The organism is Pseudarthrobacter sp. B4EP4b (assembly GCF_006680095.1).
GTDB lineage: Bacteria > Actinomycetota > Actinomycetes > Actinomycetales > Micrococcaceae > Arthrobacter.
The window spans coordinates 29,119-86,376 of the sequence record NZ_VHIJ01000040.1 but is presented as its reverse complement, the minus strand read 5'-3'; the positions used below and the strand labels follow the sequence as shown (position 1 = coordinate 86,376).

The window sequence follows — 57,258 nt, the reverse complement described above, 5'->3', positions numbered from 1 at the left end:
GGTGGCTCATAATGATTTTGTCCGGCTCCAGGTACCAGGCCCGCTGTTCGTTCAACGGCAGTTCAATGATGGTCAGCTTGAAGTCGCGGGCGTTGCGGCCCACTTCCATCAGCCGGTCATCCACCATGTCCTCCAGCAACTGGTCTGCACCGTTGGCGGCCCTTTCAGCTTCAAGCTCGGCATACTCGCTCCTGCGTTCCCGCGCCCAGGTCAGGGCCGAGCCGAAGTGCGCCTGCAGTACCCGCTGCAGGGCGGGCGAATTGCCGAAAGCCTCGAATTCCGGCGGGGAAAGTTCCGGCGACGTCTGCGGATGCGCCTTCAGCAACTGTTCCCACCATGCCTCCCATTCTGTCTTGAGGCCGTTGAAGCCCCCGACGTCGGCCGTCAGGTGGGAATGGTCGGCATGACGGATCTTGGGAGCTGCATGGGAAAGCGCCGGGTGGCCCGCGCCGTCGAGTCCGGCGGCATCGCGGATATACAGGGCGATCATCATCGGTCCGGACGTGTCGGTGGTGATCTGCCACCCGGAACCGGTCTTTTGCTGCATCCGAGGTCCTTCCCTGGCGCGCTCCTGCCGGGTCTGGTGATCCGGTGTTGCGCCCCCGGCTATCAGTCTATTCCCCTGAGTTGCCGAGGTTAATGAAATTCACGGCGCCAACCCGTCAAGGTGCCGCTCCAGGACATCGGTGCACATGCGGGCAGTCATCCAGCCGGGCTGCAGGAGGGCATGCATGCAGAGGCCATCCAGCGTGGCAAGGAGTCTTTCCGCCTCCACCACCAATACTTCCTGGGATTCCCCGGGCAGCAACGCAGTGATCACGCGGCCCATCACGGCGGCCACCTCGCGGTGGCTCCGGTCCGCCTCCGCGGCAAGAAAAGGCTTGATCCTGGCGGCGTTGCGGAATGCCATCCACACGCACGCCTCCACTGCCCGTTGTTCATCCAATGGCAGGAGTTCGCCCAGCAGTGTTAAAACAGCGGCACGTCCTTCGGCGCTTGCGCCCGGGTGGTCCTGAACTCCGGGCAATGCGGCCTCCAGCCTGGCCACAATGCTGTCAATCACGGTCGCGAAGGAGTAGGCCAGCAGTTCATCGCTACCGGCAAAGTAGTGCCGAACGGAGCCGACCGCGAGCCCGGCCTCGTCTGCCACTTCCCGCAGCGAAGCCCTTTCCAGTCCGTCGACGGCGATGATCCGCCAAACTGCTTCCACCACTTCCTGGCGCCGGGCTCCGGCATGAACGATTTTAGGCACTTCTCCTATTTAGCACACTTGTGCCTCGTCACAGGCCTGTCAGCCGGTTGGCCCGTAAAGCACCGTCATCCTGCCCGGAAATTGGCCCCGACCGGCGCGACCGGCACCACTTGGGATAGCGTGGAGAGCATGAAAATTCTGGTTACAGGGGGCACCGGGTACATCGGTTCCCACACTGTTTTGTCATTGCAGGAAGCCGGCCATGACGTGCTGGTCGTCGACAACCTGGTCAACTCCAGCGAGGAGTCCCTCCGCCGGGTTGCCGAGATCACCGGCAAAACAGCACAGTTCCACCACGTGGACCTCGTGGACGAGGCCGCCGTCGAGAAGGTTTTCGCTGAGAACGACGTCGATGCCGTGATCCACTTCGCCGGGCTCAAGGCAGTCGGCGAATCGGTCCGCGAACCCCTGAACTACTACTACAACAACCTCGTCGGAACCCTGAACCTGATCCGGACCATGGACCGGCACAACGTCCGCTCCATCGTCTTCAGCTCCTCCGCCACCGTCTACGGCGAACACAATCCCATCCCGTACGTCGAGAAAATGGAAATCGGCGCCAACAACCCTTACGGCCGCACCAAGGAACAGATCGAGGACATCCTCTCCGACCTCGGGGCTGCCGACACCCGCTGGCACATCGCCCTGCTGCGCTACTTCAACCCCGTCGGGGCCCACCCCTCGGGCCGGATTGGCGAAGACCCCCAGGGCATCCCCAACAACCTGGTCCCCTTCATCGCCCAGGTCGCGGTGGGCAGGCGCGAGAAACTCATGGTCTTCGGCGGCGACTACGACACCCCGGACGGGACCTGCCTGCGCGACTACATCCACGTGGTGGACCTCGCCGAAGGCCACCTCGCTGCCCTGAACCACATCACCGACCGCACCGGGGTATTCCGCTGGAACCTTGGCTCCGGCACCGGCTCCTCGGTCCTGGAAGTCCTGCGCTCCTTCGAAAAAGCCGTGGGCAAGCCCATCCCCTACGAGATCGCCGGCCGCCGCGCCGGCGACCTGCCTGCCTTCTGGGCCGACGCCACCTCGGCCCTCGCCGACCTCAGCTGGTCCACCACCAAAACCATCGACCAGATGTGCGAGGACCACTGGCGCTGGCAAAAAAACAACCCCCAGGGATACAACTCCTAGCAGCAACGCGGGGTCACTACTTGCCCTTCGGGGACCCCATATTGGGCGTTTAGTGACCCCGTGTTGCTTTGCTGGTGATTAACGACGAACGGCCGCCCACCTCGATGAGGTGGGCGGCCGCCGTCGTACTAGAGTCCGCGGGGGATTCAGCGGGCGGGGTAGTCCCGCTCGGGCTCGCCGATGTAGAGCTGGCGCGGGCGGCCGATCTTGGTGTTCGGGTCGCTGATCATTTCGCGCCACTGGGCAATCCAGCCGGGGAGGCGGCCGATGGCGAAGAGCACGGTGAACATCTTCTCGGGGAAGCCCATGGCCTTGTAGATGAGGCCGGTGTAGAAGTCCACGTTCGGGTAGAGCTTGCGCTGGATGAAGTAATCATCGTTCAACGCCTTCTCTTCCAGGCGCAGGGCGATGTCCAGCAGTTCGTCGTTGCCGCCGAGCTTGCTCAGGATCTCGTGGGCGGTGGCCTTGACGATCTTGGCGCGGGGATCGTAGTTCTTGTAGACGCGGTGCCCGAAGCCCATGAGGCGGACGCCGTCTTCCTTGTTCTTGACCTTCTCCATGTAGTCCTCGGGCTTGGTGCCCTCGGCCTGGATCTGGCGGAGCATCTTCAGCACGGCCTCGTTGGCGCCGCCGTGGGCCGGGCCGAAGAGGGCGTTGATGCCTGCGGAGACGGATGCGAACAGGTTGGCGTTGGAGGAACCCACCAGGCGGACCGTGGAGGTGGAGCAGTTCTGCTCGTGGTCCGCGTGCAGGATCAGGAGCAGGTCCAGTGCCTTGGCCACGATCGGGTCAACCTCGTACTGTTCAGCCGGAAGCCCGAAGCTGAGGCGCAGGAAGTTCTCCACGAGGTTGTGCGAGTTGTCCGGGTACAGCATGGGCTGGCCGATGGACTTCTTGTGGGCGTAGGCCGCGATGACCGGAAGCTTGGCCATGAGGCGGATGGTGGAAACTTCCACCTGCTCGGCGTTGAACGGGTCCAGGGAGTCCTGGTAGAACGTGGACAGCGCGGAAACGGCCGAGGACAGAACGGGCATGGGGTGCGCGTCCCGCGGGAAGCCGCCGAAGAAGCCCTTGAGCTCCTCATGCAGCAGCGTGTGCCGGCGGATCTTCTGGTCGAATTCGTCCAGCTCCGTGGGAGTGGGCAGGTTGCCGTAGATCAGCAGGTAGGACACCTCGAGGAAGCTGGAGTGCTGTGCCAGCTGTTCGATGGGGTATCCGCGGTAGCGCAGGATGCCAGCATCGCCGTCGATGTAGGTGATAGCCGAAGTTGTGGCTGCTGTGTTCATGAAGCCGGGGTCAAAGGTGACTGCGCCCGTCTGCTTCAGCAGTTTGGAAACGTCGTAGCCTTCGTTTCCTTCAACAACCTGGATGCGCGGCAGCTTGAGCTCGCCTCCTGCGTGGAGCAGGGTCGCAGCATTGTTGGTCTCAGTCATGGAGTCCCCTTCATGAGGCGTCTGGGCCTCTGTCGAAAGCTTGATCCAACATCAGGTGAGCCGCGCACGAAGCCTGAGAGGACAGGTTCCAACACCCGGGCTGCCTTCTTGTAGAAAGCCACCATTGATAGTCACTTAAAAAGTACCCGCTCCTTGGCGGGTGCCACTAATCCGCGACGTTCCAAAAGGCCCTAAAATGCGTCAGATGTGTCCGGAGTCACACCATTGTTACGGACCTAGCGCCGGCCGGGGCAGCCGCGCTGATTACGCCGCCGAAGCCAGCCGGGCCACGGCGGCGTCGATCCTCTCGTCTGTTCCGGTGAGGGCCACACGGACGTAGCCGTTGCCCGCCTCACCGTAAAAGACGCCGGGACCCACCACGATGCCGCGCTCCGCCAGCCGGGCTACCGTGTCCCAGGTACTCTCTCCCGCCGTGGACCAAAGGTAGAGGCCGGCGTCGGACTCCTTGATCTCCAGCCCGAAATCCAGCAGCGCCGGAACCAGCCGTTCCCGGCGGCCGCGGTACAGGTCCTTCTGGGCCTCAACATGCGCGTCGTCGCCCAGTGCCACCCGCATGGCTTCCTGCACCGGGTAGGGAACGATCATGCCCGCATGCTTGCGGCTGTTGACGAGGTTGGGCATCAGGTCCGGATCGCCGGCCACAAATGCTGCCCGGTAGCCGGCCACGTTGGACTGCTTGCTCAGCGAGTACACGGCCAGCAGGCCCTGGTGGGATCCGCCGGCCACTCGCGGGTCCAGGATGCTCGGTACAGGCTGGCCGCCGCGCTGGACATCCCAGTCGCCCCAGCCCAGCTCTGCGTAGCATTCATCAGATGCCACCACGGCGCCCAGTTCACGGGCCTGTTGTACGAGCGCCTTCAGGGATTCGACGCCGCGGACGCTGCCCGTGGGGTTTCCCGGGGAATTGACCCAGATCAGCCGGACACGCGAGCGGGTGGCGTCGTCGAGCTCGTCCAGGTTGTCCGTGGCCACGGAGGTGACGCCGGCGAGCGTTGCGCCGATATCGTACGTGGGGTAGGCAACCTTGGGGCGTACGACGACGTCCCCCGGCTTGAGCCCGAGCAGGAGCGGGAGCCAGGCCACGAGTTCCTTCGAGCCGACCGTGGGCATGATGTTGCGCGGGTCCAGTCCGGCAACACCGCGGCGGCGTTCGAACCAGGCGGCAATGGCTTCCCGGAGGGCAGGCGTGCCATGGACCGTGGGGTAACCGGGGGCGTCGGCGGCGGCCTTCAGCGCGTCCTGGATCAACGCCGGCGTGGGATCCACCGGAGTACCAATGGACAGGTTGACGGCTCCCCCCGGATGCTCCGAGGCCTTCGCGAGATACGGCGCCATGGCCTCCCACGGGTAGTCGGGCAGGTCAAGGCCAAACGTATTCACAGCTGCGGTCACCGTTCCAGCCTGCGTCAGTGGTCTTGGTTCTGCGGGGGCAGTGCGGCGATCATCGGGTGGTCCTTGCCGGTGTTGCCGATCTTCGCTGCGCCGCCCGGTGAGCCGAGGTCGTCGAAGAACTCAACGTTGGCCTTGTAGTAGTCGGCCCACTCGTCCGGGGTGTCGTCCTCGTAGTAGATGGCCTCCACCGGGCATACCGGTTCGCAGGCTCCGCAGTCGACGCATTCGTCCGGATGGATGTACAGCGAACGCTCACCCTCGTAGATGCAGTCGACCGGGCATTCTTCGATACATGCCTTGTCCTTGACATCTACACACGGCTGCGCGATTACGTACGTCACGTCCCTTGCCTCTCCACGTTGGTTCCGGCGTCCCGCCGGCTGTTGCGTCCGGCAACCTGGCCGGACTCTTGACATCTGAGCCTATTATCTCCCAGCCCGTTACTGCGAACCTAGCCGGGCTCCTTGTGTGAAGCCATTTAGTATGAAGTGGTGAGTCTACCTGTCCCCTCCCCCGCCGGATTCCTCCTTGCCGCCGCTTCCGGAACACGGGTGGTGGTGCGGTACCGCATCGAGGGCGGGCTCACTGACGCCCTGGGACACCTGGTGGCGTGCGACTCCGGTGCCTGCACCATCCGCACCCGGCAGGCCGACGTCGTGATCCCCCTTGAGGTTGTTGTGGCAGCCAAGGAGGTTCCGCCGGCGCCGGAGCGGCGAAGGCCGCGCGCCTGAGCCGACCCTCAGTGCGCAGGACTGCCCATGCCCGGCGAAGCCGGGCCTCACTGCGCACGGCGGTACGAAGAAAGCCACCGGCGGGTGCCGGTGGCTTTCTTTGGTACTACGGTGCTGGCTAGGCCTTGGCGCGGGCGCGGTTGGCCTTTGCACGCTCGTTGGTGTCCAGGATGACCTTCCGGATGCGGATGGACTCCGGCGTTACCTCGACGCACTCGTCTTCGCGGGCGAATTCCAGCGACTCTTCGAGGGTGAGGTCGCGCGGCGGGGTCAGGTTCTCGAAGGTGTCCGAGGAAGCGGCACGCATGTTGGTGAGCTTCTTTTCCTTCGTGATGTTGACGTCCATGTCGTCGGCGCGGGAGTTCTCGCCAACAATCATGCCCTCGTACACCTCGGAGGTGGGCTTGACGAAGAAGGAACCGCGTTCCTGCAGGTTGATCATGGCGAACGGAGTCACCACGCCGGCGCGGTCAGCGACCATGGAGCCGTTGGTGCGGTACTCGATGGGGCCGGCCCAGGGCTCGTAGCCCTCGGAGATGGAGGCCGCGATGCCGGCGCCGCGGGTGTCCGTGAGGAACTTGGTGCGGAAGCCGATCAGGCCGCGGGCGGGAACGATGAATTCCATCCGGCACCAGCCGGTGCCGTGGTTGGCCATGTTGGTCATGCGGCCCTTGCGGGCTGCCATCAACTGGGTCACAGCGCCGAGGTACTCTTCGGGTACGTCGATGGTCATGTGTTCCATCGGCTCGTGGATCTTGCCGTCGATGGTCTTGGTGACAACCTGCGGCTTGCCCACGGTCAGTTCGAAGCCTTCGCGGCGCATCTGCTCCACGAGGATGGCCAGGGCGAGCTCGCCACGGCCCTGGACTTCCCAGGCGTCAGGACGCTCGGTGGGGAGCACCTTGATGGAGACGTTACCGATCAGTTCCTTGTCCAGGCGGTCCTTCACCTGGCGCGCGGTGACCTTGGCGCCCTTGACCTTGCCGGCCAGCGGGGAGGTGTTGATACCGATGGTCATGGAGATCGCGGGATCGTCCACGGTGATCAGCGGCAGCGGCTGCGGGTTCTCGGCGTCGGTCAAAGTCTCGCCGATGGTGATTTCCTCGATGCCGGCAACGGCTACAATCTCGCCGGGGCCGGCAGACTCAGCCGGAACGCGGTCCAGGGCCTTGGTGGCCAGCAGTTCGGTGATCTTGACGTTTTTGAGCTCACCGTTGGCGCGTGCCCAGGCAACGGTCTGGCCCTTGCGCAGCGTGCCGTTGTAGATGCGGAGCAGCGCCAGGCGGCCCAGGAACGGTGAAGCGTCCAGGTTGGTGACGTGTGCCTGCAGGACACCTTCCGGGTTGTAGGTCGGCGCCGGGATGTGCTCGATGATGGTCTTGAACAGCGGCTCAAGGTCCTCATTGTCCGGAGCGGCACCGTTGGCGGGCTGCTCCAGGGAGGCGCGGCCAACCTTGGCGGCGGCGTAAACAACCGGGACCTCAAGAACCTTGTCCAGGTCCAAATCCGGGACTTCGTCGGCAAGATCCGACGCCAGGCCGAGGAGCAGGTCCATGGACTCGTGGACCACTTCGTCGATGCGCGCGTCGGGGCGGTCGGTCTTATTGACCAGCAGGATCACGGGCAGGTGGGCGGCCAAGGCCTTGCGGAGCACGAAGCGGGTCTGCGGCAGCGGACCTTCCGATGCGTCAACGAGCAGCACAACACCATCAACCATGGACAGTCCGCGCTCCACCTCGCCGCCGAAGTCGGCGTGGCCCGGGGTGTCAATAACGTTGATGGTGATGGTCTCGCCGTTGGACGACGGACCGTTGTATGCCACGGTGGTGTTCTTGGCCAGGATGGTGATGCCCTTTTCGCGCTCAAGGTCACCGGAGTCCATCACGCGGTCTTCGAGGTGGTTGTGCTCGGCAAAGGAGTTGGTCTGCTTGAGCATGGCGTCGACCAGGGTGGTCTTGCCGTGGTCAACGTGGGCCACAATCGCGACGTTGCGGAGGTCACTGCGTGATGCAGTGGCTACCGCGGTGTTGGTGGTGGTTTCAGACATGCGTAATGGCTCGATTCAGTGGTGAAAGTCAGCTGTTGTATCGCGACATTTCCAACTGGAACGCACGACGGATCATGCCCTTTGCACAGGGCTGCTTCCCCCAGTCTAGCGTCTGCGGCATTAATAGGCCTAAATTTTCTGCCAGCCAGCAGGGCCCACAGCCGCTCTGCGTCAACGCGGCCGGCGAAAATCAGTGACCAAAATCACTGGCCAAACCTGCCTCCATGCCACATGATTGCTCTGATACTCCATGCAAGCCCGAAAGACACCACATGCGAAAAGCCCAGGCCCGGACCCGTTCTGCGGCGTCTGGAGCCGCCGCCGTGATCGCGGTGTCCTGTCTCCTTGCCTTGTCCGGCTGCGGAATGCCGGCCGGGTCTTCTGCCTCGTCCCAAGCGCAGGCCGCCGCTGCGGGGCAGCCCGGGACTGCCGCAACACATCAGGCTGCGGCCGGTTCACGAATCCTCAATCCGGCTAATGGGCGGCTTGAAGCCGTGGTCCCCAACATCAGCAGGACGGTCCTCCTGATTGGGGACTCGCAATCGGAACCAACCGATGGCTGGCCCCGCCAAGGCCTGGAGGCCGCGGGGTACCAGGTGTACTACTGCGGGCGGGGCGGCACCGGGTTCGTGTCCGCCAACGGAAATACGGGCAATTACATTGATGCCCTCCTGCGGGGTGACTGGCTCCTGCCTTCCGGTACACCGGCGCTCATCGTTATCCAAGGCGGCGGCAACGACGCTACAACCGGAGCGTCGGACAGCCGGATCACCGGCAACGCGGAGCGTTTGATCACTGAGCTCAGGAACCGCTACCCGGGAACCCGCATTGCCATGATAGGGACGCTGGCCCGCGGCGAAGGCAACGGGGGCGGGCGCCGGACGGAGGTTGATACGTTGCTGGGCTCGGTAGCCGCCGCCCACAACCTCCCCTTTGTTTCGGTGGGCGACTGGCTCACCAGGTACGGCCTGGCCAAGGACCTCGCGGACTCAGTGCATATGAATCCCAATGGCCGCCGCGCACTGGGGGCGCTGCTGGAGCGCCGGCTCCGGGACCTGGGTTTGGAGCGGAAGCTGACCGTGGAACAGACTCCGGCTTTGGCGGCCGGAAGCGGGACTGATTCCTTCCAGGACTGACAGGGTTTAACGGCGTGCAGCCATAAACGTGTGGAGCCGGAGCCAACAGGCTCCGGCTCCACACGTTTATAGGGACGAAAGGCGGCTAAGCGACTTCCGGTGGAAGCATCAGCTTCGCACCTGGGATGGCATTGAGGAGCGCCTTCGTGTAGTCCTGCTCGGGGGATTCGAAGACGTCGTCCGTCGAGCCGGTCTCCACCAGGCGTCCCTTTTCCATCACGCAGACATGGTCGGCAATCTGCCGGACCACAGCAAGGTCATGGGTGATGAAAAGGTACGTCAGCCCCAGGTTGGCCTGGAGGTCAGCCAGCAGGTTCAGTACCTGTGCCTGCACCAGCACGTCCAGGGCGGACACCGCTTCGTCACAGATGATGACTTCCGGGTCAAGGGCAAGCGCACGGGCAATGGCAACACGCTGCCGCTGGCCGCCAGAGAGTTCGTTCGGGTACCGCTGCATGGCCGATTGCGGCAGTGCCACCTGGTCCAGCAGTTCCCGGACCTTCTTCTCCCGGCTCTCTTTGTTGCCGATCTTATGGACCCGCAACGGTTCTTCGATCGTCCGGAAGATGTTGTACATCGGGTCGAGCGAACCGTAGGGGTCCTGGAAGATGGGCTGTACCCGGCGCCGGAACTTGAACAGGTCCCCGGGTTTGAGGGCTGACGTGTCCACGCCGTCGAACAGGATCCTGCCTTCGGTGGGCTTCTCCAGTTGGAGGACCATCTTGGCCACCGTCGACTTCCCGGACCCCGACTCCCCCACGATCGCCGTGGTGGTTCCCCGCTTCACATCGAAGCTGACGCCGTCCACGGCCGCGAAGTCCGATGATTTACCCAGTCCCTGCCGGAGCTTGTACACCTTGCGCAAGTCCTGGATCTGGAGGACGTTATCCGCCGCGGCGGGCTCGGCTGCCGGGGCAAGCAGGTCCGCGGCCTCCACGCCCTGTTCCCTGGCAGCCTGGATCCTTCGGCTGGCCAGGGACGGTGCGGACTCCACGAGCCTCCTGGTGTAAGGATGCTGCGGGTTTTGCAGCAGTTCCAGGGAAGGTCCTGCCTCCACCACGCGGCCCTGGTACATCACCACTACCTTGTCGGCCCGTTCGGCTGCCAGCCCCAGGTCATGGGTGATGAGCAGCACGGCGGTGCCCAGGTCGGTAGTCATCGTGTCCAGGTGATCCAGGATCTGCCGCTGCACTGTGACATCGAGTGCTGAGGTGGGCTCGTCAGCGATCAGCAGCCGGGGCTGGCAGGAGAGCCCGATAGCGATCAGGGCACGCTGCCGCATGCCGCCGGAGAACTCGTGCGGGTACTGCTTGGCACGCCGGTGGGCGTCCGGCAGACCGGCCTCGGAGAGTACCTTGGCGACGTCATCCGGACCGCTGGGCCGGCCGTTGGCGCGGAGTGTTTCGCGAACCTGGTAGCCGATCTTCCACACCGGGTTCAGGTTGGACATCGGGTCCTGCGGCACCATGCCGATGGTGTTTCCGCGCAACTCGATCATGCGCTTTTCCGGTGCATGCGCGATGTCTTCGCCGTCGAGGAGGATCTGGCCGCCCGAAACTCGGCCGTTCGAGGGAAGCAGGCCGATCGCAGCCAGCGCAGTGGTGGACTTGCCGGAGCCGGACTCCCCCACAATGGCCACGGTTTCGCCGGGCATGATGGTCAGGTGCGCATCGCGGACCGCCTGGACTTCCCCGCCGCTGGTCTTGAAGGTGATGGCGAGGTCACGGATCTCCAGCAGCGGCCTGGTTCCCGTGGTGCCTGCCTCCGCGATGCGTATTTCTGGAGTTGTCATCTCTTTGTCTCTCATCGCTGGCGGCTCTTCGGATCGAGGGCGTCACGCACGGCGTCGCCCAGCATGATGAAGCTCAGTACCGTAATGGAAAGAGCCGCGGCCGGGTACAGCATGATTTCCGGCTTGGTTCGGATCGATGCCTGTGCGCCGGCGATATCGTTACCCCAGGACATGATGCTCTGGGGCAGGCCGATCCCCAGGAAGGACAGCGTTGCTTCGGCGACAATAAAGACGCCGAGTTCCAGGGTGGCCAGGACAATAATCGGAGCGAGGGCGTTCGGCAACACATGCCGAACCAGTGCGCTGAACCTGGAGACGCCCAAAGCCTGGGCTGCCGTGACGAAGTCCGCGTTACGCACCTCAATGACGGCACCGCGGGTGATGCGGGCCATCTGCGGCCACGCCAGGAGCGAGATCACAAAGACCACGGTCCAGACGCTTTTGTTCTCGCGGAAAAAGGGCAGCTGGGTGATGACCAGCGCACCAAGAATGAGCGGCAGCGCAAAGAAGATGTCGCCCAGGCGGGCCAGCACGGCGTCGATCCAGCCACCGTAGTAGCCGGCGAGGGCACCGAAGGTGACGCCGATGACCAACACGCACAGCACCGAGAGGATACCGACGGACATTGACGCCTGGGTGCCATGAATGACCCGGGAGTAGATGTCGCAGCCCTGGAACGTGAAGCCGAAGGGGTGCCCGGCCATGGGGCCGCCCTCCGAATTGGCCAATTCACAGCCTTCATTGGGGGCAACGGACGTGAACAGGCCGGGGAACAGCGCAACCACTGCCAGGGCCAGGATGAGCAGCGCCGAGATAATGAACAGCGGACGACGGCGGAGCTTGCGCCAGGCGTCCGACCACAGGCTGAGGGGTGCCTGGTCAGTCTTGACCGCATCCGTGGCCAGCAGCGGGGTTTCCTCGATGGGGGCCACGTAGTGGCTGTTATTACTGGTCATAGCGGATCCTCGGGTCAAGCCAGGCATACAGGAGATCTACAAGCAGGTTGGCCACCACAAACACCAGCACCAGCACGCTGACGATGGAAACGATGGTGGGTCCCTCGCTGCGGAGGACTGCCTGGTACAGCTTGTTGCCCACGCCCGGAACGTTGAAGATGCCTTCGGTGACGATGGCGCCGCCCATTAGGCCGCCCAGGTTGGCGCCAAGGTAGGTCACCACGGGTATCAGCGAGTTACGCAGGATGTGGGCCAGGACCACCCGAGGGCGTGAAAGGCCCTTGGCGGTGGCAGTCCGGACATAGTCAGCGTTCATGTTTTCGCTGACCGATGTGCGGGTCAGGCGGAGCACATAGGCGAAGGACACCAGCCCCAAGACCACAGCCGGGAGCAGCAGGCTGCCCCAGTCTGCGTTGGCGCCTACTGTCGGTTTCGCCCAGCCCAGCTGCACGCCGAAGACGAGCTGGAACACAAAGCCGAGGACGAAGGTGGGAACCGCGATGACCACCAGGGACGCCACGAGAACGGTGGAGTCGAACCAGCCGCCACGGCGCAGGCCGGCGAAAACACCAAAGGCCACACCGAAAACGGCCTGGATGGCGAGTGCCTCAATCGCCAGCATGGCGGTCACGGGGAAAACGCGTGCCAGGCTTGCCGCGATGGGCTGGCCGGTGAAGTCGTTGCCGAGGTTGAAGGTGAAGAGGTTCTTCAGGAACAGCCCGTACTGGACCCAAAAGGGTTCGTTGAGGTGGTACTGGCTGCGCAGCGTGTCGATAACGGCCTGCGGAGGCTGGCGATCGCCGAACAGCGCCGCAATGGGATCGCCGGGTAAGGCGAACACCATGTAATAGACCAAAAGGGTGGTGCCGAGGAAAACAGGGATCACTTGCAGGAGTCGGCGCAGAATAAAGCGGACCACCGGATCACCAGCCTTCCGGATGGGAAGAATACAGTGTCATTGGTGCCTTCCTGCCGTTGCAAGCCAATGGGGGCCCGGCCGTAACCGGACCCCCAATCTGCCTGGCGGCAAGCTAGATCTGGGACTACTTGGCCGTGATATCGAAGTAGCGGATGCCGCCGTTCCAGCCGGTCTCGGCCTTCACAACGTTATTGCTCCACACGATCGGCCGTGCCTGATCCCAGAGCGGCAAGCCCGGAAGGTCCTCGAAGAGGACTTCCTGCGCCTGGTTGAACTTCGCGTTTGCCTCGTCAGGAGTCTTGGAGGCGAGGCCCTCCTGGAGGAGCTTGTCGAACTCGGGATTGGAGTATTTCTCGTAGTTCGACGGTGCGCCTGTTGCCCAGACAGGACCCAGGAAGTTGTACAGCGACGGGTAGTCACCCTGCCAGCCGGACCGGGTCAGGCCGGGCAGCTGCTGCGACTTGCGCAGGTTCAGGACTTCAGCAAACTTGGCGAACGGCTGGATTTCAGCCTGGATGCCGAGGTTGTTCTTGAACCCGTTGGTTACCGCATCAATCCATTCCTTGTTGCCGCCGTCAGTGTTGGAGGCAATCTGGAGCGGCTTGGAGTTGTCGTACGGCTGGATCTTTTCAGCCTGCGCCCACAGGTCCTTCGCCTTGGCGGCGTCGAACTTGAGGACCTCGCTGCCCTTAAGGCCTTCCTTGAAGCCGTCGATGACCGGCGGGGCGAATGCCTTGGCCGGCGTACGGGTCCCATTGAAGACCACCTTAGCAATTTCCTCGCGGTTGATGGCGTAGGACAGGGCCTGGCGGCGGAGCTTGCCGGCTTCGCCCTGGAAGTTCGGGTTGTAGCCCGGGATGTTCAGGGTGGAGTTCGTAGCCACGGCTTTGGTGGCGTTACGGTCCGGGAAGTCCGAAACGTAGGTCTTCAAAGCGTTAGAGGGCAGAACATCTGTAACGTCCAGGTTGTCGGACTGCAAGTCCGTGTAGGCGGGGCCCGGATCGGTGTAGAACTTGAAGGTCACGCCACCGTTCTTTGCTGCGCGCGGTCCGCTGTAGTCAGCGTTCTTCACCAGCGAGATGGACTGGTCATGAACCCACGCCCCCTCTTTTTCCATCTTGTACGGGCCGTTGCCGATCGGGTTTTCGCCGAACGCTTTCGGGTCCTTCAGCGCGGCCGACGGGAGCGGTGCGAATGCAATGTAACCGAGGCGCAGTGACCAGTCAGCCTCTGGCTGGGCCAGCTTCACCGTGATGGTGGAGTCGTCGGTGGCTGCCAAACCGGTCATGGTCTCAGCCGTGGGAGCCGGGGTGGTGGTGGTCTTGCCGTCAGCCGACTTCTCGGTGGTTACTGCCGACACCTCGGCGTACCCCTCGATGGATTCGAAGAAGAACCCGTTCTGCTGCAGGTTCTTGGAGTTTGCGGCAAAGTTCCAGGAGTCCACAAAAGTCTTGGCGGTGATGGGTTCGCCGTTGGTGAATTTGGTGCCCTGCTTGACCTTGATGGTCCAGTTCTGTGAGTCAGAAGATTCAATGGATTCGGCAAGGGAATTGACCGGCTTGCCATTCGGATCGTAGGTGCGAAGGCCCTCGAAAAGAAGTTCGACGGCGCGTGCACCGTAAACTTCACCAGTGTTTGCCGGCAGCAACGGGTTTTGTGGTTCGTTGCTGTAAGCGGTGATGACCTTGTTCGGGTCGCCGGCAGATTCGCTGGCACCGTCATTGCTGCCGCCTCCAGCGCCGCAGCCGGTCAGGGCAAGCGCGGCGATTGCCACGATGCCCAGTGCTTTGGAAGTGCGCGTAAAACGCATTCCGCCTCCTATGAGTTGTGGGAGAAACGAGGGGAATCTTTGTGCTTCCCCGCAGGCGAGACCCAGCGTTGAACTGTGACGCAACCTACATATACGAGTAGCCTAACTGCACGAAGTCCAGATACTGGTACTCCGTTGCCAAACCGTGACCGGGCCGTTCCAGGGATCTAGCCGGTAAACGGAAGTTGTGCAAGTCACATGCTACTCGCCGGTACGATTATCGGCGAATCGAAAGTGTGAAGCGCGCCACGACGGCGGCGAAAGCGGTTACGGGGTCTTCGTGAGACGCCAGTCCCAGACGTTCCACCAGACTCCGAGCGGTCCCGGGCTTGGCTTGAGGCCGGTGACGCGGGCACTGTAGGCCGTGGTGCCGACGGTCTGGTAGAGCGGCAGCCCGTAGGCGTTCTCCCACACCTGCTTGTCGATTTCGGCCAGCAGTTCGTCCTGCTTGGCAAGGTCGGTGGTGCCGGCGAGCTGTTCCATCACCTTGTCCGCTTCGCCGTCGGAAAATCCATTGAAGTTGCTGCCGGCACCGGTGCGGAAAATCTGGGGAACACGGCTGACGCCCACCCCGGTGCCGATCCAGCCGAGCAATGCAGCATCGTAGCTGCCGCCACCCAAGGCCTTCGCCCAGTCCGCGCTGCCCTGTCCGGCGTCCACCACCTGGAAGCCTGCCAGCGCTGCGGAATCGCGAATCAGGGCAAAAGCCTTGGCCCGGTTGGCGTTGTCGCGGTTGTACAGGATGCGGACGGTGGGGGTCTCGCCATCCAGGAGCGCCTTCGCTCCATCGACGTCCACGTCCGCGTAGTCGCCGGAGCCGTTGTTTTTTACGGTGTCCGCGTACTTGGGCTGTCCCGGCAGGAACACGTGTGAGTCAAGGGGCTTGGGGTCTGGCAGGAGGCCGCCGACGACCGCATCAACAATGGCCTGGCGCGGCACTGCCTTGAGGAAGGCCTTCCGGACGTCCCCGTCCGCAAAGGGTCCGGAAAAATTCAGGTCCAGATGGTCGTAGCCGGATTGGCTGTAACGGTCCACCGTGTTCCCCTGCTCGGCGAGGCCGGCGAAAAGACTGTCCGTTTCGGCCGAGGGCTGCGGCGAGATGATGTCCGCCTGGCCGTTCCGCAGGGCATCCACGGCGGCAGGCAAAGCTCCGGTAAACCGGACGTTGATCTCATCGAGCCAGGGCTCCTGGCCCCAGGTGTAGTCCCGGTTGCGGACCAGCTTCATGGACGACTCAGGGACAATGTCCCGGACGATGTAGGGCCCGCTGGAGAGGTAGACCGAGGGGTCCGCGGGCAGTGACTTGGCATCGAATCCGGAGTTCCAAAAGTCGCTGACCCGCTTCAGCGCAGTGTTGGGCGCAGGCTTCTCCACGTCTCCTCGGGGTGAATCCTTGATCAGGTCGATGAGGTCCGCCTCATCGTTCAGGCCGCTTTTTGCGGCCACCACATGGGCCGGCAGACCGACGTCGAACGCCACCTCCCAGTCCGCGTACGGCACGGAGTACTCCAGGGTCATGGAGCGTCCGTCCTCCCCGAGCTCGGGGAGGACCGTTCCTGCCAGCCCGCTGGTGTCGGAGGCGGTGGAGAAGTACGTGGTTCCTGTTCCGGCCATGGGATCGGCATCGTTGAAGTAGCCTGAACCCGCAGCCCAGGCCAGCAGGAGGTCGCCCGAATCGATCGCCTCGCCGTCGGACCATTTCACGCCCTCGTTGACGGTGTATTTGACCTTCAGGGGATTGTCGGAAACCTTCTCGAACCGCCCGAACTTTTCGTTCCGCACCACTTTGGACGCATCGTCGAGGTAGTAGAAGCCCGAGTGCGTGATCGAGCCAATCTTGGAGTTGATGTCCGTGTTGCCGTCGGCGCTGTAGGGATTAAACGACGAGAACGCGTTGACTTCGGCGACGGTGACGCTGCCGCCGCGCTTTGCCTCCCCCACCACAACGGGGGTGGTGCCTCCGCCGCCTGAGCAGCCCGAAAGCACCAGCGCAGACGCTGCCGCCGCGGTGATGAACTTCATCAGACGCCTGACCGGCATGCCGCCTCCTTGTTTTACTTTTCCCGGGCGGTCCAGCCGGAAGCGCCGGGAGTACGCCCCTGTAGTCAGGATAAGGTCCCCGGCGAACCCACCAGCAATTGAAGCGAACGTATCTTATGTACCCGCCACTATCGTGGCGAAACACCTAGACGTTGAAGCGGAATTCCACTACGTCGCCGTCGGCCATCACATATTCCTTGCCTTCGATCCTGACCTTGCCCCGCGATTTGGCCTCGGCCATGGATCCGGCTTCGATGAGGTCATCAAAAGAGACCACTTCGGCCTTGATGAATCCGCGCTGGAAGTCGCTGTGGATGACACCGGCAGCCTGGGGTGCGGTGTCGCCGCGGTGGATTGTCCAGGCGCGGGCTTCCTTGGGACCGGCGGTGAGGTAGGTCTGGAGTCCCAGGGTGTGGAAGCCGACCCTCGCCAGCTGGTCCAGCCCGGATTCGTCCTGGCCGTTCATCTCCAGCATCTCGCGGGCTTCTTCCTCGTCCAGTTCTACAAGGTCGGCCTCAAGCTTGGCATCGAGGAAGATGCAGTCAGCCGGGGCAACGAGGGCGCGCAGTTCTTCCTGCTTCTCCGGGCTGCCGAGGATTCCCTCGTCGGCATTGAAGACGTAGATAAAAGGCTTGGCCGTCAGCAGGCTGAGCTCTTTGAGGTGTTCCATCTCCAGCTTGTCGCTCTTGATGGAGGAGAAAATGGTGTCGCCGCGCTCAAGCACCTTCTGTGCGGCCAGGATGGCGTTCAGCTCTGCGGCTTCGCGCTTCTTGATTTTGACTTCTTTTTCGATCCGCGGAATGGCCTTTTCGATGGTTTGCAGGTCCGCGAGGATCAGTTCGGTGTTGATGGTCTCCATGTCCGAGCGCGGATCCACCTTGCCGTCAACGTGGATGACGTCCGGGTCATCGAAAACACGCACCACCTGGGCGATGGCTTCCGCTTCGCGGATGTTCGCCAGGAACTGGTTTCCGAGGCCTTCGCCCTCGCTGGCGCCCTTGACGATGCCGGCGATGTCCACAAAGGACACGGCTGCGGGCAGGAGGCGCTGGGAGCCAAAGAGTTCGCCGAGCTGCTGGAGCCGCGGATCCGGCAGGCTGACGACGCCTACGTTGGGCTCGATGGTGGCGAACGGGTAGTTCGCTGCCAGCACCTGATTGCGGGTCAGTGCGTTGAAGAGGGTTGATTTGCCGACGTTGGGCAGTCCGACGATGCCAATAGTAAGAGCCACGAGCATTGATTCTACCCGCAGCGGACATCCTGCCGGTTCGCCCGCGGCCGCTGGAAATGTCGCTTCGGCAAAATGTCACAGCCCCGTGCGACAGTGGGCACATGGATGCTTTCGCGTTGATTCTGGCTTTGTTCATGCTGTTACTGGGCGCCCTGGCGGGCGCTGCGGCCACCTGGTTTGCGCTGCGGAAAAGCAGCCGTGCGGTGGAGGAGGACTTCGACGCCGTCTCGTCCCGGCTTTCGGAAGTCAGCGCTCAGTTCGCGGCGGCCGACGCCGAACGGCGGCTTCTGGCGGCACAGAACCGGGAGCTGGGCGAATCGCGGTCCCAGGACGGCAGTGTGCTTCGTGCCCTTGCGCCCGTGGCGGAGAAACTGACGGCAGTGCAGCAGCAGGTGGCCCTGCTGGAGCGGGACCGGCTGGAACAGTACGGCCAGCTTGCCCAGCAATTGCAGGAAGCGCGCCTCTCGGACGAGCAGCTGATCCGGTCCACGCACGCCCTGGAATCTGCACTGCGGTCAAACAGTGCCCGTGGCCAGTGGGGCGAAGTCCAGCTGCGCCGCGTGGTGGAAGCCGCCGGAATGCTGCGCCATGTGGACTTCATCGAACAGGTCCACAGCACCGGCAATGAGTCGTCCGTGCGCCCCGACCTGGTGGTCCAGCTCCCCGGCGAAAAGCAGTTGGTGGTTGACGCCAAGGTCCCATTGTCCGCATACCTTGAGGCCCAGGAACTCGGAGCACATGATTCCAGGCCAGGCCCGTCCGGGACCGTTTCCGCCACTGGCCACCGCTCGCAGCAGATGCTCCTGGCCGCGCATGCCAAGGCTCTGCGGGCCCATGTGGACGCATTGGGCAATAAGAAGTACTGGGACATTCCCGGCAACTCGCCGGAACTGGTGATCTGCTTTATCCCGGCCGAATCCATCCTCGCGGCCGCACTGACCTCCGACGCGGAACTCCTGGATCACGCATTGTCCCGGAACGTGGTCCTGGCCTCCCCGAGCACCCTGCTGGCTGTGCTGAAATCCGTTGCCTTCACCTGGCGGCAGGACGTCCTCACGGACAGTGCACGTGAACTGTTCGATTTGGCCCGGCAGTTGTACGACCGGATGGGTACCCTGGGCGAGAACGTCACCAAGCTGGGGTCATCGCTGAAGACCTCCGTGGACCGTTACAACTCGATGGTGGGCACGCTCGAAGCCCGCGTTCTGCCCACGGCCCGCAAGCTCAACACCCTGGAGGAATCCGGCCTGGTCACACCGCCTGTTGTGGAGGTGACGCCGCGGGCAGTGGCTGCCCCGGAACTCCAAAGCGAGGACGAAGCCGCCTGAAAAGCGTCCAGTAACAGGTTCGGGCCTGGCAGCAACAGCTGCCACGCCCGAACTCCCATATTTTCTTAGCCGGGTCTCGTAGCCGGGGCTCAGCTGCCGATGTCAGCTGCGGGACTTGCGGCCGCCCAGGGCGCGGCTGACGTCGCCAGCCTGCTTCAGCGTTGCCCGGAGCTCCTTGGGCAGGGAGAAGAGGAGGTCTTCTTCGGCCGTGACCACTTCCTCCACGGTGCCGTAGCCGTAGTCTGCCAGCAACCGCAGCACGTCCTGCACCAGTACTTCGGGTACGGACGCGCCGGACGTGACGCCAACGGTGGCCACGCCTTCAAACCAGGCCTCATCAACTTCATTGGCAAAGTCAACCCGGTAGGAGGCTTTGGCTCCGTATTCGAGGGCCACCTCCACCAGCCGCACGGAGTTGGACGAGTTGGCAGAGCCCACCACGATCACCAGGTCCGCCTGCGGCGAGATCTTCTTGATGGCCACCTGCCGGTTGGTGGTGGCGTAGCAGATGTCGTCGCTGGGGGGATCCTGCAGCGTGGGAAACCGGTCCTTCAACAGGCGGACGGTTTCCATGGTCTCGTCAACACTGAGGGTGGTCTGGGAAAGCCAGATGACTTTCTCCGGGTCCCGGACCTGCACTTTATCCACTTCGTGCGGGCCGTTGATGATCTGGATATGTTCCGGAGCCTCGCCGGCCGTTCCTTCGACTTCCTCGTGGCCGTCGTGGCCGATCAGCAGGATGTCGAAATCGTCCTTGGCGAACCGGACGGCTTCCTTGTGCACCTTGGTAACCAGCGGGCAGGTGGCATCGATGGTGCGCAGGCCACGGTCTTCGGCGGACTGGACCACAGCGGGTGAGACACCGTGCGCTGAAAAAATCACCAGGGCGCCTTCGGGCACCTCATCCGTTTCGTCGACGAAGATGGCGCCCTTTTCCTCCAGGGAGCTCACCACATGGACGTTGTGCACAATCTGCTTGCGCACGTACACCGGAGGGCCGTAGTGTTCCAGGGCCTTCTCAACGGCAATGACGGCACGGTCCACGCCGGCGCAGTATCCACGAGGAGCAGCGAGCAGCACCTTCTTGGTTCCGGCCACGGGGGCTGCAGCAGCTACTTCCTCAGGAGAGCGGCGCCGACGCGGAATGGTGGGCATCGAAAGGGAAACAGCTGAGGGGGTCATTACTCCATGCTACCGGGTTGGCCGTGCCCGCTTCCGCGGTATGAACCCGGCCACAATGCCCACCACCAGCAGCACGCCGCCCGTGATTGCCGTGGCCAACGTCCAGCCCCCGAAGTCCTGGGCGGCAGCAGGAACAAACCCGTCCCTGAACATGTTCGCCACCTCGCTGCCGCTGTCCGTTGCCAGCACGGCGGCCGAGCCCAGCTGCGAGCCCACTGTCCAGGCCGCGGACAAAACCAGTGCACCCACTCCGGCACAGACGAGTACAGTCCATCGGCGGCGCGCTGCTACCAGTGCCAGAAGCAAGGCCACCACCGCTCCCCCGGCCAGCAGGTAGCCGGCAGGTGCATAGGTGCGCAACCGCTCGGTCCATTCCTTCTGCTGGGGCTGTCCCACATTAATCAGGGTCTGGTCCGGAGGGTCGAGAGGGAGCCGGGTGGTGCGCGAGATTTCTTCGGCCCCGAGCTCCACCAGCGGCGCCACATCCAGTGTGAGGGACGAGGCAGACGCCGATTCCGCTCCTGCCTGCGGTTCGGCAAAACTGAGCCGGTGGCTCCTGCGCAGCGTTTCTTCCCAGGCCGCCGGGTATCCGGGGAGACCTGTCATTGACGCGGCGGCGTCCTCAAGTGCCGGCCGGACCAGGTCGGAGAGGAAGCCGGGAACAGCACTGGTATCGATGGTTCCGACCGCCGCCGCGGCAAGGCCCTGCTGGAACTCCGACTCCCTCCCCAGCGGGGCAGCCAGTTCCACGAAGCCCTGCTCCTGGACGATGTTGCGGTCCAGCCAGATGGCAGGAACCGCCACCGCGGCAAGCAGTATGGCCAGCAGGGTGGCGAGGGCGGAAACAAAAGTGCGCACAGCAGATCCTTCGGGTCGATGGCGGTCAACCCATCCTAGGCGGGCCGGCTGGCCGGACACTGTCAGCCCCGGATGGTAGAGCTTATGGATATGGTTGAATGACCGCCGCACAACAGACGAAGGACCCCATGCCCTCAGCTCCAGCCCCGCAAGGGGGCCCGCATGTCTGAACAGGCCTCGCTTCCCGTGCCCGGTACGCAAGTGTCCGGTCCCACCACCCTTCCGGCCACCGCAGCGGAAACCAGCCCGGACAACCCCTGGCCCCTCCAGTTGCTGTCGCAGAAGCTGAAAGCCCACATCGACCGCACGCCGTCAGCCTGGGTGGAAGGGCAGGTTATTGAACTGAACCGGCGCGGCACCAACGCCTACCTCACCCTGCGCGATGTCGATGCCGAAGTTTCCCTCCCCGCTTCCGTCTGGACCAAGGTGCTGGAGCGCCAGAACCTGCCCCTGGAACGCGGGTCCAGGGTTGTGGCCCTGCTGAAGCCTGAGTTCTGGCTGAAGACCGGCCGGCTCAACATGCTGGTCCGTGATATCCGGCCGGTGGGCCTGGGTGATCTCCTGGCCAGGATCGAGCGGCTCCGCCAGGCGCTCTCCGCCGAAGGTCTTTTCGCCGACTCCCGCAAGAAGCCGCTCCCCCTGCTGCCGCACCGAATCGGTTTGATCACCGGCAGGGACTCGGATGCGAAGAAGGACATCCTCCGGAACGCCGCCCTGCGCTGGCCCGCCGTGGAATTCGAGATCCGGGAGGTGGCCGTCCAAGGCAACACTGCCGTGGCCCAGGTGATCCGTGCCCTCCGCGACCTGGACGGCCGCCCGGAAGTGGACGTTATTGTCATCGCCCGCGGCGGAGGCGCACTTGAAGACCTCCTGCCGTTCAACAGCGAGGAACTGGTCCGCGCCGTGGCTGCTGCCGCCACTCCGGTCGTGAGCGCCATCGGCCATGAAGCGGACCGGCCGCTGCTCGACGACGTCGCCGACCTTCGCGCGTCCACCCCCACGGACGCGGCCAAGCGGATCGTGCCGGAGGTTTCCGAAGAGCTGGCCGGGGTGCGCCAGGCCAGGGAACAGCTGCGCCGGTGCATGGAGCGCCTGGTGGACCGGGAAGCCGACCGCCTGGCGTCGCTGCACTCACGGCCGGTGCTGGCAACTCCCGAACGCCTGGTAACGGATCGTTCCGAAGAGATCGAACGGCTCCTCCGCAGGTCCTCCGCTGCGGTGAGTTCCACCGTGGTCCGTGCCGCGGACCAGCTGGAACACTTGAAAGCCCAGGTGCGCGCCCTCTCGCCGCAGAAAACGCTCGACCGGGGGTACGCCGTCGTCGAACTCGCCAATCCGCAGGCAGCCGGCCGCAGCAGTGCAGGGCACGCTGTGGTACGCAGACCGGCGGAGGCTCCGGCGGGAACACAGCTGTCCGTGCGTGTGGCGGAAGGCCGCTTCGGCGCGGCGTCCACGGGGACGCTTGAGTCCCTGCGAACACTTCACCAGCCCCAACCCGAAACCGGAGAACCGAATGACTGAGCCCACGCCAGGAAACGACGTCGCAGCGCTGAGCTACGAGGAAGCCCGTGAGCAGCTCATCGCTGTGGTGGGCAGGCTGGAAGCGGGAGGTGCAAGCCTGGAGGAATCCCTTGCACTCTGGGAGCGGGGCGAGGCGCTGGCCGCGCGCTGCGAGGAATGGCTGGAAGGTGCACGGAAGCGGCTGGCCGCCGCCCGCGACCAGCCAATGTAGCGCCAGCCGATGTAGCGCCAGCGGATGGAAGGCCAGCCGGCCGGTCCAAACGTCAGGACTGAAGGATCAGCTCCCGCTCGGTGTCCACGTCGAACTCCGCCTTGGGCCACTCAAGGTTCAAGCCGGACAGCGCTCCGAGCAGTAGCTGCTGGACGGCGATGCGCGCGTACCACTTCTTGTTGGCCGGGACCACATGCCAGGGTGCGTCCGGGGTGCTCGTCGCGTCGATGGCGGCCTGGTAGGCATCCATGTAGTCCTGCCAGAGGGCCCGTTCGTCGAGGTCGCCGCGGTTGTATTTCCAGTGTTTGGCGGGGTTGTCCAGCCTGGCCAGCAGCCTTGCCTTCTGCTCGTCCCCGCTGATGTGCAGCATCACCTTGACCACCTTGGTGCCCGAGTCCGTGAGCCGTGCCTCGAACTCGTTGATGGCCACGTACCTGCGTTTGATCTCATCCGGCGTCGCCCAGCCATGAACGCGGTGAATCAGGACGTCTTCATAATGGGAACGGTCAAAAACGCCCACCATACCGGCGGCCGGCACTTCCTTCTCGATGCGCCACAGGAAGTCGTAGGACTTTTCCTGGTCTGTGGGCGCCTTGAACGCCTTGAACTGCACCCCCTGCGGGTCCATCGCCGCCATGACGTGGTTGACGATCCCGCCCTTGCCCGCAGTATCCATGGCCTGCAGGATCAGCAGGATCCGCTTGCGGCCGCCGAAACGGGACTCTGCGAAAAGCTTTTCCTGCAGCTCGGTCAGCTCATCGTCCAGGTCAGCCAGGAGCGCCTTGCCGTCCTGTTTGCCGCCCCTGTAGCCGGGGGTGGAGTCCGGGTCCACGTCGGCGAGCGAAAACCCCTCCCCTGCCCGAAGGGTCTCGGAGGGGTGCTGATCGAACTGGACGACGCCGGCCATGGGGAATCCTTTCCGCGAAGGTTCACGGGTCCGAAGCGCCCGTGAACCACAGGCTAGTTCCCCTGATACCTGCTTAGGAAGTCCCCCATCCGCCCCACGGCCTCTTCAATGTCCTTGACGTTGGGCAGGGTGACCATGCGGAAGTGGTCCGGGCGCACCCAGTTGAAGGCCCGGCCGTGAGAGACGAGGATCTTCTGCTCCCGAAGGAGGTCGAGGACAAACTTCTCGTCGTCCCTGATGTGGTAGACCTCCGGGTCCAGCCGGGGGAAGAGGTAGAGGGCGCCCCTGGCCTGCTGGGTGTTGACACCCGGAATGGCGTTGAGCATGTCATAGGCCTTATTGCGCTGCTCCAGCAACCGTCCGCCGGGCAGGATCAGATCGTTGATGCTCTGGTAGCCGCCGAGCGCCGTCTGGATGGCATGCTGGGCGGGGACATTGGCACACAGGCGCATGTTTGCCAGCAGGCTGATGCCTTCCAGATAGTCTGCCGCGTCCTTTTTGGGACCGGAGATGGCCATCCAGCCGGCGCGGTAGCCGCACACCCGGTACGCCTTGGACAGGCCGCTGAAGGTGAGGCAGAGGACGTGGTCCCCGGTCAGACCGGCCAGGTTCACGTGCACGGCGTCCTCGTAGAGGATCTTTTCGTAGATTTCGTCGGCGAAGATGACCAGGCCGTGCTTCTCGGCCAAAGCCACGATCTTCCGCAGCGTCTCTTCGGGGTAAACCGCGCCGGTGGGGTTGTTCGGGTTGATGACCACAATCCCCTTGGTGCGCGGGGTGATCTTGGCTTCCATGTCCTCAAGGTCAGGCTGCCAGCCGGATTCCTCGTCACAGAGGTAATGCACGGGCTTGCCGCTGGCGAGCGCCACTGATGCCGTCCACAGCGGGTAGTCCGGCGTGGGGATGAGGACTTCGTCGCCGTCGTCGAGCAGGGCCATCAGGGACATGGTGATGAGTTCGCTCACCCCGTTGCCCAGGTAGATGTCATCGACGTGGATGTTCTGGATCCCGCGGGTCTGGTAGTACTGCGAGACGGCGGTGCGCGCGGAGAAAATGCCCCGGGAGTCGCTGTATCCCTGGGCGTGCGGGAGGTGGCGGATCATGTCCACGAGGATGGCATCCGGCGCTTCGAAGCCGAAGGGTGCGGGGTTGCCGATGTTCAGCTTGAGGATTCTGTGGCCCTCCGCCTCCATCTGCTGGGCGGCCTGGAGAATCGGTCCACGGATGTCGTAAAGGACGTTGTGAAGCTTCGTGGACTGCTTGAATTCTGCCATTCCTCAAATATGCCACAGCAGGGATGTACTTCCAGTGAGACCTCAGCCACACACGCCGGTGGCGCGTCCGGCGCAATGCGCTAGCGGCACGCGAAAAAAGAAAGTACGACGGCGGCTGCCGGACTCGCGAAGTCCGGCAGCCGCCGTCGTAGGGGCAAAAGCAGGCGTCGATTCCTACTTGACGATGCCCTTGTCCTTGAGCCAGGCTTCAGCCGCTTCCTTGGCGCCCTGTTTCTGGCTGCCGCTGACGGCCCGGTTGAGGTTGATCAGGTCATCGGTGGTGAGGATCCTGGACACCGAGTTGATCGCGTCCTTCGCCTTGTCCGTCATCTTGGCTTTGTTGTACAGCGGGACGACCTGCTGGGCGATGAAGTTGTTCTCCGGGTCCTCCAGGACCACAAGGTCGTTGTCGGCGATGGAGGGTGTGGTGGTGTAGATGTCGGCCACCTGTACCTGGTCCTCCAACAGGGCCTTCAGCGTCACCGGACCGCCGCCGTCACTGAAAGGCTCGAGCTTCTTGGGTTCGCAGTTGTAGTTCTTCTTCAGCCCGGGCAGGCCGTAGGCGCGCTCGGCGAACGTGGCGGGGGCGCCCACCACGATCTCGCTGCAGACCTTCGCCAGGTCCTCGATGGACTTCAGCTGGTACTTCTCTGCGGTCGCCTTGGTGACCACCATGGCGTCCTTGTCTTCGGCCTTGGCTGCATCAAGGACGGCCAGGCCGTCGGGCAGCTTGCCCGGCAGGGCCTTGGCGATCTCGTCAGCGGATACTTCAGTGGCTTCCTTGTCCACGTGCAGCAGCAGGTTGCCGGTGTAGTCCGGAACCACGTCCACCGAACCGTCCTGGACGGCCTTGAAGTACACCTCACGGGACCCGATGTTCGGCTTGGTGGTGGCTGTGACACCGCCGGCGTTCAATGCCCCGGCGTACAGTTCGGCGATGATCTGGCTTTCGGGGAAGTCGGCGGAACCGATCACCAGTGAGGTGGCACCCCCGGACGCAGTGCCGCTGCTGGCCGGGGCGTTGCTGAGCGGATCGGAAGATCCGCCGCAGGCGGAGAGCACCACGGCCAGGCCAACTCCGGCGGCCAGACCGCCGAATGTGCGCCTGCCAAGGCCTTGTGGTCGGCTATCTTTCATGATTTACCTCCTTGTGCCACAGCCTCCGCCAGGACGGGGTCTGTGCGATCGACCGCGGCCTGGTGGCCGCGGTGGGACTGCTGTGAGGGCCCTTGTGTCAGGACCACTCTCTGGAACAGGGACAGGACAAGGTCCACGGCGATGGCCAGGACGGCGATGAGCAGTGAGCCTCCCAGCATCCGCGGGAAGTCGCTGAGGACCAGTCCGTCGAACAGATAGCGGCCCAGGCCACCCAGGTTGATGTACGCCACCACGGAAACGGTGGCGATAACCTGCAGCACGCCGGTCCGGAACCCGCCGAACATCACCGTCAGCGCGTTGGGCAGTTCAGCCCGGAACAGGACCTGCAGTTCGGTCATCCCCATGGCACGGGCAGCATCCACCACGTTGCGGTCCACGCTGGAAATCCCGGCGTAGGTGCCGGCCAGGAGCGGCGGTACGGTGAGGATCACCAGCGCCCAGATGGGCGGCATCAGCCCAATTCCGGCCAGCAGCACAAACAGTGTCAGCAAGCCGAGCGTGGGCAGGGCACGCAGGGCGCCGGCGATGGCGACGACGGCCACCCTGCCCCTGCCGGTATGGCCCACATACAGGCCCACCGGAAGGGCGATGGCCGAGGCGATCAGCATCACGAGTCCCGTGTACTGCAGGTGTTCGCCCAGCCGTGCGGGAATGCCGGCGCTGCCGGTCCAATGCAGGGGGTCCGCCAGCCAGGCGAAGGTATCCGTGAAGACGTTGCTCACGCGTTTCCCCCTCCGGTCTTTGGCTCGGCCAACAGCCAGGCTGCGTCAGTTGCGTCCGGCGCCAGCGGCTGCCGGTGGCCCAGCTTCCCGGCCCGCTCCCACGGGGTGAGGATCCGTTCGAGCAGGACCAGGATGGCGTCCATGAGCAGCGCCAGGACCAGGATGGCAATAATGCCCACCACCACTTCGGTCACAAAGTCCCGCTGCAGGCCATCGGTGAAGAGCATGCCCAGATTTCCCACGCCCAGCAGGGCCGCCACGCTGACCAAGGAGATGTTGCTGACCGACACCACCCGGAGCCCGGCGAACATGACGGGGAGGGACAGCGGCAGGTCCACCTGCAGGAACCGGGCCAGGGGTTTGTAGCCCATGGCGACGGCGGCCTGGCTGACGTCCTGGTCTACGGAGTCGAAGGCGTCCAGGGCTGCGCGGACAAGAAGCGCCACGGCGTAAATGGTCAGGGCCACCACCACATTGAGGGGATCAAGGATCCGGGTGCCAAGGATGGTGGGCAGGATGATAAAAAGGGCCAGCGAAGGAATGGTGTAGAGCAGCGAGGAGGCCGTGAGCACCACCGAGCGGAGCACCTGGTGGCGGCGCGCCAGCTGCGCCAGCGGAATGGAAATCGCCAGCCCCAGGACCATAGGCACCAGGGCGAGCACCATATGCTGGCCGGCCCGTTCCAGGACCATGCCGCTGTTTGCCAGGAACCAGTCCATCAGAGCGCTGCCTGCCGGACCTGGCGCGCCTCTTCGATGAGGGCCAGGACTTCACCGCCCCTGACGACGCCGAGCACCCTGCCTTCAGGATCTACCGCAACACCCAGGCCCGACGGCGAGGACAGGGCCGCGTCCAGCGCGCGCCGCAGGCTCTCGCCCGGCTTGAAAAGCGACCCGCCGGGAATGATTCCCGTTCCGGATCCCGGGCCGGTCCACCCCAGCGGACGCCCAGCCTGATCCACCACCAGCTGCCAGCCGCGGCCGGGCTCGGATTCAAATGCGCCACCCGGCGAGCGGACCACCGTGGGCACCTGGTGCACCGCCACGCCGTCGGACGCTGTGAATCCAAGGTGCCGGAAGCCCCGGTCCCGTCCCACGAAGGAGGCCACGAAATCGTTCGCCGGAGCCCGCAGGATCTCCTCGGCCGTGGCGTATTGCGCCAGCTTTCCGCCGGTGGCAAAGACAGCCACCTTGTCTCCCAGGACAGTGGCCTCATCGATGTCGTGGGTGACAAAAACGATGGTTTTGGCCAGGTCCTTTTGCAGCCGCAGGAGTTCCTGCTGCAGTTCGTCCCGGACCACCGGATCCACCGCGCTGAACGGTTCATCCATCAGCAGGACCGGCGGATCGGCAGCCAGGGCGCGGGCCACGCCCACGCGCTGCTGCTGGCCGCCCGAAAGCTGCGAGGGGTAGCGCTTGCCCAGGGAGCTGGCCAGCCCAACGACGTCGAGCAGTTCTTCCGCGCGCTTGCGTGCCTCCGACTTGGAGACACCGTTGAGCCTGGGCACCGTGGCGATGTTGTCCAGCACCGAACGGTGCGGCAGGAGGCCGGAGGACTGCATCACGTATCCCATGGAGCGGCGCAGTTCGGGCGCCGGAACGGAGGTGACGTCCTTGCCGCCAACGGTGATAACACCCGAGGTGGGTTCGACCATGCGGTTGATCATGCGCAGCGAGGTGGTTTTCCCGCAGCCGGACGGCCCCACAAACACGGTGATGGAACCCGGGCTGATGGACATAGTGAGCTGGTCCACGGCCGGCTGCCCGCCCTGGTACTGCTTGGTGACGCTCTGAAACTCGATCATGGCCTGGTCCATGGTGCGGACTTACCTGTTCTGTTGGACGGCTTCGAAAAAGCAACGCAAATTTGTCACAGCACGCTGATAGTTACGGTAGCCCAAACCGGACCGGCGAACACCTGCATCGCACCCCATTTCCGGCAAAGGAATCCCTACTGTAATCATTCGGGGCCGCAGCACCGGCGGATGGGCGGCCACTTGGATGACGCCGCTTCCGGGTGAGGGCCAGGCGTACCGCCGGATGGCCGCCCGGCTTAGAGTGGGGACGTGACCAATTTGGAAGTATCCCCCCAGCAGGAAGTCTGCCCGCCGGCGAGCCCGGAAGGGAGTTCCGGCCCGTGCTTGCAGCTATGGCCGGAGCGCGAAGTGCCGCTGGGCGGCGTGCGGGCCATGAATGTGCAGCGGACGCTTCCCCAGCGCGGCCTGCCCACCATCGGGGCATGGTGTTTCCTGGACAGTTTCGGCCCCGACCGCACCGCCATGTCCGTGCTCCCGCACCCGCACATCGGGCTGCAAACGGTGACGTGGCCGCTCGCCGGCACCATCCGGCACCGGGACAGCGTGGGCAGCGACGTGGTGGTCCGTCCGGGTGAGCTGAACATCATGACAGCGGGCCATGGGGTGTCGCATTCGGAATTCGCCGTCCTTCCGTCCGACGGCGTGCTGCCGGTGCAGCGCGGCCTCCAGCTGTGGGTGGCCCTTCCTGATGAGCAGCGGCATCGGCAGCCGGCGTTTGAGCAGCACCGGGACCTTCCTGCCCTGGCCGGTGAGGGTTTTACCGCCACCGTGATGGTGGGGGAACTGGGCGGGGTGGTTTCCCCTGCCACCATGTATTCACCCATTGTCGGAGCTGAGGTTTCCTGCGCGGGCAGCGCCGTGCTTCCGCTGAATGAGCATTTTGAGCACGGCATCCTGGTGCTCGACGGCGGCCTGGCGGTGGACGGGCAGGACATCCCGCCGGGACCGCTGGGCTACCTGGGCATCGGGCGCCGGGAACTCAGGATTGAGGCGGCACCGGACACCCGTTTCCTCCTGATCGGCGGCGAGCCCTTACAAGAGGAGCTGCTCATGTGGTGGAACTTTGTGGGCCGCACGCACGAGGAAGTGGAGCAGGCCCGGGATGAGTGGGAAGCCCAGGCCGCCATGTCCAACGGCAAGGCAGCGGCAGCACGCTACGGGCTGGTCCCGGGACATGGCCCCGATGCCGGCGCCGAGGCAGGCCGGATCCCGGCTCCGCCCCTGCCCGCCGTCCGGCTCACTCCGCGCAAGCGCGCGGTGTAGAGTCCGTCAGGCCATTTCCGCCAGCAGCTGCGTCACGCCGAACACCGGGTCCTGGTCCAGGATCCGGACATCGGTCACGCCGGCCTCGGCAAGGTGCCGCCGGAAGGCCTCCTGCAGGGGCACCACGTTCATCCCCAGTCCGCTGCCCAGGATCACCGGGCCCTGGATGCCCAGCTGCTGCAGCACCTGCAGCGCCAGGGCGGCGAGGTCCTTACCCGCCTGGTCCAGCATCTCCTGGCTTGCGGCGTGGCCGGCGGCCGCCGCTTCAACCACGGACCGGGCCTGCTGCGCCCAGAACCGCCGGCCTGTGTCCGGGGAGTGGAACAGCGCAATCAGCTTGTTGGGATGGTCCACACCGCAGGACTGAAGCAGGGCGGCCGTGAGCTGGTCCACCGGAAGGCCCTGGTTCATCCGCCGCAGGCTGTGCCGCACCGCCTCGCGCCCCAGCCAGTAACCGCTGCCCTCATCCCCCAGAAGGTAACCCCAGCCGCCTGCCCTGGCCTCGCCGCCGTCGGCATTCCTGCCCCACGCCGCCGAGCCCGTCCCGGCAATCACGGCCACTCCGGTGCTGGCGTGGCCGGCGGCGAGCAGCAGCCGCGAATCGTGTACCACCGTAATCTGTGCTCCGGGCACGTGCGGTTCAATGAGCGCTGCGAGGGCCGCGGCGTCTTCCTCGGTATCAATACCGCCCGACCCGGCGTACACATGGGAGACATCGCCGCTGCCGATCCGCGCGAACAGGCTGGCAAGATTCTGCGCCGCCTCATCACGGGTGACGTTCTGCACGTTCGAACTGCCGGCGGACTCGTCCATTACCGGGACGCCGTCCTCGAACCGGACACCCCGGGTCTTTGTCCCGCCGATGTCCAGGCCGATCACCACACCACCTGGCGCATTAAGTGGAGGAGATGACGGTTGGGCAGGCAGGGCGTTGGGGTTTTCGGTGTTGGTCACGTCACAAGATTACTGGGCGGCGCCGCGTGGTCCGGCGCCAGGCAGGCGGGAGCGCCGTTTGACCAGCCCGGCCAGGAGCCCAGGCCCGTCGGTGATGACCATTTCGCGGAACAACCGGGCTGCCAGCGGTTCCATGTCCCGGTTGCGCTGCCGCCAGCTCAGGCCCACGTCGCGGAAGGCCAGGGCGGAGTCGAGGGGCACTTCAACCCAGCCCAGGTTGCCTGTCTCTGCGCTCATGTCCCTTCCGGGGGCATCCCCGCCCGGCGGCAGGATGCTGACGCCGAGCCCGGCGGAAACGAGGCCCCGGACGGTGTGGGTGTCCTGGCTTTCAAAGGCCATGCGCGGCCTGAACCCGGCTTCCCGGAACAAGGCATCAGTCAGCGAGCGCATCCCGTAGCCGGGTCCGAGCGCCACGAACGGGTCCGAACGGATGTCGGTGACGGAGGCAATGGAGCGCCCGGCGAGCGCGTGGGTGTGATGGACCACCAGGCGCAGGGGCTCGCGGTACAGCAGGGCTGACAACAGGTTGCGGCCTTCGGCGGCCACGGGGGCAGTCAGTGCCAGGTCCGACTCACCGGCGGCGAGCTCGGCCAGGCAGGTATCCCGCGCTCCCTGGGTCAGCGTGAAGACGGCGCCCGGGTGGCGGCTGCGGAAGGTGCTGATGAGGAGTGGAAGGGTGGACTCGCCGAAGGTGTGCTGGAAGGACAGTGAGATCCTGCCGCGGACAACGTCAGATTCGCTGCGGACCAGGTCCAGGCCGGCCTGGAACTCCACCAGCGCCCGCTCGATATACGGCAACAGGGAGCGGGCTGCGGGTGTGAGGCGGACTCCCCTGCCGTCTTTGACCAGCAGCTCTGTTCCGACGACGGCGCTGGCCCGCGACAGTGCCCTGCTCACTGTCGACTGCGGTACTCCGAGGAGTTCGGCCGTTTCCGTGATGTGCTGCGTCCGGCCCAGCTCCGCCAGCAGGGGCAGGAGTGGAAGAAGCTGCACCAACTGCTTATGGTCGGGCTCCAAGGGGCCTCCTGGCTCTCTGCCCTCGCAGGGCTTATCGTTCCGGAATTGCTATGAGTCTTGCATAAAAGATGCATTGGAAGGGTCCGGCCGGCCAGGGCTACGCTTGCCGGATGCAGCGCAGTGTCTCCCATCCCGGCTCCCAGGCTCCCGATCCGGGCTGGAACGGGCATGCGAAGGGTTCACGGGCGTATGGGCGGATCATCCTCGGCCTCGCCTTCGCCGGGGTGGCAACGTTCGCCCAGCTGTATTCCACCCAGGCTGTCCTGCCGATCCTGGCCTCGGACCTGAAAGTCACCGCCGCCGAAGCAGCACTGACCATTTCGCTTGCGACCGTCGGGCTGGCGGTCACGGTGATCCCCTGGTCCTTCCTGGCGGACCGGATCGGCAGGGTCAAGGCGATGGCCTGGGGTATCACGGTGGCCACCGTCCTGGGCCTGCTGGTTCCCCTGGCCACCAGCTTTCCCCTCCTCCTGGGCGTGCGGCTCCTCGAAGGCATGGCCTTGGGCGGCATCCCGGCTATCGCCATTGCCTACCTCAACGAAGAGGTGACCAAGGCGCACGCGGCACTCGCCGCGGGAAGCTACGTTGCCGGCACCACGCTCGGAGGTCTCGCCGGGCGGCTGGTGGCCGGCCCTACCGGTGAGCTGTGGGGGTGGCGCGCTGCGGCCCTGGCTGTGTCCGTCCTCGCAACGCTCGCGGCGGTCGCTTTCCTGGTGCTTGTTCCGCGGGCCCGGGGGTTTACCGCCGCCCAGGCCGCAGGATTCCGCGGCGCTGCCCGCACCCTCGGCCTGCACGTGCGAAACGTGCGCCTGCTCGCGCTTTACATCCAGGCCTTCCTGATGATGGGCGGGTTTGTGGCGGTGTACAACTACCTCGGGTTCCGGCTGACCGGCGCACCCTTCGGGCTGCCCGCCACCGTGGTCAGCCTCATGTTCCTGGCCTATCTCTCCGGGACCTTCACGTCGCGCTGGGCAGCAGGCCTGACCCAGCGGTTCGGACGCCGCACAGTTCTGCTCACCGGGCTTGGCCTTTCGACGGCGGGCCTCGCCTTGACCCTGGCCCCGGCACTGGTGCTGATCCTCGCCGGGCTGGTGGTATTCACCGGCGGCTTTTTCGCGGCCCACAGCATCGGTGCCGGCTGGACAGGCGCCATTGCCAGCACCGGCCGCGCGCAGGCGGCATCGCTTTACAACCTTGCGTACTACCTCGGGTCCAGCATCATCGGCTGGGCTGGAGGCCTGCTCTTCCAGTCCTACGGCTGGAACGCCCTGGCAGCCGCCGTAATGGTCCTTGCCTGCCTCACCGCGGTGACTGTCGCCGTCGTCCATCCCCGGGAAGCAGTACCCCGCAAAGGCGCCGCCGCCTGAACGCCGCCGCCGGGCGTCTAGGATAAACGCAGGAACACTGTGAGGAGCCGCCGTGAGCACGAATGCCAGGAATGTCAGGCCGGGAGTGCACCTGGAGCCCCTGGATGCCATTGACGAGCGCCTGCTGGCGGCCCTGGTGGCGGACGCAAGGATCTCCAACAAACAGCTCGCCGAACTGGTGGGCATAGCGCCTTCTACTGCACTGATGCGGACCCGGGCCCTTTCGGAGCGGGGCATCGTGCAGGGCTATGAGGCGAAGCTCAACCTCTCCTCCATCGGCCGATCGGTGCAGGCGCTGGTTGCCGTCCGGCTCCGGGCACATGACCGCGACCAGATCGACCGCTTCACGGCCCGTGTCCCGCAACTGCCGGCTGTGCTGTCCACGTTCCACACGTCAGGTTCGGTGGATTACCTGCTCCACATCGCTGTAGCCACTACCGAGGATCTGCGGGACTGGGTGCTGGACAACCTGGCCACCGACCCCGTGGTGGGACACACGGAAACCACGCTGGTGTTCGAACATATCCAGGGCAACCACGGGCCGCTGCCGGAATAGCCTTGTCAGGGCCGGCCCGAACCGCACTACCTTCGCGCCGTCTCGTTCCGCACAGCCTGGCGCAGCGTAAGGGCTGCCATGATGAAGGCCGCCGAACCGCACAGCGCCACAAAGCCCGCAACGGACTGCTCCAGGCCGAAGGCGCCCGAGGCCCAGCCGAGCCCCAGCACCGGTACGGCGCTGCCCAGGTAGGTGATGACGTACAGCGAGCTGACGGTCTGGGCCTGCCGGGCCGGCTCCACACGGCCGGCCACATCGTTGAAGACGGTGCGGAAAGCGAGTCCTTGTCCCACGCCGGCCGCAAGGCTTGCCGCCACCAGCAGTGCTGCATTGTTCCAGGCCCCTGCCCCGCCGAGCAGCAGGACGGAAGCGCCCAGGACCGCCAGCCCGCCGGGCACCACAAAGCGGCCGCGAACGCTGACCAGCTGCGTCATCGCCGATGCTGCCAGCGTCAGGCAGGCCAGGACACCGATCACCGGGCGGCTGTCCACCGCCAGGATCCGGGCGAAGTAGCCCGGAGCCAGCGAGAGGCAGAACCCAAAGACAGCGAAGCTGAGGAAGCCGACGCCGGAGGCAAGCCAGAATGCCCCCCGCGCCTCCCGCGTGACGGACGGACGCCGCGGTGCCAGCAACTGCAGCGGTTTTGGTCCTGCGGGAGGTGCGATGGCGGGGCGGGCCCGAAGCAGGTAGAGCGGGACCAGGAGCACGGCGAGGACTGCGGAATGGATGTAGTAGGGGGTCGAGGTGGCCCCGGGAAGCAGCGACAGCAGTCCGCCGATGACCGGGCCCGCGGCCACTCCCCCGGCTGATGCCAGCAGGGTGAAGCGGGACGCCCATTCCGGCCGGCTGGGAAGCAGCTCACGCAGGGCCGCGGCGCTGGCGCCGGTGGCCAGGGCCACCGCTGTGCCCTGGAGCGCCCGTGCAGCGCACAGCGCAGCGAGGGTGTGTGCTTCGGCGAACTGCCAGCCGCCGGCAAGGCCGGCAAGAACAGCCAGGATGAGGGCGGCCCTGCGGCCGATGTGGTCCGACCAGTGGCCGGCCAGCATAAGCACGGCCACCAGCGCCAGGACGTAGGTTGTGAATGCTGCCGAAACATCGAGCGGGGAAAGCCCCAACTGCACCTGGAGCAGCGGATACAGCGGCGTGGCCAGGTTGGCGCCCACCAGGAGCGTAAAAATGACGGCGCCGGCCAGCACCAGGCGCGCCGTAGTGGACGCATCCCAGCCTGCGGTGCTGGCCGGTGCCGGACGCATCCGGAGCTCACTGAAGACCGTCATGGTGCCGCCTTTGCTGCTGCCGCGGCAGGTGGTCCTTGTGGGAGCCCGGCGCGGATGGATAGTGGTAGCTCCAGAGTGGGGCAGGATTGCTCTATTAGGCGGCCGCTGCTGCAAGAATTGAGCACGATCATCAAAATAACTGCGCTGGCATGACGGAGAGTGATCATTTGAACAACCTGGACTCCACCGACCTGAAGATCCTCCTGGAGCTCATCCGGGATCCCAGGATCCAGATCGCGGAACTCAGCGATTCCCTCGGTGTTGCCCGGAACACGGCCCAGTCGCGCGTCCGGCGCCTGCTCCGGGCAGGGGTGCTCCGGTCCGGTGGCCGGGAAGTGGACCTCGATGCGGTGGGGTACGACGTGGTTGCCTTTGTGACCATCGAAGTGTCCCACCGGGAGCTGGACGGGGTAGTGGGTGCCCTGCGGATGATTCCGCAAGTCCTTGAAGTGCACGAAATTTCGGGACGGGGCGATGTGTGGTGCCGTGTGGTGGCCACTGATACCCATAACCTTCAGGCTGCCCTGCGGCAGGTGCTCAGGATCAAAGGCGTCATCCGGACCGAAACTGTCCTGGCGCTGCACACCCATATCCCCTACCGGACCGAACCGTTGATCAGCGGCCTGGCCAAAGCGTCGGCTGCCGGCCAACACGCCCAGGCCAAGTCACCCCGGACAGGCGGTGAAGGGGCGGACGGCTAGGATTTTGGGAATGACGATCATTGACAACGCCGTGTACGTCAACGGCGTCCGCCACGCTGAGCCTGAGAACCTGGAACAGACCTTCGAGACGCTGGCGGAGCATGGCGGAATGGCCTGGATCGGACTGTACCGGCCCACAGCAGAAGAAATGGCGGCGGTGGCTGCGGAGTTCGGGTTGCACTCGCTTGCTGTTGAGGATGCCATCTCGGCGCACCAGCGTCCAAAGCTTGAGCGGTACGAGGACAACCTGTTCACGGTACTTCGGCCCGCCCGGTATCTGGACGCCACCGAAACGGTGGAGTTCGGCGAGTTGCATGTCTTCACGGGGAAGAACTTCGTCGTCACCGTCCGGCACGCGGAGACCGGGGGTGTGGCGCGGGTGCGGCAGCGGCTGGAAGGCCGGCCGGACCTGCTGAGGCATGGCCCCGAGGCCGTACTGTATGCCCTGCTGGACCGGGTGGTGGATGACTACGGCCCGGTGGTGGCCGGCCTTGAGAACGACATTGACGAAATCGAGGACCAGCTTTTCAGCGGGGACACTGCGGTGTCGCGGCGCATCTATGAACTCGCGCGGGAGGTTATCCAGTTCCAGCGCGCCATCCACCCGCTGCCGGACATGATGCACCAGCTCAAACGCGGCTTCGAAAAATACGATGTGGAGAGCGACCTGCGGCACAGCCTGCGCGACGTGGAAGACCATGTGGAGCGGGTCATCTCCCGGGCGGACTCCTTCCGGGACCTGCTGCAGAACGCCCTGACCCTGGACGGCACGCTCACGGCCAACCGGCAGAACGAGGCAAGCGCCGAACAGAATGAACAGGTGAAGAAGATTTCGTCCTGGGCCGCCATCTTCTTCGCACCGTCATTTGTGGCCGGCGTCTACGGCATGAACTTCGACCACATGCCCGAACTGCACTGGACCCTGGGCTATCCGATGGCCATCGTTTTGATGGCGGCAACAGCAACCGTCATGTACGCCATCTTCAAGAAGAAAGGCTGGCTTTAGGGACCGCCGTTGAGCAGCCGGAAGGGGCGTAGTTTGCTGCCGGCTGACGGGTTCAGACTGGCATCCTTCCGGCTGCGTCCAGTCACGCCACCACCACCCACTCATCGGTGAAGTCGGAGAAAGGCGGTCCGTCCGGGCAGTCAACAGATGTCGCAATCACCGAGTCCGACTCCAGCTCGAACCTGACGCAGGGCGGCGACGGACATGGCCAGGATCAGCCCTGCCACGCCCACGATGCCGCCACGACGCACTTTTCCCCCAAAAGATCAGATGCATAAAGCCTACCGGCGTTCCACTGCAACTACCGGTCCAGGTGTTGCTGGAACCCGCAGGGATCCCGGGGACGGACCTTTATGGCCTGAACCTGAAGGATCCGATCACTGCGTCCGCGCCGGCTTCCCCAAGATAGTCGGTGAGGCTGTGCTGCTCGCTCACAGCGGTCACCTCCACCGCGATGTTTCCTCCCTTCCAGTCGAGCAGGAAGAGGCGCATTTCGATCGGGGCACCGACCACGTGATGCAGGTATGAAACACCGCCGCCGATGATCACCGGGACCGCATGGATTACTCCACCGATAGGGCATGCGCTTCTCCACTCGTCACTCACCCGGAAGTCGAGTGCGATCCCGGACAAGCCGCCCACCGACGCCGGAGCCTCCCGCAGGATTTCGAGGCCCGGTACCGTGTGGTACCACTCGGCAAGTTCCTTGGAGCTGGTGCCGATCCCTGGCTCTGGATATTCCCTGCAAAGCTCGGGTGCCCGGACATTCTGGTAGACACCTATATAGCTGCCACCCCATACGCCACCCTGGAGATCGCCGAGCCGGTTCAGCAGCATGTTTCCTGGCAGGTCCTCTCCGTTGGCCCAGCCTTCCGGGACGGTGTAAGTCAATGGCGGTTCAAAGGACGTGGTGGAGTAGGTATCCGGATCGAGGGGGCCCAGGCAGTCACCTCTGTCCCTTTCCGGACAGGTCAGCGATGTCGGTTCAGGTTGGCTGGACGTTGCCGTAGAGGATGGCACCGCGTCAGGATCCTCATAGGTGCAACCGGAGAGGACTCCTGCCAAAATGCTCACCACGAGTAATGCCACAGGTCGCCGACGCCGAAGGCGGCACGGCCGGTGCGAAGCGGCTTGTCGCAGCCCCCGGGCAGTGAAATTCCTGACGAACATGGTGGCCTCGTGTCATCGAATTAAAGAAAGAGCCGCATTGGAGCATCAAGATACGCCCGGTGCAGGCCTGAAGGAAGGTCGCCAGCCGGGAAAGCCCATCATTTATCCACGGAAGCCAAGGCAGGCCACAAGCCGGAGCCGCGGGGCCCCTCGCGACAGCCGCGGCGCCTGGAGCATACTGAGGCATGAGCGATCGCAGTGATTTCCTGGACTGGGTGAAGACCTCCCTGTACGAGGCGGAGCTGGCTATTCACAACGGCGACGCCCGCCCACGGCGGGCCCTCTGGTCACGCAAAGAACCGGTGAGTGTCCTGGGCGCCTGGCGCAACGCCACAGGCCAGCAGGAACTGGACGAATTGTTCTCAAGCCTTGCCAAGCAGTTCTCGAACTGCACTTCCTACCGTTTTGAGCTGGTCTCATACGACGTCGCGGGCGACATGGCGTACACGGCGGGCCTGGAACACACCTCCGCTTCCGTGGACGGCGAGCCGCGCAGCTATGTCCTGCGGGCTACCCAGGTTTACCGCCGGGAAGACGATGGCTGGAAGGTCGCCCATCGTCACGGAGACACCGTGACCGACTGAGGGCGCAGGCCAACAGAGATTGGCCTTGGGAGATTTTGTGGAGCTAAGGGGATTCGAACCCCTGACCTCTTCGATGCGAACGAAGCGCTCTACCAACTGAGCTATAACCCCCGGGACGAGCCGCCCTGCAGCTGCTGTGCGGCACCGGTGACCCTAGGCTACAAATTTTCCGCCGCCAATGCCAACTGGCATGCAAAAGGCGGCCGGAATGCCCGGCCGCCTTTTCAAAGAGTCAGGCGCGGCGGCGCTGCAGGACGTCGTCGAGATTGCTGAGGGCGCTCTGCGCCTTGGTGAGCTGCTGGGCCTCGGCGGCCGGTGCAGCGGGGACGCCGGCGGCGCCCTGCTTGAGGGACGGCTTGCCTGTGGCCTTGGGCGCCTCGGGCAGTTCAAGGGGTTCCGGAGCGGGGCGTTCGGCCTTGGCCGCCTCGACATAAACCGGCTTGGGCACCTCCACCGGATCCCAGGTGGTGCTTGGTGCCGCCTGCACGGCACTCGTGTCACCCGCTGCCACTGCGACAGCCAGTGCTGCCTCGCGAAGTTCCATGGCAGTCAGCGGCTTGATCGCAGGCCGGTGGGCCTCGGCGTCAAAAAGGGGGCTTTCACTGCGTACCGGCGCGGCTTCGGGCTTCGGCGGGAGCTGGGCGGCCGCGGGCCTCACGGCCGGTGCCGCCATGGCTGAGCGAAAGGCAGCGTTGACCTTGGCTTTCCGGTCACGGACCGCGAGCCTGCGGAGCAGGACCACGGACGCCACGGCCATGGCCGCGCAGGTCAAGGGAAGCACAGGACTTCCCAGCCCGAATGCCAGCAGGACGGCGGAAACGAAGGCGGTCAGCAGGGAAAGCAGCCCTGCCAGGGCAATTGCCGTGCGGCCGTACCGGATCTTGAAATGGCCCGTTGTTGCCGTGCTGCCTGCTGCCGTAGCGGATCCGGTGCTCTTCCTGGTGTCCATGGCTTTCTCCTGCTGGGCGGCAACCTTCAAAACCAGGCCCGCTCGCGGGTCCGGCACGTCCTCGGCAGAAGTGTCTGCCAGGAAGTCGCCGGCGGGCTGGAACTGGTGCCGGCGGTTCCGGAGGACGTAGGGGGCAACCCATACAATCCAGAGCACAACGGCAACCACAAGGATCACGGAGCTGCTAAGGGGGAAGTCCACACTCAAAACCGTATGAGCAATACGGGGGCTGCAGCCGCATTGCCCACGGTGTGTCGTGGCGCGGCTGGCAAATCATTGGAATTATGAAGCCCGGGAACCCAGCCAGCGGTTCAGCAGCCCTTCCGGGACCTCTTCTGAAGTCAGGGCAAACGAGCGGTGGTCGGCCCATTCCCCGTTGATGTGCAGGTAGCGGGGCCGGTATCCCTCATCCCGGAATCCGAGCTTCTCCACCACCCGGAGGCTGGGCCCGTTCTCCGGGCGGATGTTGATCTCCATCCGGTGCAGGCCCAGGTTCCTGAAGCAGTGGTCTGTCACCAGCGCCACGGCGGTGGGCGCTATCCCGTGTCCCGCCCGGGCCCGGTCCACCCAGTAACCGAGGGTGGCCATCATGGCTGAACCCCAGACGATCGACGAGACGGTCAACTGGCCCACGATCACGGGATTCCGGGCTGCCGGGATGCGTTCGGTAATCACGAAGGGAAGCGCGGTGGCCTGGGCGGCCTGGGCGTTGAGCGAACGGACCATCTGCCGGTAGTCCGGCAGCCCTCCGGCCGGATCCGGGTTCGAGGCCTCCCACGGCGCCAGCCATTCGCTGTTGCGGGCACGGACTTCTGTCCACTCTTTTTTGTCCCGGTACCTGATGGGCCGCAGGACCAGGTCGCCGCACTCCAGGGTGACGGGCCAGATGGGGCCGGCGCGCATTGTGCTACTTGGAGAGACCGGCGGTGAAGCCCGGCAGCCATTCCCGCAGGCCGGGGCCAAGGTCGTCGCTGTCAATGGCCAGCTGGACACAGGCCTTCAGGTAGCTCAGTTTGTCACCGGTGTCGTAGCGGCGTCCCCTGAAGATCACACCGTAGACACCCTGCCCGTCGCCCTCTCCGGACGCGAGTTCCTGCAGGGCATCGGTGAGCTGGATTTCGCCGCCGCGGCCAGGACCGGTACGTTCCAGCACATCAAAGACGGCAGGGTGGAGCACGTAGCGGCCAATGATGGCCAGGTTGGACGGAGCTTCCCCGGCGGCAGGCTTTTCCACCAGCCTGTTGATGCGGACATAGCCCTCGCCGTCGATCTCCTCGATGTCCGCGCAGCCGTAGGCGCTGATCTGTGAGGGTTCCACCTCAATGAGGGCCACGACGGAGCCGCCCGTTTTGGCCTGGACGTCGATCATGGTGCTGAGCAGTTCGTCGCGGGCATCAATGAGGTCATCGCCCAGGAGGACTGCGAAGGCTTCATTGCCCACGTGCTGCTTGGCGCGGAGGACAGCATGGCCCAGTCCGTGGGGGTCGCCCTGGCGGACATAGTGGATATCGCCGAGATTGCTCGCGGCCTGTACGGAGGCCAGTTTTTCGGCGTCGCCTTTGCCCTCGAGCGTGGATTCCAGCGATGGAACGCGATCAAAGTGGTCTTCCAGGGCACGCTTGTTCCGTCCGGTGATCATCAGGACATCGTTGAGTCCCACGTGAACGGCTTCTTCAACTACATACTGGATGGCCGGCTTGTCCACGACGGGAAGCATTTCCTTGGGCATGGCCTTGGTGGCAGGCAGGAACCTTGTGCCGAGTCCGGCTGCGGGTATAACGGCTTTGCGAACTCTGGGGTTACTGGTACTCACCCGACTAATCTAACGTCAGCGTCAAGCAATCAATAATTATTGAAGGGCCGCCGGTTGTGCGGCCGCGGCGAAATCCGCCGCAGCGGCGAGTGATGGAGGAATGCACGTGTTGGAGGACGCCAAGGCTGTCAAGAACAGAATCCGCACGGCACACCGCCAAAGGCGGGCTACGCTGACCCCGCAGCAGATTGAGGCGGCAGGCGCTGCCCTGGCACGCCACGGCGCCGCCTGGGCCGACTCATTGACCGGTGGTGCCCGGGCAACGGTCTGCGTCTACTTCGGCGTGGGCGTGGAGCCCCCAACGCTTCCGCTGATCACCGCGCTTTACAACAACGGTCACAGCGTCCTGCTCCCGGTTTGCGAGCCGGGACGGGAACTGGCCTGGGTCTTCTGGGACCCTGCCGCGGGCTTGGAGCAGAGCCGGTTCGCCCCGATCCTTGAGCCCAAGGGTGAGCGGCACGGGCCGGACGTGGCGGGAACGGCTGCCGCGCTCTTTATCCCGGCGACGGCCGTGGACGCAGCGGGCAACAGGATCGGCCAAGGCGGCGGCTACTACGACAAGTTCCTGGGCCATCTGGCCACCGCCGGGAAGAATATTCCCCTGGCGGCCGTTGTGTACGACGAGGAACTGCTTCCCGCGGGGCAGATTCCGGAGGAGGAGTTCGACCGTCCGGTCCCGGCCATTCTGTCGCCATCAGGAATCCGGGTTCTTCACGGCCACGGCTGAATCCAACTCCCCTGGTTCTGCGGGGATGATAGAATTAGCACTCAGGCCCTGCGACTGCTAACGGACGGACCATCCGGCCGGGCAGCACGGGACCTCTCGTTTTGCCCAAGAGGAGGAGCACCAGTGCCAACGTATGCGTACGCCTGCAAGGATTGCGGCCATGCCTTCGACATCGTCCAGTCGTTTTCGGACAGCACTCTGACCTCGTGCCCCGAGTGCCAGGGGACGCTGCGCAAAAAGTTCAACAGCGTAGGTGTCGTTTTCAAGGGATCCGGTTTCTACCGCACCGACTCCCGCGACGCCAAGGGCAGCACGGTCTCTGCCGCCGCTCCGGCCTCTTCAGCGCCGGCTCCGGCTGCGGCACCTGCAGCGTCCGCTCCGGCTGCCGCGGCCAGCTAAGGCCAGCTGAACAGCACCGTTCGACGCCGGCCGGCCGGTTTGTCCACATAGGGCGCCTTGCGCCTGTCGCGGGCAGTCCGGCCGGCTTTAGCGTTGGCGCATGCCTGCAAACCTTTTTCGTTCCGGCGGGGCCGCTTCCCGCTATCAGCGTGGCACCGGCAGTTCCCGCGGCTCCGACCGGCGGCCCGCTGCTCTGCGTCTCGGCGGCTGGCTGAGCCGGAACCGCCGGCTGGCCATCGCCCTGCTGTTGTGCGCAGCTGCCGCGATCAGCGTCCATCAACTCACCCCCGCACCCGTTCACACCGTCACAGGACTTGCCGCCGCGAGGGACCTCCCCGCCGGCGCGGCACTGGCGCCGGCCGACCTGGCGCAGGTGCAAGTCCCGCCGGACATGATGGCTGCGGGTTTCCTGGACCAGGACAATGAACTGGCCGGCAAACAGCTGGCAGCTCCGCTCCGCAAAGGCCAGCTGCTGACAGACGCCCAGCTGCTCGGTCCCGGGCTGCTCGCCGGAACACCCCCGGGTTCAGCCGCCGTGCCCCTTCGAATGGCGGACCCGTCCTCCATCCAGCTCGTCTCGCCCGGGCAGCTGGTCAACGTGGTGCTGACAGCTGCCGACGGCTTCGACCAGCAGGCGCCGTCAGAAGTTCTGGCAACGGCTGTTCCCGTCCTTTGGACGTCCGGCAAGGGTGGCCAGAGCGGGCAGTGGCTGGGCACGTCCGAAACGGACGGCCTGATTGTTGTGGCAGCAAGTGCCGAGCAGGCGGCGCGGCTGGCCGGCGCCTCAACTCAGGGCAAACTCTTCTTTGTCCTGGTGGGACCGTAACGAAAGCTGCACCGGCCCAGGGAGTTCCAACCAGTGCCGCGAAAGGCAGCGGGAGCGCGACGTAAAGCGGTGCTGCGAAGGAAAGCGGGCCGCCGCGGACGCCCGGCTCTCAGCCCCAGTGCGGGGGCTTCTGTTCCTTCAGCCAGGCATCGTGGTCCTCGTCCGCGTCGCCCCAGCGCCTGGGGTCATCTTCGGCAGCCTTCGTGGGCAGGACGCCGCCGCCGGTCTGGTCTTTGCCCTTCCCCCGGCTCCGTACCTGGCCCTGATCCTGGCTTTGGTCCTGGTCCTGGCCTTGATCCTGGTTTTGGTCCTGGCCCTGGACGTCGCCGTCCCCCCGCGCAGCACCGGCCGCGAGGGATGGCTCCTGGGAAGGGTGATTGTTCTTGTCTTCGGTGGCCACGTGGACCGCCTCCTTGCTGTCCGGATGCTGTACCTGCAAGCGGCCCTGGTCCCTGCCGGGCACGTTCTGTTCCGCGCCGGCACTGCGCCGGGACCGCTGCTCCCCGGCCTGGATGCCGTTGAGCGCCTGGTCCACGTCGTCGTCGAGGAACCCAACTGACGTATCTCCCCTGCCCGGCAGGACCACCCGCTCAAGGCCCAGGTAGCCGGCGATGCGGTCTGCACAGGTGGACGGATCGGTGAACACCTCGATGGTCCACAGCGGCATGTAGCGCCACCCCAGCCGCTCCAGCAGCTGCGGCCGCAGCCGGCTCCGTTCCCGCACGCTCATGGTCCGGTATTGTTCGGTGCCGTCGGATTCGATCGCCACCGGCCATGGCAGGTCCGCGTCCTCCTGGCCCATGGTGCCCAACGGATCGGCCGCCGCCACCACGTCGATGGCACCGTCGTACTGGTGCCAGACGCGTGCTCCGCGTGCCCGCAGCCTGTCTCCGAGGTCAGCCACCAAAGGATCTGCCCCCAGGGCCTGTTCGCTGGCGGCCGCGCGCGACGCGGGAGTTCCGAGGTCCGTGTTGCCTGAAATTTCGCGGTCCAGCAACGAGTACAGATCCACCGCACCGTGCGTCAGCCGGGTGTGGTCCAGGTCCTCGGGCCGGAAGCAGGTGAGCACGTGCAGGGACCGGCGGGCACGGGTCATCGCCAGCGCGAACTTCTCCCGGCCCCCCTCGGCCGAGAGCGGACCGAAGTTGTGCAGCGCACGCCCGTGCGGGGTGCGGCCGAAGCCGGGAGAGAAGATGACGTGGTCGCGCACCAGGCCCTGGGCGCGTTCCAGGTCCACCACGCGGAAGGACTCAGGACCGGCGCCGAAGAAACTTGCCAGGCCGGGGTGGTTGGGCAGCTGCAGCCGGATGGACTCGCCGATCCTCGCGGCATGGCGGAGGCTGGCGGTGACCACTGCCAGTGACGTGCGGGGACGGGTGCGTGCGTGTTCGAAAACCAGCTGCACCACGCGGTTAACCTCAGCCACCACAGACTCCACGCCCTCATGGTCGGCACTGGGCAGTCCCGTTCCATCCGGCAGGTACTCCACCAGCAGGGCCCGGTCCAGGCCCGTCGCGGACTGGCCTTCGGGCAGCCGGCGGAGGCCGCCGTCGTAAAAGTTCTTGCTGAGTTGAAGGACCAGGTCCTCATCCACCGCGCGGTACACAAAGTTGAGCCGCCACACAGGAAGCACTGCGGACAATGCCTTGAAAGCACTCTCCACCCTCTGGTGGGCCGTCTCCCCCGCCGCCAGCCGTTCCACACCCACGGTGAAGGTCCGCGGGCTGGCTATCATGGCGTCGCCGAAGGCTATGACCTGGCGGGCGCGGGCGATGGACGGAAGGACGGCCTGGAGCGAGGTCGCCTCGGAATCGAGGATCACCACAGCGTCGAAGTGCTGTTCGGCGGGCAGGAGGCCTGTCATCAGGTAGGGGCTAACGGACCAGACCGGTACCAGGGTGCCGATGAGGTCCGGGGCCTGCGCAGTCAGTGCCGGCAGGGACACCCTGCCGTCCTTGAGCAGGCTCTTGAGGAGATCGGCCTGGCGGGGGTGGGCGGCAATAGCGGCCCGCCACCGCTCGGCCAGGTCCCAGCGAAGCCGTGCCGCGCCGCTGGCGATGTGGGCGTTGTCCGCCAGCCGGTATTCGGCCTCAAGCTGCCGCAGGGCGTCACCGTCGGACATCGCCAGGTAGTCGTCGCCGCTGATCATGGCCTCAAGCGCCGACTGCCACCAGGCCAGTTCAAGTTCTGCCGCCACCGAATGGGCCGGCACCTCGCGCTCGGCAAGGTCAGCCAGGAGCTCCCCGAGCCCGTGCTCGCGCATGTTCTCTACCAGGAGGGTGCGTTCGGGCAGGGTCTTGAGCGTATCGGTGTCCGCCACCAGCCGCTTGAGCCGCTCCATGAGCTCCGCGTACCGGACGGCGGACAGGTCGCCCCCGGCACTGGTGTGCCGGAGTGCTTCGCCCAACTGGGCCAGCTCGCGGTCCAGGGCACGGTACATGGTACTGATTTCCGCGAGCCCGGAAGGAACCGCGGGGTGGCGCTGGGTGGTGGCGTAGCCTGCCCACAGCGCGCGCTGTTCCTGCACCAGGACAAGCGAACTGTGCAGGTCGGCAATGTGCACGCCCGGCCGGACGTATTCCTTGGCGACCCTGCGCAGGCGCGAACGCTGCATGGCGGTCATTTCGATGCCCCGCTCGCGGCGCCAGGCTGACGGCGCGGTGGCGGAGATCAGGTCCGTGACGGGCCGGTCGAAAATGTCCGGGGTGAACTTGTCCAGGCTTCCGCGCACAGCCATCAGGAGCTCGAGCTGCTCTCCCCATTCGGCAAAGGACTCGCCCAGCCGGATCTCGGCGTGCTCGGCCACTGCGTTCATCCGCTCACGCAGCGCGGGAAGGCTTTTTTCAACGGACCGGACCAGGTCCTGTGCTTCCTCTGTCTCCTTGCGGGTGAGCAGCCGCGCACCGTGCCAGGGGCTGGTAGTGGACGCCTTGCTGAAGCTTCCCAGCTCCGCCGCCCGGCGGAGCCGCTCCGCCAGCTCGTTGCGGTCCCGGATGCTGTCCAGGACGCTTCGTTTCAACCGGACCGTGGTGGCCGGTGACGGGTGGATCGAGGTGAGTTCAGCCAGTGACTGCATGGCCTGGTACGGCGAGCAGCCCCACCGCTGGCGCACGTTGTGCAGCGACGCCACATGGTCCATCAAGGCATGGCGGTGCTCGGTCAGGGTGCTGTGCAGGTTCCCCAGCTGGGGTTCGAGGGATTTCTCGTTCCGGACAATGGCCCGGACCAGCTGTCCCTTCAGCTGCTGCGGAGTAATGTTCCCGGACAGCTGGAACAGGATGGATCCAAGGCCCAGGGCCTCCAGCTGACCGGACACTTCGTTCAGGCTGGCCCGCCGGTCGCCCACCACCAGCACGGTCTTCCCGGCATCCACGAGGGCACCGATGGTGTTGATGGCGGTTTGGGTCTGGCCGGTTCCGGGAGGGCTGCTGACCACCAGGGAATCGCCTGCACGGGCAGCGTCGATGACGTACTGCTGGTCGACGTCGGCGTCGAGCAGGAGCATCTCGTCCCGCGGGTGCCTGCTGTCCAGCGGCGGGAACCGTGATGGATCCGGCTCCTCGATGTCCACTACTTCGCCGCCGGCGGCAGTGGCGAGGGCGGAGACGAGGGGGTTGGAGTCGTTGATCCACGGGTCGTCCAGGTTTCCGGAAAGGTCCGCGAACGTGGACACCAGCAAATTGTGCTGGGCTTCCGCGCCATGGATGGGCCTGATCAGCGTTGCCAGGCGGTCCAGGACGGGCTGCGGATCGAACCGGGCAGTGCTGTAGGCGAGCCGGGTGACGGCGTTGACGTCAAAGACGATGCCGTGGACGTTCTTCAGATGCCGCACCAGGGCGGGATTGATGTGGGCCTGCTCGGTGAGCTGCAGTTCGTAGTCGTCCTCGCCCGGACGGACGGTGAGCGAAATCGCCGTGAGCATCACCGGCGCGGAAATGCGCTGCGGCTTGCCACCCACGGCGGACGTCCACACCACCGTGCCCGCCGAGAGGTATCCGGCGTCGATACCGCGGTCGTTGGCGAGCTCAAAGATCTTGGACCGGATGTTCCGGGAGGCGCGGGCTGCCACCACGTACTGCTGGCGGTCCCGGATGAGGGTGGAGAGCCGGGTCCGGCGCCCTGCCATGAGCTGGGCCAAGCCGGACGGGTGGGCGTGGGTCAGGTCGATGGACCCTTCCGGCGTCTTGGTGAAGCGCAGCATGGTGTCCGCCCCGGTGACGGGTTTAAGCCCGGACAGCCATTTACGCAGCTCCTCCGAGCCCTCCGGGTGGCCTTGACCAACTGACACTACTGCCTTCTTTTCTGCGCTTGCGCGTGACGCCCTGGACCATACCGGCATAGATTCGAGAGTAGCCGCTCCGGCGCCGGACTGAGCGACCGCAACACTGGGGCGGGCTAAATTGGGCGAGGATTTCGGGGAAGAAACAGCAGTGGCCGGCCTCTTCACCAGAGGCCGGCCACTCATGCTGCTACTCCCACTCGATGGTTCCCGGCGGCTTGCTGGTGACATCGAGCACCACGCGGTTGACGCCTTCCACCTCATTGGTGATGCGGTTGGAGATCCTTGCGAGGAGTTCGTACGGCAGCCGTGACCAGTCCGCCGTCATGGCGTCCTCGGAGGAGACCGGACGGAGCACGATGGGGTGTCCGTAGGTACGTCCATCGCCCATAACGCCGACGCTGCGGACGTCGGCCAGGAGGACAACCGGCATCTGCCAGACTTCGTTGTCCAGTCCGGCTGCGGTGAGCTCGGCACGGGCGATCGCATCGGCCTTGCGCAGCAGGTCCAGCCGCTCTTTGTTGACTTCGCCAACGATGCGGATACCGAGTCCGGGACCCGGGAAGGGCTGGCGGCCAACGATTTCCTGGGGCAGGCCCAACTGGGCACCGACTGCGCGGACCTCGTCCTTGAAGAGGGCCCGCAACGGTTCCACGAGCTCGAACTGCAGGTCCTCAGGGAGCCCGCCCACGTTGTGGTGGCTCTTGATGTTCGCTGCACCTTCGCCGCCGCCGGATTCGACGACGTCCGGGTACAGGGTGCCCTGGACCAGGAATTTGATCTTCTCGCCGTGCGCGGCCGCCTCGGCGATGATGGCCAGTTCCGCTTCCTCAAAGGCGCGGATGAACTCCCGGCCGATGATCTTGCGTTTGGTTTCCGGATCGCTGACACCGGCCAGTGCGGACAGGAAGCGTTCCTGCTCGTTGGCAACGTAGAGCTTCACGCCGGTGGCAGCAACAAAGTCGCGTTCCACCTGCTCGGCTTCGCCTTCGCGCAACAGGCCGTGGTCCACGAACACACAGGTGAGCTGGTCGCCAACGGCGCGCTGGACGAGGGCAGCGGCAACCGCGGAGTCCACGCCGCCGGAGAGGCCGCAGATGACCCGCGCATCGCCGATCTGCTTGCGGATCCGCTCCACCTGCTCCTCAAGGATGTTGCCCGTGGTCCAGTTGGGTTCGATCCTGGCGCCCTTGAAGAGGAAGTTTTCCAGGACCTGCTGGCCGTAGGCGGAGTGCTTGACCTCGGGGTGCCACTGGACACCGAAGAGGCCCTTTTCCTCGTTGGCGAAGGCAGCCACTTCGGCTCCCGCCGTCGTCGCCAGTACTTCAAAGCCGTCCGGCGCCTCGTGGACGGAGTCGCCGTGGCTCATCCAGGTCTTCTGGTGCTGCGGCATGCCCTCCAGGACAGAGCGTCCCTCGCCCAGGATGGTTGTCTCTGTGGAGCCGTACTCCCGCAGCCCGGTCCTGTCCACCTTGCCGCCCAGGGCGTTGGCCATGGCCTGGAAGCCGTAGCAGATGCCAAAGACGGGAACCCCGGCTTCGAAAAGGTCTGCTCCGACGCTCGGGGCGCCATCAGCGTAGACGCTGGACGGGCCGCCGGAAAGGATGATGGCGGCAGGGTTCTTGGCCAGGAGCTGCTCGGTTGTGTAGGTATGCGGAACCACTTCCGAATACACATTTGCTTCCCGGACGCGGCGGGCAATCAGCTGCGCGTACTGGGCACCGTAGTCAACAACCAGCACCGGCTTCTGGGAAGTCTGGGATGCAGTGGGAGTAGTCACCGTAATAGCCTACTTTGCGCCGTTGCACCGGCGCACCTTGGGACGCCCTGCTGTGACGGAGCGAACGTCCCCTGCGTCGACAGCCGCAGCCGGCGGCCGCGGCTGCAGGACATCAGTACCGCTGGGGTGCCTGCGGGTGTGCCGCGAGTTCGGCCTCCACCTCGGCATGGAACTTCTTCTCCACGATGAAGGACAGGAACGGGATAACGCCGCCCAGTGCCAGCAGGACCAGCTTCAGGAACGGCCACCGCATCAGCGACCACAGCCGGAAGTTGGAGATCAGGTACACCACGTACATCCAGCCATGCACGATCAGGACAGTCACGGACAGGTTGAGGCCGCCCAGCACGCCCTGGGGTTCCGCGTCCGCGAACCCGAAGCCGAACGGCTGCCCCGTAACGGCGTTCGTGCCGCCGGCGAACAGGTACTGCCCGAACCCGTACCTCGCAATGAGCTCGGCGCACAGCAGCAGGAGCATGGTGCCCGTCAGGTAGGCCAGCACTTTGTAGAACTTCAGCGCGGACCGGATCTGCGCCTCGGTGCCGCCGAAGCGCCGCTTCTTGCCCGATGGCTTGCCGCTGGTGTTGGTGCTTGGGGCCGAGGCGGGGTTGGCCGGTTTCGGATCAATCATGGCTGTACCTTTTGCTGGTTCTGGTCAGGTTGCTGGTGCTGGTTTTGCCCGGCAGGCGGATGGTTGTCCGCGGCTTCGTCGAGGGCTTCTTCGAGGTCCCGGTGGTAGTCGTCCTTGACCAGCCGCCACCAGATGAAGAGTGCGAAGCCGGCGAACACAACCCACTCGAGGGAGTAGAAAAGGTTGAGCCAGTTGATCTTCTGGGCGGGCGGCTGGGGCCCGATCTCAAGGGGAAGGAGGTCTTCCCGCACGGCTGCGGCGCTGACATCGGCACCGTTGGCCACCTCGGCGGTGGCGGCCACGAAGCCGGGATAGCTGCTGACTTCCCAGTAGTTGATCAGTTCAGCCACGGACACCGCGGTGGCCTGCCCGGGTGCGGCCGCCGTGCCGGCCAGGGGCGCCTCGGACGGCAGGAGCCGTCCTGTGAGTTCAACAGTGCCCGACGGCGGGTCGCCGGCATCAGCGGGATCGGCCACCCATCCCCGGGCCACCGGGATCCACGTCTGGGGTGAGGCGGCCACGCCGCTCAGGGTGGGGGCGCCGGAGACGGCGAAGGCGGAGACCACCCAGTATCCGGTCTTGCCGTCGTGCAGCCGGCCCGGCACCAAGACCTGTTTGGCGGGATCGTAGGTGCCCTGCGCACTGACCATCTGGTCGGCGTCGGTCCCGTGGAAAAAGTCGCCGGGCTCCAGCGTCTGGGTGAGGGGCTGCACTTGCTCGGTGGCCGGGTTGACCGGCGCTTCCGGTTGGGTGGAGCGTCCGAACTGCCATTGGCTGAGCAGCACGAAGACCCCGGATATCACGATCGCAAAGACAAAGCCTGCGATCCATCGGGGCTTGAGGGCAGTTTTCCACACGTCTTAACCGTACTTCGTCCCGCTGTAGAACAACTAAACGCCTGGTGGCCTGGCCGGGGCGTCAGTGATCGAAAAACACCAGGCTGGAATTGATGAGCTCCGAAATAACTTCGGGGTCATAGGCACGCCGGAGCGATTCGCGGAAGGACTCCTTGGACAGCGAACGGGCCAGGGTGGCCAGGACTTCGAGGTGGTCCGAGAAGGAACTGGCTGGGGTGGCGATCAGCAGGATCACCGTGGCCGGGCCGTCCGCGGCGCCGAAGTCCAGGGCATGGCCGTACTTGGCAATACCGACGGCGATCGAGGTGCGCGAGACGTATTCGCTGCGGGCATGCGGCAGGCCGATGCCGCCGGGAAGACCGGTGGCCAGCTGGTGCTCCCGTGCGTTCACGTGTTCAAGGAATCCGGGCAGGTCCGACACGCGGCCGGCGGCGAAGAGCCGTTCCGCAAGCTGGGTGGCGGCGTCCGCCTTGTCTTTTGCCTCAAGCTCCAGGATGACCATGTCGGGGGTGGTGAGATCGGCATCGTACCGGTCAAGTGGTTCCGCCAAGGCGTATCCCTTCAGTGAGGAGCTGGTGCCGCGGGCCCTTCAGCGCAAGGGCACGATATCTTCCACGCCCAGCCGGGCGGCGTCTGCGGATTCGTCGTCCGGCTGTTGCTGGCTCAGGCGTTCCGCCTCCACCCGTGCGATGTAGTGCCTGATTTCGTTTTCGCGTTGGGCTTCGCTCCAGCCAAGGACGTCACCCATCAGTTTAGCGACTACGGGAACGGCTGACACACCGCGGTCCCACGCTTCGATCGAAATCCGGGTCCGCCGTGTGAGGACGTCGTGGACGTGGCGGGCGCCTTCATGCGTGGCTGCGTAGACCGCCTCAGCCTGCAGGTAGTCATCCGCGCCGGGGATCGGTTCGGCGAGGGCAGGGTTTTCCTTGATGATGGCCAGCACCTCGGGGGTCATGGAACCGTAGCGGTTGAGCAGGTGCTCTATCCGCGCCACATGCACGCCGGACTCCTCAGCAGTGCGGTTCCGCCGGTTCCAGGCCGCTTTGAAGCCGCTCGCGCCCAGCAGCGGGATGGTTTCCGTGCAGCTTGGCGGGACCCGTTCGTCCATGGTCCGGGTTGCCTCGTCAACTGCGTCCTTGGCCATCACCCGGTACGTGGTCCACTTGCCGCCGGCCACCACCACCAGGCCGGGAACAGGGTGTGCCACAACATGCTCGCGGGACAGCTTCGCGGTGGAGTCGTTTTCCCCGGCCAGCAGCGGGCGCAGGCCGGCGTAGACCCCTTCCACGTCTTCGCGGGTCAGCGGGCGTTTGAGGACCTTGTTGACGTGCTCCAGGATGTAGTCGATGTCCTTGCTGGACGCAGCGGGGTGGGCTTTGTCCAGGTGCCAGTCCGTGTCCGTGGTGCCGATGATCCAGTGCCGGCCCCAGGGGATGACGAACAGCACGGACTTCTCGGTGCGCAGGATCAGGCCCACGGTGGACTGGAACCGGTCGCGGGGAACCACCAGGTGGATTCCCTTGGAGGCGCGGACCTTCAGCTGGCCGCGTTCGGTGACCATGGCCTGGGTTTCGTCGGTCCAGACGCCGGTGGCGTTGATGACCTGCTTGGCCCGGATGTTGAACTGCGTCCCGTCCTCATGGTTGACCACCTTGGCGCCCACCACCCGTTCGCCTTCGCGCAGGAAGTCCACCACTGCCATCTGGTTTACGGCGTGGGCGCCGTAGTAGGCGGCCGTCCGCACCAGGTTGGCGACGTATTTGGCGTCATCCACCTGGCCGTCGTAGTACCGGATGGATCCCACAAAAGCGTCGTCCTTCAGGCTTGGCGCCGCGCGCAGCGTTCCCCGTTTGGTGAGGTGCTTGTGGAACGGCACTCCCCTGCTGTGGCCGCTGGAGACGGACATGGCGTCGTACAGGGCAATGCCGGCGCCAACGTAGGGCCGTTCGAGGAAGGGTTTGGTCAGCGGATACAGGAAGGGTACGGGCCGGGCCAAGTGTGGCGCGAGCTCGGAGAGCAGCAGTCCGCGCTCCTGCAGCGCCTCCTTGACGAGCGCGAAGTCAAGCATTTCCAGGTAGCGCAGTCCACCGTGGATGAGCTTGGAGGACCGGGAGGAGGTTCCGGCCGCCCAGTCGCTCGCCTCAACGATGCCCACGTCCAGCCCCCGGGTGACGGCATCCAGGGCAGCTCCGGTGCCCACGATGCCGCCGCCAACAATGAGGATGTCCAGCTCCCGGCCGGGGTCCGCCGTCGCCCTCAGCCGCCCGATGGCAGCTTCCCTGGCCGCAGGTCCCAGGGCTCCGCCGTTGTCAGGAAAACTCTTCATTGAACGCCTCCAGTGCCGCTAGTCCCGGTCGTGGAACCACACTACTTTGTCGCGGCACGCTTGGGCAGGGCAGGCATGGATTGGCCTGCCCCCTGCGTCAGTTCCCGGAATAGGGGGAAACGACGACGTCGACGCGCTGGAATTCCTTCAGGTCCGAATAGCCGGTGGTGGCCATGGAGCGGCGGAGGGCACCGATGAGGTTCGCGGTTCCGTTGGTGTGGTGGCCGGGTCCGAAGAGGACCTCTTCAAGGGGGCCGACCGTTCCGACGTTGACGCGGTCGCCTCGGGGCAGTTCCAGGTGGTGTGCCTCCTGGCCCCAGTGCCAGCCCTTGCCGGGTGCTTCTTCGGCACGGGCCAGCGCGCTGCCGAGCATCACGGCGTCGGCTCCCATGGCGATCGCCTTGACGATGTCGCCGGAGGTGCCCATGCCGCCGTCGGCGATCACGTGGACGTAGCGGCCGCCGGACTCGTCCATGTAGTCGCGGCGGGCCGCTGCGACGTCGGAAATGGCCGATGCCATGGGCGAGTGGATGCCCAGGGCACGGCGGGTGGTGGTAGTGGCGCCGCCGCCGAAGCCCACCAGGACGCCGGCTGCGCCGGTGCGCATGAGGTGCAGGGCGGGGGTGTACCCGGCCGCGCCGCCCACGATGACGGGGACGTCCAGTTCATAGATGAACTGTTTGAGGTTCAGCGGCTCGTGGTCCTTGGACACGTGCTCGGCGGACACTGTGGTTCCGCGGATCACAAAGATGTCGACGCCGGCAGCCAGGACGGTCTTGTAGTGCTCCTGGGTGCGCTGCGGGGTGAGGGAGCCTGCCACGGTCACGCCGGCGGCCCGCATTTCAGCCAGGCGGGATGTGATCAGGTCGGGCTGGATGGGTGCCTTGTACAGCTCCTGCATCCGGCCGGTCACGGCGGGGCTGTTGACCTCGTCTTCGAGTGCACCGATCTCGTCGAGGACGGGCTGAGGGTCCTCGTACCGGGTCCAGAGCCCTTCAAGGTCCAGCACACCCAGGCCGCCGAGCTTGCCCAGGGCAATGGCTGTTGCCGGGGACATGGCCGAGTCCATCGGGGCCGCGATGACGGGCATATCGAACTGGTAGGCGTCGATCTGCCACGAGACGGAGACGTCCTTGGGGTCGCGGGTACGACGGTTAGGGACAATTGCAATGTCATCCAGGGAGTAGGCACGACGCCCACGCTTGCCACGGCCGATCTCGATCTCGTAAGTCACTGCTCTAGGTTATCCCAGCCGCAGTGCTGTCCTTAGCTACAGTGGGCCGTATGGGCAGCCGCTGGATCTTCGACGGCCATATTGCCGGGATTGGCACCGGATCGGGCCTGCGGGCAGTGGTGGGAATCTGGGACTCCTCCCCGTTTGGTCCGTTCGCCGACGTCATGGTGCAGGAGCCCTCCGGGCACAGGCTGCTGCTCGCGCCCACGCAGGACGTGGCTGACTTCATCTCAAGCACCTACAGTTTTGACGAAGTCCGGGTGGTTGGTGTTTCAGCCCGGCTGGAGCACCTGGCTTTGACAGTTGACGCCGGCCCGCTGGCCATCAGCGCACGCTTCGGCGGGCGGACGCTCCTGGGCCGCACATTGCGGGCAGTCCCGCGCCCCCTCGCCGTCCATCCCCGGTGGCTGCGGGCTGTGAGCCCGGTAGCGGGTTTGCTCAGCGGGGGCTCCCGGACTGCCGGTACTGCGGGTAGCGGCAGGCGGGAGTTTTACGGGGTGAGCGACCTCCATGCCGTTGCGTCCCGCCGTCGTCCACTGGAAGGGCGCCGACGCCGGCCCGCTGGCGCCCATTGCACCGGCCGTGACTTTTGGCTTCAGCAGCGTCCCGCCCCGTCCCAGCTTGGCCCAGGTCCGCACCACCATTGTGGAGACTTAAGTTCCGGTGGCTTCCTCGACGGGGATTTGGGATTCGAACATCCTGAAGTAGCGGCCCCGAAGGGAGACCAGTTCCTTGTGCGTGCCCTGCTCCACGATCCTGCCGTCCTCCAGCATGTACACGATGTCTGCTTTTTCGATGGTGGCCAGGCGGTGACTGATGGCGATGATGGTGCTGCTCCGGTCCGCGAAAAGGCGGGTGAAAATGCGGTGCTCGGCCAGGGCGTCGATGGCGGACGTCGGCTCGTCCATCACCATGAATGAGGCGTCCCGGTAGAAGTTCCGGGCCATCGCCAGGCGCTGCCACTGGCCGCCGGAAAGGCCGCTGCCCTTACGTCCGCGCGGGTCCTCCATCCAGTTGCTGACGTGGTTGTCCAGCCCGTTCGGCAGCTTGTTGATGAAGTCCAGTGCCTCGGCGTCCGCGGCGGACCTGCGGATGCGGACCTCGTCCCGGGGCGAGTCGACGTCGCCGAAGTAGATGTTTTCCGCTGCCGTGGCGAACTCGTATTTCAGGAACTCCTGGCTCAGCACGGCCAGGTGGCGGTGCCAGGAGGTGACGTCGACGGCGGCCAAGTCCACGCCGTCGAGCATTACCTGCCCGGAGTCGGGCCGGTAGAGGCCAGCGAGGATGCGGATCAGGGTGGACTTCCCGGCGCCGTTCTCCCCCACGATGGCGATGTGCTGGCCTTCCCGGATGGTCATGCTGATGCCGCGGATCACCTCTATGTCGCTGCCGGTGTAGGTGAACCGGATGTCCTTGAGCTCAACGGTTTTCGGGGATTCCAGCAGCGGAGGGGCGTGCTCCGAATGCACCGGCAAGGCCATAAACAGTTCGTAGTCCTTGAGGTTGGCCAGGTCCTCGTCGATCGAGCTGAGGGAAGAGACCAGGTTGTTGGCCGTGGACAGCGCCCGGCTGACGATCTGCTGCACGTACAGGAACTGGCCCACCGGCTGTGCGCGGGTGATGATCTGCCCCACCACCCAGATCAACGAGACCACTTCTGCGCCGTACTGGAGGGCGTCGGCGGCAAGCTGCTTGGGGATGTAGCGGCGCTGGAAATCAAGACGGCGGCGCTCGTCGGCGTCGCGCAGGCGGGAACGGAGATCCATTAGGAAGCCCACGATGCCGTACAGCCGCATCTCGGCGATGTGCTGCGGCCGGAGCAGGTTCTGTTCGATCATCCGGCGCTGCCGCCGGGAGTCCACCTGCGTGTTCCAGTGCGCAATCTGCTCCCGGGACAGCTTGAACTGCAGGTAGACGCTGGGCACGATGGCCACCAGGACGATCACCGCGATCCACCAGCTGACCAGCAGCAGGGCGCCCACGGCGAGGACCACGGAAACGAGCTGGGTGAAGATGGCGGCAATCCGGTCCAGCACGCGGGCGTAGGAGTCGGAAAAGCGCTTGGCGCGGTCGTACAGGTCAACGGTTTCTTTGTCGTCGTAGCGCCAGAACTCGAGCGCGAGGAACCGCTCGTACATCTGGTCGCCCACGATGGCGCCCACCTTGAAGCTCATCAGCTGCTGGATGTAGCGGTCCACGCTGTTGAAGGCGCCCCAGAAGAGGCCGAGCGCGGCGGTGATGATGACGTAGACAATTGCCAGTTGGCCCGCCCCGGCGTCACCGGAGTAAGCCGCTGCCAGGGCCGTGGTGGTGAGCGCGGCGAAGTACGTGGTCACCAGGGGCAGCACGGCCGAGATCAGCGAGCCGAGCACCTTCATGATGACGGCGCCCGGGGAGGCGCGGAAACTGACCCGCAACACCTGGGCTACGGCCCGGGCGTAAGGGCGAAGGGCCAGGCGCCGCGAGGGTTCCCGCTTGGGGGTCAGTTCCGCCGGATGGCGTGATGGGGGCATGAGATCAGCCTAGTGGCGGCAGATCCCGGCGGTTGAGCGTGCCGAAACGGGTTTCGACACGCTCAACCACCGGGTCCCGGGAGGCGCCGGTTGGGCCCACGGCGCCAGGGTTCCCTGGCCGCAGCGAAGCAAGGTCAGGGACGCGC

The 57,258-nt window shown here is 65.2% G+C and carries 51 protein-coding genes and 1 tRNA gene (1 of these 52 only partly in view); 16 read left to right on the top strand and 36 right to left on the bottom strand.

The window, feature by feature from the left end; translation table 11 throughout:
* Together FNL14_RS15385 and FNL14_RS15380 are read right to left on the bottom strand one after the other, a co-directional pair.
* On the bottom strand, window positions 1-547 hold the 5' portion of the coding sequence (locus tag FNL14_RS15385) for a hypothetical protein (protein ID WP_091415335.1). The gene continues 65 nt to the left of window position 1, outside the view; 547 of the gene's 612 nt are visible here — the first part of the coding sequence; its start codon is at window positions 545-547; the stop codon falls past the left edge of the window.
* 99 nt (window positions 548-646) lie between these two features.
* A complete protein-coding gene (locus FNL14_RS15380; RefSeq protein ID WP_142061568.1) occupies window positions 647-1,252 on the bottom strand; it encodes a TetR/AcrR family transcriptional regulator in 606 nt (201 codons plus the stop codon).
* Window positions 1,253-1,381: 129 nt separating this feature from the next.
* Between FNL14_RS15380 and galE the strand changes: the two genes are divergently transcribed.
* Window positions 1,382-2,395 carry a UDP-glucose 4-epimerase GalE gene (gene galE / locus FNL14_RS15375; protein WP_142061565.1) on the top strand — a complete coding sequence of 338 codons (1,014 nt, stop codon included), beginning with the start codon at window positions 1,382-1,384 and terminating at the stop codon, window positions 2,393-2,395.
* A gap of 146 nt (window positions 2,396-2,541) precedes the next feature.
* Here galE and FNL14_RS15370 read toward each other — a convergent pair whose 3' ends face one another.
* The 3 genes from FNL14_RS15370 to fdxA form a co-directional block, all read right to left on the bottom strand.
* Window positions 2,542-3,828 (bottom strand): citrate synthase, encoded by a 1,287-nt coding sequence (locus FNL14_RS15370; protein ID WP_142061562.1) that lies wholly within the window; start codon window positions 3,826-3,828, stop codon window positions 2,542-2,544.
* Between the two features lie 264 nt (window positions 3,829-4,092).
* The gene (gene dapC, locus FNL14_RS15365; RefSeq protein WP_142061559.1) at window positions 4,093-5,241 is read right to left on the bottom strand and encodes a succinyldiaminopimelate transaminase; all 1,149 of its coding nucleotides are present in this window, start codon (window positions 5,239-5,241) and stop codon (window positions 4,093-4,095) included.
* A 14-nt stretch (window positions 5,242-5,255) separates the two neighbouring features.
* A complete protein-coding gene (gene fdxA / locus FNL14_RS15360; RefSeq protein ID WP_009356972.1) occupies window positions 5,256-5,582 on the bottom strand; it encodes a ferredoxin in 327 nt (108 codons plus the stop codon).
* A gap of 150 nt (window positions 5,583-5,732) precedes the next feature.
* Here fdxA and FNL14_RS15355 point away from each other — a divergent pair, with 150 nt between their 5' ends.
* Window positions 5,733-5,972, top strand: a complete 240-nt coding sequence (locus FNL14_RS15355) for a hypothetical protein (RefSeq protein ID WP_142061556.1) — start codon at window positions 5,733-5,735, stop codon at window positions 5,970-5,972.
* A gap of 118 nt (window positions 5,973-6,090) precedes the next feature.
* On the opposite strand, the gene typA is transcribed toward FNL14_RS15355, so the two are convergent.
* Window positions 6,091-8,019 (bottom strand): translational GTPase TypA, encoded by a 1,929-nt coding sequence (gene typA, locus FNL14_RS15350; protein WP_091415324.1) that lies wholly within the window; start codon window positions 8,017-8,019, stop codon window positions 6,091-6,093.
* A 272-nt stretch (window positions 8,020-8,291) separates the two neighbouring features.
* On the opposite strand from typA, the gene FNL14_RS15345 reads away from it, so the two are divergent.
* Complete coding sequence (locus tag FNL14_RS15345) at window positions 8,292-9,155, top strand: SGNH/GDSL hydrolase family protein (RefSeq protein ID WP_142061552.1); 864 nt, start codon at window positions 8,292-8,294, stop codon at window positions 9,153-9,155.
* Window positions 9,156-9,240: 85 nt separating this feature from the next.
* On the opposite strand, the gene FNL14_RS15340 is transcribed toward FNL14_RS15345, so the two are convergent.
* From FNL14_RS15340 to ychF, 6 genes are all read right to left on the bottom strand, one after another.
* The gene (locus FNL14_RS15340; RefSeq protein WP_142061549.1) at window positions 9,241-10,947 is read right to left on the bottom strand and encodes an ABC transporter ATP-binding protein; all 1,707 of its coding nucleotides are present in this window, start codon (window positions 10,945-10,947) and stop codon (window positions 9,241-9,243) included.
* A gap of 11 nt (window positions 10,948-10,958) precedes the next feature.
* A complete protein-coding gene (locus FNL14_RS15335) occupies window positions 10,959-11,903 on the bottom strand; it encodes an ABC transporter permease (RefSeq protein ID WP_091415317.1) in 945 nt (314 codons plus the stop codon).
* Window positions 11,893-12,822, bottom strand: a complete 930-nt coding sequence (locus FNL14_RS15330; protein WP_091415314.1) for an ABC transporter permease — start codon at window positions 12,820-12,822, stop codon at window positions 11,893-11,895. Before FNL14_RS15330 ends, FNL14_RS15335 begins: the two co-directional genes overlap by 11 nt.
* A 124-nt stretch (window positions 12,823-12,946) precedes the next feature.
* Window positions 12,947-14,632, bottom strand: a complete 1,686-nt coding sequence (locus tag FNL14_RS15325) for an ABC transporter substrate-binding protein (RefSeq protein ID WP_091415311.1) — start codon at window positions 14,630-14,632, stop codon at window positions 12,947-12,949.
* 267 nt (window positions 14,633-14,899) lie between these two features.
* Window positions 14,900-16,672 (bottom strand): ABC transporter family substrate-binding protein, encoded by a 1,773-nt coding sequence (locus FNL14_RS15320; protein WP_142061500.1) that lies wholly within the window; start codon window positions 16,670-16,672, stop codon window positions 14,900-14,902.
* Between the two features lie 145 nt (window positions 16,673-16,817).
* A complete protein-coding gene (ychF, locus tag FNL14_RS15315; protein WP_091415997.1) occupies window positions 16,818-17,903 on the bottom strand; it encodes a redox-regulated ATPase YchF in 1,086 nt (361 codons plus the stop codon).
* Between the two features lie 101 nt (window positions 17,904-18,004).
* On the opposite strand from ychF, the gene FNL14_RS15310 reads away from it, so the two are divergent.
* Complete coding sequence (locus FNL14_RS15310; protein WP_142061497.1) at window positions 18,005-19,231, top strand: DNA recombination protein RmuC; 1,227 nt, start codon at window positions 18,005-18,007, stop codon at window positions 19,229-19,231.
* A 102-nt stretch (window positions 19,232-19,333) separates the two neighbouring features.
* Here FNL14_RS15310 and FNL14_RS15305 read toward each other — a convergent pair whose 3' ends face one another.
* Window positions 19,334-20,413 (bottom strand): 4-hydroxy-3-methylbut-2-enyl diphosphate reductase, encoded by a 1,080-nt coding sequence (locus FNL14_RS15305; protein ID WP_142061494.1) that lies wholly within the window; start codon window positions 20,411-20,413, stop codon window positions 19,334-19,336.
* Between the two features lie 9 nt (window positions 20,414-20,422).
* Window positions 20,423-21,271, bottom strand: coding sequence for a hypothetical protein (locus tag FNL14_RS15300; RefSeq protein WP_142061491.1), 849 nt, complete (start codon window positions 21,269-21,271; stop codon window positions 20,423-20,425).
* Window positions 21,272-21,433: 162 nt separating this feature from the next.
* On the opposite strand from FNL14_RS15300, the gene xseA reads away from it, so the two are divergent.
* Window positions 21,434-22,792 (top strand): exodeoxyribonuclease VII large subunit, encoded by a 1,359-nt coding sequence (gene xseA / locus FNL14_RS15295; RefSeq protein WP_142061488.1) that lies wholly within the window; start codon window positions 21,434-21,436, stop codon window positions 22,790-22,792.
* Window positions 22,785-23,003 carry an exodeoxyribonuclease VII small subunit gene (locus FNL14_RS15290; protein WP_091415297.1) on the top strand — a complete coding sequence of 73 codons (219 nt, stop codon included), beginning with the start codon at window positions 22,785-22,787 and terminating at the stop codon, window positions 23,001-23,003. Before xseA ends, FNL14_RS15290 begins: the two co-directional genes overlap by 8 nt.
* A gap of 52 nt (window positions 23,004-23,055) precedes the next feature.
* On the opposite strand, the gene FNL14_RS15285 is transcribed toward FNL14_RS15290, so the two are convergent.
* The 6 genes from FNL14_RS15285 to FNL14_RS15260 form a co-directional block, all read right to left on the bottom strand.
* Window positions 23,056-23,910 (bottom strand): polyphosphate kinase 2 family protein, encoded by an 855-nt coding sequence (locus FNL14_RS15285; protein WP_091415295.1) that lies wholly within the window; start codon window positions 23,908-23,910, stop codon window positions 23,056-23,058.
* A gap of 53 nt (window positions 23,911-23,963) precedes the next feature.
* On the bottom strand, window positions 23,964-25,184 hold the full coding sequence (locus FNL14_RS15280) for a pyridoxal phosphate-dependent aminotransferase (protein WP_142061485.1): 1,221 nt from the start codon (window positions 25,182-25,184) through the stop codon (window positions 23,964-23,966).
* Window positions 25,185-25,358: 174 nt separating this feature from the next.
* Entirely contained in the window at window positions 25,359-26,321 is a 963-nt protein-coding gene (locus tag FNL14_RS15275; RefSeq protein ID WP_142061482.1) for an ABC transporter substrate-binding protein, read from the bottom strand.
* Entirely contained in the window at window positions 26,318-27,064 is a 747-nt protein-coding gene (locus FNL14_RS15270) for an ABC transporter permease (protein ID WP_142061479.1), read from the bottom strand. Before FNL14_RS15270 ends, FNL14_RS15275 begins: the two co-directional genes overlap by 4 nt.
* Window positions 27,061-27,783 (bottom strand): ABC transporter permease, encoded by a 723-nt coding sequence (locus FNL14_RS15265; protein ID WP_142061476.1) that lies wholly within the window; start codon window positions 27,781-27,783, stop codon window positions 27,061-27,063. Before FNL14_RS15265 ends, FNL14_RS15270 begins: the two co-directional genes overlap by 4 nt.
* Complete coding sequence (locus tag FNL14_RS15260) at window positions 27,783-28,880, bottom strand: ABC transporter ATP-binding protein (RefSeq protein WP_142061473.1); 1,098 nt, start codon at window positions 28,878-28,880, stop codon at window positions 27,783-27,785. The genes FNL14_RS15265 and FNL14_RS15260 overlap by 1 nt, the downstream gene beginning before the upstream one ends.
* A gap of 249 nt (window positions 28,881-29,129) precedes the next feature.
* Here FNL14_RS15260 and FNL14_RS15255 point away from each other — a divergent pair, with 249 nt between their 5' ends.
* Window positions 29,130-30,143 (top strand): pirin family protein, encoded by a 1,014-nt coding sequence (locus tag FNL14_RS15255; protein ID WP_142061470.1) that lies wholly within the window; start codon window positions 29,130-29,132, stop codon window positions 30,141-30,143.
* Window positions 30,144-30,149: 6 nt separating this feature from the next.
* Here FNL14_RS15255 and FNL14_RS15250 read toward each other — a convergent pair whose 3' ends face one another.
* On the bottom strand, window positions 30,150-31,097 hold the full coding sequence (locus FNL14_RS15250; protein WP_142061467.1) for a BadF/BadG/BcrA/BcrD ATPase family protein: 948 nt from the start codon (window positions 31,095-31,097) through the stop codon (window positions 30,150-30,152).
* Between the two features lie 9 nt (window positions 31,098-31,106).
* Complete coding sequence (locus tag FNL14_RS15245) at window positions 31,107-32,114, bottom strand: LysR substrate-binding domain-containing protein (protein WP_142061464.1); 1,008 nt, start codon at window positions 32,112-32,114, stop codon at window positions 31,107-31,109.
* Window positions 32,115-32,224: 110 nt separating this feature from the next.
* On the opposite strand from FNL14_RS15245, the gene FNL14_RS15240 reads away from it, so the two are divergent.
* Together FNL14_RS15240 and FNL14_RS15235 are read left to right on the top strand one after the other, a co-directional pair.
* On the top strand, window positions 32,225-33,481 hold the full coding sequence (locus FNL14_RS15240) for an MFS transporter (RefSeq protein WP_255470867.1): 1,257 nt from the start codon (window positions 32,225-32,227) through the stop codon (window positions 33,479-33,481).
* Window positions 33,482-33,533: 52 nt separating this feature from the next.
* On the top strand, window positions 33,534-34,037 hold the full coding sequence (locus tag FNL14_RS15235; RefSeq protein ID WP_091415270.1) for an Lrp/AsnC family transcriptional regulator: 504 nt from the start codon (window positions 33,534-33,536) through the stop codon (window positions 34,035-34,037).
* Between the two features lie 26 nt (window positions 34,038-34,063).
* Here FNL14_RS15235 and FNL14_RS15230 read toward each other — a convergent pair whose 3' ends face one another.
* Window positions 34,064-35,314: an MFS transporter gene (locus tag FNL14_RS15230; protein WP_142061458.1), complete on the bottom strand. Its 1,251-nt coding sequence runs from the start codon at window positions 35,312-35,314 to the stop codon at window positions 34,064-34,066.
* A gap of 149 nt (window positions 35,315-35,463) precedes the next feature.
* Between FNL14_RS15230 and FNL14_RS15225 the strand changes: the two genes are divergently transcribed.
* The gene (locus tag FNL14_RS15225; protein ID WP_091415263.1) at window positions 35,464-36,015 is read left to right on the top strand and encodes an Lrp/AsnC family transcriptional regulator; all 552 of its coding nucleotides are present in this window, start codon (window positions 35,464-35,466) and stop codon (window positions 36,013-36,015) included.
* A 10-nt stretch (window positions 36,016-36,025) separates the two neighbouring features.
* Window positions 36,026-37,021 (top strand): magnesium/cobalt transporter CorA, encoded by a 996-nt coding sequence (corA, locus tag FNL14_RS15220; RefSeq protein ID WP_142061455.1) that lies wholly within the window; start codon window positions 36,026-36,028, stop codon window positions 37,019-37,021.
* Window positions 37,022-37,372: 351 nt separating this feature from the next.
* On the opposite strand, the gene FNL14_RS15215 is transcribed toward corA, so the two are convergent.
* A complete protein-coding gene (locus FNL14_RS15215; protein ID WP_142061452.1) occupies window positions 37,373-37,912 on the bottom strand; it encodes a hypothetical protein in 540 nt (179 codons plus the stop codon).
* Window positions 37,913-38,376: 464 nt separating this feature from the next.
* On the opposite strand from FNL14_RS15215, the gene FNL14_RS15210 reads away from it, so the two are divergent.
* Window positions 38,377-38,775 carry a nuclear transport factor 2 family protein gene (locus tag FNL14_RS15210; RefSeq protein ID WP_142061450.1) on the top strand — a complete coding sequence of 133 codons (399 nt, stop codon included), beginning with the start codon at window positions 38,377-38,379 and terminating at the stop codon, window positions 38,773-38,775.
* Between the two features lie 38 nt (window positions 38,776-38,813).
* Here the strand turns inward: FNL14_RS15210 and FNL14_RS15205 are convergent.
* The 4 genes from FNL14_RS15205 to galU form a co-directional block, all read right to left on the bottom strand.
* Window positions 38,814-38,886: transfer RNA gene (locus FNL14_RS15205), tRNA-Ala, on the bottom strand.
* 121 nt (window positions 38,887-39,007) lie between these two features.
* Window positions 39,008-39,925, bottom strand: a complete 918-nt coding sequence (locus FNL14_RS15200) for a hypothetical protein (protein WP_255470866.1) — start codon at window positions 39,923-39,925, stop codon at window positions 39,008-39,010.
* A gap of 81 nt (window positions 39,926-40,006) precedes the next feature.
* Window positions 40,007-40,627: a GNAT family N-acetyltransferase gene (locus tag FNL14_RS15195; RefSeq protein ID WP_142061447.1), complete on the bottom strand. Its 621-nt coding sequence runs from the start codon at window positions 40,625-40,627 to the stop codon at window positions 40,007-40,009.
* A gap of 4 nt (window positions 40,628-40,631) precedes the next feature.
* On the bottom strand, window positions 40,632-41,537 hold the full coding sequence (gene galU / locus FNL14_RS15190) for a UTP--glucose-1-phosphate uridylyltransferase GalU (RefSeq protein WP_142061444.1): 906 nt from the start codon (window positions 41,535-41,537) through the stop codon (window positions 40,632-40,634).
* A gap of 100 nt (window positions 41,538-41,637) precedes the next feature.
* Here galU and FNL14_RS15185 point away from each other — a divergent pair, with 100 nt between their 5' ends.
* The 3 genes from FNL14_RS15185 (at window position 41,638) to cpaB (ending at window position 43,489) form a co-directional block, all read left to right on the top strand.
* The gene (locus FNL14_RS15185; RefSeq protein WP_142061441.1) at window positions 41,638-42,264 is read left to right on the top strand and encodes a 5-formyltetrahydrofolate cyclo-ligase; all 627 of its coding nucleotides are present in this window, start codon (window positions 41,638-41,640) and stop codon (window positions 42,262-42,264) included.
* A 123-nt stretch (window positions 42,265-42,387) separates the two neighbouring features.
* On the top strand, window positions 42,388-42,663 hold the full coding sequence (locus FNL14_RS15180) for an FmdB family zinc ribbon protein (RefSeq protein WP_091415247.1): 276 nt from the start codon (window positions 42,388-42,390) through the stop codon (window positions 42,661-42,663).
* A 100-nt stretch (window positions 42,664-42,763) separates the two neighbouring features.
* On the top strand, window positions 42,764-43,489 hold the full coding sequence (gene cpaB / locus FNL14_RS15175) for a Flp pilus assembly protein CpaB (protein WP_142061438.1): 726 nt from the start codon (window positions 42,764-42,766) through the stop codon (window positions 43,487-43,489).
* Between the two features lie 109 nt (window positions 43,490-43,598).
* Here the strand turns inward: cpaB and FNL14_RS15170 are convergent, their stop codons facing one another.
* The 7 genes from FNL14_RS15170 to FNL14_RS15140 form a co-directional block, all read right to left on the bottom strand.
* Window positions 43,599-47,828, bottom strand: a complete 4,230-nt coding sequence (locus FNL14_RS15170) for a DUF4011 domain-containing protein (RefSeq protein WP_142061435.1) — start codon at window positions 47,826-47,828, stop codon at window positions 43,599-43,601.
* Window positions 47,829-47,958: 130 nt separating this feature from the next.
* Window positions 47,959-49,548 (bottom strand): glutamine-hydrolyzing GMP synthase, encoded by a 1,590-nt coding sequence (gene guaA, locus FNL14_RS15165; protein WP_142061432.1) that lies wholly within the window; start codon window positions 49,546-49,548, stop codon window positions 47,959-47,961.
* A gap of 112 nt (window positions 49,549-49,660) precedes the next feature.
* Entirely contained in the window at window positions 49,661-50,179 is a 519-nt protein-coding gene (locus FNL14_RS15160) for a DUF3817 domain-containing protein (RefSeq protein ID WP_142061429.1), read from the bottom strand.
* Entirely contained in the window at window positions 50,176-51,036 is an 861-nt protein-coding gene (locus FNL14_RS15155; RefSeq protein WP_142061426.1) for an SURF1 family protein, read from the bottom strand. Before FNL14_RS15155 ends, FNL14_RS15160 begins: the two co-directional genes overlap by 4 nt.
* A gap of 61 nt (window positions 51,037-51,097) precedes the next feature.
* Window positions 51,098-51,586, bottom strand: coding sequence for a PTS sugar transporter subunit IIA (locus FNL14_RS15150; RefSeq protein ID WP_091415232.1), 489 nt, complete (start codon window positions 51,584-51,586; stop codon window positions 51,098-51,100).
* Between the two features lie 39 nt (window positions 51,587-51,625).
* Window positions 51,626-53,365: a glycerol-3-phosphate dehydrogenase/oxidase gene (locus FNL14_RS15145; RefSeq protein ID WP_091415229.1), complete on the bottom strand. Its 1,740-nt coding sequence runs from the start codon at window positions 53,363-53,365 to the stop codon at window positions 51,626-51,628.
* A gap of 97 nt (window positions 53,366-53,462) precedes the next feature.
* Window positions 53,463-54,599 (bottom strand): GuaB3 family IMP dehydrogenase-related protein, encoded by a 1,137-nt coding sequence (locus FNL14_RS15140; RefSeq protein WP_142061423.1) that lies wholly within the window; start codon window positions 54,597-54,599, stop codon window positions 53,463-53,465.
* 510 nt (window positions 54,600-55,109) lie between these two features.
* Between FNL14_RS15140 and FNL14_RS23855 the strand changes: the two genes are divergently transcribed.
* A complete protein-coding gene (locus FNL14_RS23855; protein WP_370455868.1) occupies window positions 55,110-55,256 on the top strand; it encodes a hypothetical protein in 147 nt (48 codons plus the stop codon).
* On the opposite strand, the gene FNL14_RS15130 is transcribed toward FNL14_RS23855, so the two are convergent.
* Window positions 55,253-57,112 (bottom strand): ABC transporter ATP-binding protein, encoded by a 1,860-nt coding sequence (locus tag FNL14_RS15130; protein ID WP_142061419.1) that lies wholly within the window; start codon window positions 57,110-57,112, stop codon window positions 55,253-55,255. The genes FNL14_RS23855 and FNL14_RS15130 overlap by 4 nt on opposite strands.
* Between the last annotated feature and the right edge of the window lie 146 nt (window positions 57,113-57,258).

Bases quoted from the DNA above. Each gene is read 5' to 3' on its own strand.
- FNL14_RS15370 (WP_142061562.1), bottom strand. From the start codon at position 3,828: ATGACTGAGACCAACAATGCTGCGACCCTGCTCCACGCAGGAGGCGAG.
- FNL14_RS15320 (WP_142061500.1), bottom strand. From the start codon at position 16,672: ATGCCGGTCAGGCGTCTGATGAAGTTCATCACCGCGGCGGCAGCGTCT.
- FNL14_RS15325 (WP_091415311.1), bottom strand. From the start codon at position 14,632: ATGCGTTTTACGCGCACTTCCAAAGCACTGGGCATCGTGGCAATCGCC.
- FNL14_RS15210 (WP_142061450.1), top strand. From the start codon at position 38,377: ATGAGCGATCGCAGTGATTTCCTGGACTGGGTGAAGACCTCCCTGTAC.
- FNL14_RS15225 (WP_091415263.1), top strand. From the start codon at position 35,464: ATGACGGAGAGTGATCATTTGAACAACCTGGACTCCACCGACCTGAAG.
- FNL14_RS15240 (WP_255470867.1), top strand. From the start codon at position 32,225: ATGCAGCGCAGTGTCTCCCATCCCGGCTCCCAGGCTCCCGATCCGGGC.
- FNL14_RS15160 (WP_142061429.1), bottom strand. From the start codon at position 50,179: ATGATTGATCCGAAACCGGCCAACCCCGCCTCGGCCCCAAGCACCAAC.
- xseA (WP_142061488.1), top strand. From the start codon at position 21,434: ATGTCTGAACAGGCCTCGCTTCCCGTGCCCGGTACGCAAGTGTCCGGT.
- galE (WP_142061565.1), top strand. From the start codon at position 1,382: ATGAAAATTCTGGTTACAGGGGGCACCGGGTACATCGGTTCCCACACT.
- FNL14_RS15340 (WP_142061549.1), bottom strand. From the start codon at position 10,947: ATGACAACTCCAGAAATACGCATCGCGGAGGCAGGCACCACGGGAACC.
- FNL14_RS15310 (WP_142061497.1), top strand. From the start codon at position 18,005: ATGGATGCTTTCGCGTTGATTCTGGCTTTGTTCATGCTGTTACTGGGC.
- FNL14_RS15345 (WP_142061552.1), top strand. From the start codon at position 8,292: ATGCGAAAAGCCCAGGCCCGGACCCGTTCTGCGGCGTCTGGAGCCGCC.
- FNL14_RS15265 (WP_142061476.1), bottom strand. From the start codon at position 27,783: ATGGACTGGTTCCTGGCAAACAGCGGCATGGTCCTGGAACGGGCCGGC.
- FNL14_RS15230 (WP_142061458.1), bottom strand. From the start codon at position 35,314: ATGACGGTCTTCAGTGAGCTCCGGATGCGTCCGGCACCGGCCAGCACC.
- FNL14_RS15195 (WP_142061447.1), bottom strand. From the start codon at position 40,627: ATGCGCGCCGGCCCCATCTGGCCCGTCACCCTGGAGTGCGGCGACCTG.
- FNL14_RS15185 (WP_142061441.1), top strand. From the start codon at position 41,638: ATGCACGTGTTGGAGGACGCCAAGGCTGTCAAGAACAGAATCCGCACG.
- FNL14_RS15335 (WP_091415317.1), bottom strand. From the start codon at position 11,903: ATGACCAGTAATAACAGCCACTACGTGGCCCCCATCGAGGAAACCCCG.
- typA (WP_091415324.1), bottom strand. From the start codon at position 8,019: ATGTCTGAAACCACCACCAACACCGCGGTAGCCACTGCATCACGCAGT.
- FNL14_RS15305 (WP_142061494.1), bottom strand. From the start codon at position 20,413: ATGACCCCCTCAGCTGTTTCCCTTTCGATGCCCACCATTCCGCGTCGG.
- corA (WP_142061455.1), top strand. From the start codon at position 36,026: ATGACGATCATTGACAACGCCGTGTACGTCAACGGCGTCCGCCACGCT.
- FNL14_RS15170 (WP_142061435.1), bottom strand. From the start codon at position 47,828: ATGCCGGTATGGTCCAGGGCGTCACGCGCAAGCGCAGAAAAGAAGGCA.
- FNL14_RS15145 (WP_091415229.1), bottom strand. From the start codon at position 53,365: ATGAAGAGTTTTCCTGACAACGGCGGAGCCCTGGGACCTGCGGCCAGG.
- FNL14_RS15130 (WP_142061419.1), bottom strand. From the start codon at position 57,112: ATGCCCCCATCACGCCATCCGGCGGAACTGACCCCCAAGCGGGAACCC.
- cpaB (WP_142061438.1), top strand. From the start codon at position 42,764: ATGCCTGCAAACCTTTTTCGTTCCGGCGGGGCCGCTTCCCGCTATCAG.
- FNL14_RS15285 (WP_091415295.1), bottom strand. From the start codon at position 23,910: ATGGCCGGCGTCGTCCAGTTCGATCAGCACCCCTCCGAGACCCTTCGG.
- FNL14_RS15290 (WP_091415297.1), top strand. From the start codon at position 22,785: ATGACTGAGCCCACGCCAGGAAACGACGTCGCAGCGCTGAGCTACGAG.
- FNL14_RS15280 (WP_142061485.1), bottom strand. From the start codon at position 25,184: ATGGCAGAATTCAAGCAGTCCACGAAGCTTCACAACGTCCTTTACGAC.
- FNL14_RS15275 (WP_142061482.1), bottom strand. From the start codon at position 26,321: ATGAAAGATAGCCGACCACAAGGCCTTGGCAGGCGCACATTCGGCGGT.
- FNL14_RS23855 (WP_370455868.1), top strand. From the start codon at position 55,110: ATGCCGTTGCGTCCCGCCGTCGTCCACTGGAAGGGCGCCGACGCCGGC.
- FNL14_RS15260 (WP_142061473.1), bottom strand. From the start codon at position 28,880: ATGGACCAGGCCATGATCGAGTTTCAGAGCGTCACCAAGCAGTACCAG.